This window comes from Janthinobacterium psychrotolerans (assembly GCF_001677885.1).
GTDB classification, from domain to species: Bacteria; Pseudomonadota; Gammaproteobacteria; order Burkholderiales; family Burkholderiaceae_D; genus Janthinobacterium; species Janthinobacterium psychrotolerans.
The window spans coordinates 114761-170864 of sequence record NZ_LOCQ01000061.1 but is presented as its reverse complement, the minus strand read 5'-3'; the positions used below and the strand labels follow the sequence as shown (position 1 = coordinate 170864).

Genomic DNA, 56104 nt, shown 5'->3' with positions numbered 1-56104 from the left:
GCCCAGCGCGGCCAGGTCGATGACATCAAGCAGATCCGCACCCTGACCGGCGACGTGGTGCTGGTCAAGGGCACCCTGACCATGAAGGCGGGCCGCGCCCTGATCACGGAAGATCCGCAGGGCTACCAGTTCATCACCTTCTGGGGCGATCCTGGCAAGCTGGCCACCTTCCGCCAGAAGCGCGACGGCGAGGGCGACCTGTGGGTCGAGGGCGAAGCGGAACGGGTCGAATACAACAACAAGACGGAAGTGGTGAAACTGTTTTCCAAGGCCAAGCTGACGCGCCTGCAAGGCACCAAGCCGACCGACGTGGCCAATGGCGCCTTTATTTCCTATGACAGCCGCAACGAATTGTTCAATATGGAAAACAGCGACAGTGGCACCAGTTCCCCCGGCGCCGGCAGCGTGCGCATGGTGATCCAGCCGAAGAACAAGCCGGCGGCGGACAAAACGCCCGCCGCGCCCGCGCCGGTGCCGACGTCAGGAAAGAAATAATGAACAAGAATGAACGTTGCGGCAGCACCCTGATCGTGCGGGGACTGCAGAAAACCTATGGCAAGCGGCAGGTGGTGCATGATGTGTCGCTGCAAGTCGAATGCGGCGAAGTGGTGGGCCTCCTGGGGCCGAACGGCGCCGGCAAGACCACCTCGTTCTACATGATCGTCGGCCTGGTGCCGTCCGACGGCGGCACCATCGACATCAGCGGCGTCGATATTTCCAGCCTGCCGATCCACCGCCGCGCGCAGATGGGCCTGTCCTACCTGCCGCAGGAAGCATCGGTGTTTCGCAAGCTGACGGTGGAGGACAATATCCGCGCCGTGCTGGAAATCCAGACGGTCGACGGCCGGGCTCTGAAAAAGCCCGAGATCGAGGAGCGGCTCGACAAATTGCTGGCCGACCTGCAGATTGAAAAGCTGCGCGAAAACCAGGCGCTGTCGCTGTCGGGCGGCGAGCGCCGCCGCGTGGAAATTGCGCGCGCGCTGGCCACCGATCCGCGCTTCGTGCTGCTCGACGAGCCGTTCGCCGGCGTCGACCCGATCGCCGTAATCGAAATCCAGCGCATCGTGCGGTTTTTGAAGGAACGCAATATCGGCGTGCTGATCACGGACCATAATGTGCGCGAAACGCTGGGCATCTGCGACCGCGCCTACATCATCAACCAGGGCTCGGTGCTGGCGTCGGGCCGGCCCGACGACATCATCGCCAACGAGTCGGTACGCCGGGTCTATCTGGGCGAACACTTCCGCATGTAAGCCGATGAAACAATCACTGCAGCTGCGCACCTCGCAGCACCTGGCACTGACGCCGCAATTACAGCAATCGATACGGCTGTTGCAATTGTCCACGCTGGAATTGCACCAGGAGCTGGAGCAATTGCTGACCGATAATCCCTTGCTGGAACGCCTCGACGATCCGCTTGACCGTTCCTTGCGCCTGCTGTCCGATGGCGCCTTGAGTTCGACCGCGGCGCCGGCGGAAGCGCCACCGGCGCCACCGGGCCAGGAAGCGCCGGCGCCGGCGGCCGAAGCGGAGAGTTTTGACGGCGACGCTGGCGAGAGCACGGCCGCGCCCGAGGGCGACAGCGACTGGAGCGAGGCCAGCCGTGGCAAGGCGCCCGATGACGAGGATTCCCGGCCGCAATTGGAGGCCCATCACTGCACCTTGCGCGAGCACCTGATGGAACAGATGCGCGTGACGGTGCTCGAGCTGCGCGACCGCGCGCTGGTCGAACTGATCATCGATGCGCTCGACGACAACGGCTACCTGGAAGAGCCGCTCGACGACATTTTGGCGCGCCTGCCCGAAGAACTCGAAGTCGACGCCGACGAGATGCGCACGGCGCTGGCGCTGCTGCAAAGTTTCGATCCGGCCGGCGTGGGCGCGCGCAATGCGTCCGAGTGCCTGGCGCTGCAGATCAAACGCCTGCCGCAGGTGGCGCGGGTGACGCGCCGCATGGCCCTGACCATCGTTGAAAAACACCTGGCCTGGTTTGCCCAGCGCGACTTCAACAAGCTGAAAAAAGCCCTCGATTGCGACGACGAGGATCTGCGCGAAGCGCAGACGGTGATTCGCCTGTGCAATCCGCATCCGGGCGCCGTGTTCGCTTCCGACGTGTCCGACTATGTGGTGCCGGACGTGGTGGTCAAGCGCGCACGCAACGGCTGGCAGGTTTCGCTCAACAATGACGTGATGCCGCGCCTGCGCGTCAACGCCATGTACGCCAACCTGCTCAAGCAGGGCAAGGGCGAGGGCGGCATGGGCGCGCAGTTGCAGGAAGCCAAATGGCTGATCAAGAATATGCGCCAGCGCTTCGACACCATCCTGCGCGTGGCGCAGGCGATAGTAGAACGGCAAAAGGATTTTTTCTCGCACGGCGCAGTTGCCATGCGGCCACTTGTGCTTCGCGAAATAGCTGATACACTGGGTTTACACGAGAGTACTATCTCCCGGGTAACAACCCAAAAGTACATGCTGACCCCGCATGGAATGTTTGAGTTGAAGTATTTCTTTGGCAGCCACGTCGCCACCGAAGCAGGTGGGGAAGCATCATCGACGGCGATACGGGCCTTGATCGTGCAATTGACAGGAGCAGAGAACCCTAAAAATCCTTTATCCGACAGTAAGATTGCGGACATGCTGGGGGAACAAGGCATGGTGATTGCGCGACGTACTGTTGCCAAATACCGGGAAGCGTTGAAAATACCGCCAGTGAGTCTGCGTAAGTCTTTGTAGTTTTTTCGGTTCCTCTGCGGGCCGGATCGATGGACACCGCACGAACCCGATCATCTTTAGGAGTGTGTATGAATCTCACCATCAGCGGACATCATCTCGAAGTGACACCAGCCATCCGTGAATACGTACAAACCAAACTGGAGCGCGTGAAACGCCATTTCGATCACGTCATCGATATCGCCGTGATTCTGACCGTCGACAACCTCAAAGAGAAAGAAAAACGCCAGAAGGCCGAAGTGAATCTGCGACTGAGCGGCAAGACCGTCTACGTCGAGAGCCTGGCGCAAGACCTGTATGCCGCGATCGACAGCCTGATCGACAAGCTGGACCGGCAAGTGATGAAATACAAAACCAAAGTGCAAGGGCACGGTAAAGAGGCGATCAAGCATCTGCCAGACAACACGCCTGAAGAAGCCGCCGCCGTCTAGGCCTGCCGCTCCAGCTTGTTGTGATCAACTAAGGGCGCGCTGTTTTCATAACCTCGCGCCCTTTTTTGCGTCTTTTTTTCGCTAGTTGCGTTCGCGGTGGCGCAGCACGACCCGCTCCTGGTCGGCGAAATACTGCGCCAGGTGTTCGGCCATATACACCGAACGGTGCTGTCCTCCCGTGCAGCCGAGCGCCACCGTCAGGTAGCTGCGGTTATCGGCCTTGAACGAAGGCAACCATTTTTCCACGAAATTACGGATATCGGCAAACAGTTCCAGCGCCGCCGGCTGGGCATCGAGGAAGGCGATCACGGGCGCGTCGCGGCCATCGAGTGGCCGCAATGCCAGGTCGTAATACGGATTGGGCAGGGCCCGCACGTCGAACACGAAGTCGGCGTCCAGCGGCACCCCCAGCTTGAAGGCAAACGACTCGAAGAACAGCGTCAGCGGCGCCCGTTCGGAGGCGAGGATATCCTTGATCCATTCGCGCAGCTTGTTGGCGCGCAAGTCCGAGGTGTCGATCACATGGCCCAGCTGTTCGATGGCCGACAGCCGTTCGCGCTCTTCCGAAATGCATTCGATCAGGGTGCGGCGGCTGGCCGGATTCTGGTCAGGGCGCAACTCATGCGACAGCGGATGGCTGCGCCGCGTTTCCGAAAAGCGCGCCACCAGCGAGTGCGTGGTCGCTGTCAGGAACATGACCTTGACATCATGCCCCTGGTCGCGCAGCAGCGCCACATTGTGCGGCAGGTTGACCAGCGACTCGGCACTGCGCGCATCGACGGCCACGCCCAGGCGGCTGGTGCCTTCCTGCAGCAAGGTTTGTACCAAACTCGGCAACAAGGCCGGCGGCAGGTTGTCGACACAGTAGTAGCCTGTATCTTCCAGCACCTTGAGTGCCACGGATTTTCCGGAGCCGGATATACCGGTAATAAGGATGATATGCATGCGGCAATCATACAATAAAGACCGCAGCTCTGCGCCGAGGCAAATTTTTTACAATTTATTGCAACTGATTGTGGTGCTGGTTGGACAAAGCTGGGGTCAGACCATCAATGCCGCTCGCTCGGAGGCTTGAGCTGACGGTCGTGGGGGGCTGACCCCGGCCTTGGCCGCCGCTCATGGCCAATCGTTGGTGCAGCAGGGAATGCAGGAAGCATCGCTTCGTGCCTGCGTAACGGTTCGCCCTTGCAAGGGCGAACTTCACTGCAGGCTAGTCCCCGCTCATTGCCAACCTCTGGCGCTCCATGAACTCCTGCAAGGTATCAATCCCGCGCAGTTGCAAGATGGTATTGCGCACGGCCGCTTCGAGCAGCACCGCGATATTGCGGCCGGCGGCGACCGGAATGACGACCTTGCGCACGGGCAGGCCCAGCACGTCTTCAGTGGGGAACAAAAAAGGCAGGCGCTCGACTTCTTCTTCCAGCGCGTTGCGGCGCACCAGGTGCACGATCAGTTTCAGCCGCATCTTGCGGCGCACGGCCGTTTCGCCAAAGATGGCCTTGATGTCGAGCAGGCCCAGGCCGCGTACTTCAAGCAGGTTCTGCAGCAGAGGCGGGCAGCGCCCTTCGATCATGTTGGGGGCGATGCGCGAGAACTCGACGGCGTCGTCGGCCACCAGGCCGTGGCTGCGCGAAATCAGTTCCAGGCCCAGCTCGCTCTTGCCCAGGCCCGAGTCGCCCGTGATCAGCACGCCCACGCCCAGCACATCCATGAATACGCCATGCATGATGATACGCTGCGCCAGTTTTTTCGACAGGTAGACGCGCAGGAAGTCGATCACCTGGGCGGCCGGCAGCGGCGTGGAAAACAGGGGGATATTCTGCTCGTCGCAGATGGCGAGGATGTCGGGCGGCGTTTCCAGCCCTTGCGCAATGATCAGCGCCGGTGGGCCGCCCGCGATCAGCTCGCCGATCACGTGGGTGCGCGTATTGACCTTCAGGCGCTGGTAGTAATTGATTTCCTGGTGGCCAAAGACCTGGATGCGGCCCGGGTGGATCAGGTTCAAATGGCCGACCTGGTCGGCGGCCGACGAGACGTCGCCCGAGATCAGGCGCTCGCCGCCGGGAAAGCCGGCGAACCAGCCCAGTTGCAGACTTTCGCGATTGTCGTCGTACAGGCGTTGTATCGTCAGCGGCGTTTGCAACATGGCAGTTTTCTTCAGGAGTGGATCGATACCTGAAGTTTAACCCGCCGCTTGCAGGCTGGGTTGCCAATTAACGATGCGCGAATGCACTGATTTCGGGTCCGGATCGGTGGCCAGCGCCGTGCGGAAAGCGTCGTCCGAAAACATCTCGGCGATTTCCGACAGGATTTCCAAGTGTTGCTGGGTCACATGATCGGGGATCAGCAGGAAAAACAACAGGCTGACCGGCTTGCCGTCGGGCGACTCGAACGGAATCGGCTCGGCCAGGCGCACAAAGGCGCCCAGTGGCGCTTTCAGGGTCTTGGCGCCCTTGATGCGGCCGTGCGGCACGGCCACGCCATGGCCGAGGCCGGTCGAACCCAGGCGCTCGCGGGCGAACAGATTGTCCGACACGGTGGAGCGGGCGATGCCGTAGTTGTTTTCGAAGATCAGGCCGGCTTGCTCGAAAGCGCGCTTTTTGCTGGAGACTTCCAGGTCCAGCAGGACGTTTTCGAGGGATAATATTTTGCTAAGATTAGTCATGACACTCAATGAAATGGTGCAATGCGCAGAGGGCTTGCGAGCCGAATTATAGGCCTGTTTGAGTGGCCTGTAACGCCAATTCTCAACAGTATAAGCTCGCTGCCGGCGCAGTAGTCACTCTGGCGGGACAAGCAAGCATTTTATCAAAAAAATAACCCCGAAGGGAATTAGCTATTTCTTGATTGAAAACCAAACTCCTGCCGGTTTTTCCGTCGCCGATCGCCGATTTTCCGATTTTTCAGCGTTTTGTGTTGCCTGCTTCAAGCGCGCTGGCGTTGTTTTAAAACACAGCCAGCGTTCCGAACAGCATCATTCTGCGCCCATCCTGCGGCCATGACCAGTACTTATTGGCGCGCGTTGCGCAGGTTGCCGGGCATGTGTCCGGTGCTGAAGTTGCTGCGCCAGGGATTGATATCGAGGCCGCCGCGGCGCGTGTAGCGCGCGTAGACCGACAATTTTTGCGGCTTGCACTGGCGCAAAATGTCGACAAAGATGCGTTCGACGCACTGCTCGTGGAATTCATTATGTTCGCGGAAACCGATCAGGTAGCGCAGCAGGCTTTCCTGGTCGATCTGCGGCCCCGCATACTCGATCTGCACGCTGCCCCAGTCCGGCTGGCCGGTGACCAGGCAATTCGATTTGAGCAGGTGCGACACCAGTTTTTCTTCCACCGGCGCTTCGTCCAGCGCCGCCTTCAGCAACTGCGGCGACGGCGTGTAGTCGGTGATGTCCAGGTCGAGGCGGTCGAGCAGCACGCCGTCGAATTCGCCCATCTTGAGTTTGCCGAAGTCTTCCTGCAAGGTCAGTTCCACCTGCACCGGCGCGCCAAAGCCGTTCGACAGATCCTGTTTCAGCAGGGCCAGCAGCGCTTGCGGGCTGTCCAGTTTGGTCTGGTTGAACGAGTTCAGGTAGAGCTTGAACGACTTCGATTCGATGATATTGGGCGAGTCGGCCGGCGCGCTGACCTTGGCCACGGCCACGTGCGGCTTGCCGCGCTGGTTCAGCCACGACAATTCGTAGGCGTTCCAGATATCGAGGCCAAAGAAGGGCAGGGTGCCGCGCAGTTCCAGCTCGTCGCGCTTGCCCTGGCGCGGAATCGGAAACAGCAGTTCCGGCGCGTAGTCGCTGCGGTAGGCCGAGCTCTTGCCCAGGGGGGATAGTTCGGCGAGGTCGTTGGTAGTGGTCATGATGATGGCGTCCATTCGGTCAAGCACGAATGGTAGCCTAAATCCCCCGGCGGCGAGTGTCGAGCCTGCCTGCCGGGGAAGGGATAAGTTTATCCCAGGAACAATTTATACACCGGATTACTCGTCTCATCCCAATACCGGTACCCCAGCGTATCGAGGAAACGCCCGAACTCGACCATCTCATCTGGCGGCACCTGCAGGCCGACCAGGATGCGGCCCACATCGCCGCCCTGGCTGCGGTAGTGACACAATGAAATATTCCAGTTCGGCGCCATGCTGTCGAGGAAGCGCATCAGCGCGCCCGGGCGTTCCGGGAACTCGAAGCGGTACAGCAGCTCGTCCTGCGCCAGCCGGCTCTTGCCGCCCACCAGGTGGCGGATATGCGACTTGGCCAGCTCGTCGTGCGTCAGGTCCAGGGTGCGGAAGTCGTGTTCTTCGAAACGCTTGGCCATGGCGCCGGACTCATGGCGGTCGGCGATCTGGATGCCGACAAACACATGGGCGTCTTTTTCGTCGCTGATGCGGTAATTGAATTCGGTCACGTTGCGCGCGCCGATCAGCGAGCAGAAACGCTTGAAGCTGCCGCGCTGCTCGCGCATCGTGACGGCAAACACGGCTTCGCGGAATTCGCCCAGCTCGGCCCGTTCGGCAACAAAGCGCAGGCGGTCGAAATTCATGTTGGCGCCGCAGGCAATCGTCACCAGGGTCTGGTTGACGATGGGGTGCTTGCTCAGGCTGGCGCGTTCCACATAGGCCTTGGCGCCGGCAATCGCCAGCGCGCCGGCCGGCTCCAGGATCGAGCGCGTATCGGTAAATACATCCTTGATGGCGGCGCAGATGGCGTCGGTGTCGACGATGATGACTTCATCCACGTATTGCTGGGCCAGGCGGAAGGTTTCCTCGCCCACCAGGCGCACCGCCGTGCCGTCGGAGAACAGGCCGACGTCGGGCAGGGTCACGCGTTCCTTGGCCTTGAGCGAGCGCGCCATGGCGTCGGAGTCGACCGTCTGCACGCCGATGATCTTGATGTCCGGGCGTATCTGTTTCACATAGGCCGCCACGCCGGCGATCAGGCCGCCGCCGCCGATGGCGATGAAAATGGCGTGGATCGGGCCGGCGTGCTGGCGCAGGATTTCCATGCCGATGGTGCCCTGGCCGGCGATCACGTCCGGGTCGTCGAACGGGTGCACGAACGTCAGCTTCTGTTCCTGTTCCAGGGTCAGAGCGTGGTTGTAGGCGTCGGTATACGAATCGCCATGCAGCACGATTTCCACGCTGCTGCCGCCGCGCGCCTTGACAGCGTCGATCTTGACGGGGGGCGTGGTGGTCGGCATGACGATGACGGCGCGGCAGCCCATGCGGGCGGCCGACAGCGCCACACCTTGCGCATGGTTGCCGGCCGAGGCGCAGATGACGCCGCGCTTCAGTTGCGCTTCGCTCAGGTGGGCCATCTTGTTGTAGGCGCCGCGCACCTTGAAGCTGAACACGCTTTGCATGTCTTCGCGCTTGAAGTAAATCTGGTTGCCGATACGCTGTGACAGGTTCGGCGCCAGTTCCAGCGGCGTTTCGGAGGCAACGTCATAGACGCGGGCGGTCAGGATTTTCTTGAGGTAGTCGATGTTCATAGTCTGCAAGCGAGTGATTCTGGGCCAGGAAGTGCGCTGGAGCGTGTACGTCGGCATGCCTTGCCCGGGCGGATAGCGGGGCGGCAAGCATGCTCTTGGAACTGCGGGCCGGTGAGCCCTTGCCTGTCCGCACGGTTCGTGCGGCGCGCAAGCTGCTCTTCATTATAATGGAGAGCCTTGCCCATGCCGAAGTGTTCAATGATCGAATCCGCAATCACCTGGCTGCTGCAACTGATAGCGGCGCCGGAGGTCGGGCTGACATCGGTCTTTCTGATCAGCTTTATTTCCGCTACCTTGCTGCCGCTCGGCTCCGAGCCGGCCGTGTTCGCCGTCATCAAGGCCAACCCCGCCCTGTTCTGGCCCGCCATTGCGGTTGCCACCGTCGGCAATACCCTGGGCGGCGCCGTCGATTACTGGATGGGCTACCGGGCCAAGCAGGCGTTCGCCAAGGAGCGCGACACGCGCTGGTTCCGCTGGCTGGCCCGTTACGGCGCCAAGACCATGCTGCTGGCATGGCTGCCCGGCGTGGGCGATCCGCTGTGCACCCTGGCCGGCTGGCTGAAACTGCCGTTCTGGCCCAGCGTGGCCTATATGGCGGTCGGCAAGTGCGCGCGCTATCTGACCATGACCACCTTGCTGCTGTATGTACCCGATGGCGTATGGCACCGGATTGGACAGATGCTGTCCTGATGCGTGCCAAGGTGGGGCGGTTTGCAACGCCGGTTTGCCCCATTGTTGGGCGGCCTGATAATTTGCAGCGGCTGATAAAAGTTGGCATTTTTCAGCAAGAAATGCTCCGATATTGAACTTTTATTCATTCAAAGGCAGACTCTGCCGTATTTGATTTTGTTGCCGGCATGCTGCTTAAACCTTAGGCGCGCTAAGGCTGTTCCCGCATGGTGCGGCGCAATAAGATAAAATGGTCCTTTAGGGTCCAGTCCTCATCGTCACCATACTCCATGAACGCTCCCGCACATATCCAAGCTTTATTGGCAGAAACGCCCAATGGTCCCGCAGCCAGCCGCCTGCGCGAAATCCCGTATAACTACACGTCGTTTTCCGATCGCGAGATCGTGATACGCCTGTTGGGGGAGGACTCGTGGCGCCTGCTCGACGAGCTGCGCGGCGCGCGCCAGACGGGCCGTTCGGCGCGCATGCTGTATGAGGTGCTCGGCGATATCTGGGTGGTGCGCCGCAATCCCTACCTGCAGGACGACCTGCTCGACAACCCCAAGCGCCGCCAGGGCCTGATCGATGCCCTGCATCACCGGCTGGCCGAAGTCGACAAGCGCCGCCTGTCGATCGACGCGGCCGGCGGCGACGTCGCCGCTTCGGGCGAATCGCCGGAAGTGGCGCAGGCGCGCAGCCACAATGTCGAACTGCTGCTGAAAGCTGCCAGCAAGGCGGTGGCCGATTTTGGCGACGAATTCCGCAAAACCTATGACCTGCGCAAGCGCACGGTAAAAGTGCTGGGCCGCTACACGGAAAAACACAATGTGCGTTTCGACGGCATGACGCGCGTCTCGCACGTGACCGATGCCACCGACTGGCGCGTGGAATACCCGTTCGTGGTGCTGACCCCGGACACCGAAGAGGAAATGGCCGGCCTGGTCAAGGGCTGTATCGAGCTGGGGCTGACCATCATCCCGCGCGGCGGCGGCACCGGCTACACGGGCGGCGCGATTCCATTGACGCCGATGTCGGCCGTGATCAATACGGAAAAACTGATCAACCTGGGCGCGGTCGAAATGACGGTGTTGCCAGGATTGACCCACGAATACGCGACGATTTATTCGGGCGCCGGCGTGATCACCAATAAAGTCTCGGAAGCGGCGGAGAAGGCTGGTTTCGTGTTCGCGGTCGATCCGACCTCGGCGCATGCATCGTGTATCGGCGGCAACGTCGCCATGAATGCGGGCGGCAAGAAGGCCGTGCTGTGGGGCACGGCGCTGGACAACCTGGCCTCGTGGCGCATGGTCGACCCGAACGGCGACTGGCTCGACGTCACGCGCCTGGACCATAACCTGGGCAAGATCCACGATATCGCGCTGGCCCGCTTCCAGCTGGAATGGCGCCACCCGAGCACGCGCGACGCCACCAAACCGAACGCGCCATTCAAGACGGAAATCCTGGAAATTCCCGGTCGCAAATTCCGCAAGGAAGGCCTGGGCAAGGACGTCACCGACAAATTCCTGGCCGGCTTGCCAGGCATCCAGAAAGAAGGTTGCGACGGCCTGATCACGTCGGCCCGCTGGATCCTGCACAAGATGCCGAAGTTCGCCCGCACCGTCTGCCTGGAGTTCTTCGGCCAGGCGCGCGACGCGATTCCGTCGATCGTGGAAATCAAGGACTACCTCGACGGCTTGCCGGCCAAGGGCGAGCAGTACACGACCATCCGCCTGGCGGGCCTGGAGCACCTGGACGAACGCTATCTGCGCGCGGTCGGCTACGCCACCAAGTCGAAGCGCGGCGTGCTGCCGAAGATGGCGCTGTTCGGCGACATCGTCGGCGACGATGAAAACGCGGTCGCGCAAGCGGCCTCGGAAGTGGTGCGGATCGCCAACACCCGCGTCGGCGAAGGTTTTGTTGCCGTCAGCCCGGAAGCGCGCAAGAAATTCTGGCTCGACCGCGCCCGTACGGCCGCGATCGCCAAGCACACCAACGCCTTCAAGATCAATGAAGACGTGGTCATTCCGCTCAACCGCATGGGCGAATACACGGACGGCATCGAGCGCATCAATATCGAGCTGTCGATCAAGAACAAGCTGCAGCTGGCCGCGGCGCTGACCGAGTTCTTCGGCAAGGGTAACCTGCCGATCGGCAAGAGCGACGACGCTTCGGACGACCGCGTCGACGACGCCGAAATGCTGGGCGATCGCGCCGAGCAGGCGCAGCAGTTGCTGGCGCAGGTCACCAGCCGCTGGACCTGTCTGCTGGCCCAGCTGGACCGCCCGCTGGCCGACGTGAAACATGAACTGGCCGAACTGGGCATGGAGCGCCTGCTGCCCGTGTTCGACGCGCGCCTGGAAACCCAGCCTGAGGCGACCCTGTTCGATGTGGTGCAGGACCGCACCGTGCGCGTGACCTGGAAGCAGGAAATCCGCGCCCAGCTGCGCCAGATCTTCAACGGCGCCGCCTTCAAGCTGATCCTCGATGAAGCCACCGCGATTCACGCACGCATTTTGCGCAGCCGCGTCTTCGTCGCGCTGCACATGCATGCCGGCGACGGCAATGTGCACACCAACTTGCCGGTCAACTCGGACAACTACGAAATGCTGCAGGACGCCCACGAAGCCGTGGGCCGCATCATGATTTTGGCCCGCTCGCTGAACGGCGTGATTTCCGGCGAACACGGTATCGGTATTACCAAGCTGGAATTTTTGACCGAAGAAGAGATTGGTGACTTCCGCAGCTACAAACTGCGCATCGATCCGGAAGGCCGCTTCAACAAGGGCAAACTGCTGAACCTGCCGGGCATGGGCGCTGACTTGCGCAACGCCTATACGCCATCGTTCGGCCTGATGGGCCACGAGTCGCTGATCATGCAGCAAAGCGATATCGGTGCCATTGCCGACAGCGTCAAGGACTGCCTGCGCTGCGGCAAATGCAAACCGGTGTGCTCGACCCACGTGCCGCGCGCCAACTTGCTGTACTCGCCGCGCGACAAGATTTTGGCGACCTCGTCGCTGATCGAAGCGTTTTTGTACGAGGAACAGACGCGGCGCGGCATTTCCATCAAGCATTGGGAAGAGTTCGAGGACGTGGCCGACCATTGCACCGTTTGCCACAAATGCGTCACGCCTTGCCCGGTGAATATCGACTTCGGCGACGTGTCGATGAACATGCGCAACTTGCTGCGCAAGATGGAAAAGAAAAGTTTTAACCCGGGCACCAAGGCCACCATGCTGTTCCTGAACGCCACCGATCCGGTGACGATCAACGCCACGCGCCAGGTCATGATCGGCTGGGGCTACAAGGCGCAGCGCCTGGGCCACGACCTGCTGAAGAAATTTGCCAAAAAGCAGACCAAGGCGCCGCCGCCATCGACCGGCAAGCCGCCCGTCAAGGCGCAGGTGATCCACTTCATCAATAAAAAGATGCCGGGCAACCTGCCGAAGAAAACCGCGCGCGCGCTGCTCGATATCGAGGACGATAAAGTCATTCCGATCATCCGTAATCCGAAGACCACCACGGCCGATACGGAAGCCGTGTTCTACTTCCCCGGTTGCGGTTCGGAACGCTTGTTCTCGCAAGTGGGCCTGGCCACGCAGGCGATGCTGTGGGAAGTGGGCGTGCAGACGGTCTTGCCGCCTGGCTACCTGTGCTGCGGTTATCCGCAACGCGGCGCCGGCGAGTTCGACAAGGCCGAAAAGATGATGACGGATAACCGCGTGCTGTTCCACCGCATGGCCAACACGCTCAACTACCTCGACATCAAGACGGTGCTGGTGTCGTGCGGCACCTGTTACGACCAGCTGGCAACCTATCAGTTCGAGAAAATTTTCCCGGGCTGCCGCATCATGGATATTCATGAATACCTGCTGGAAAAACAGGTCAAGCTGGAAGGCGTCAACGGCACGCGCTATATGTACCACGAGCCTTGCCACAATCCGATGAAGCTGCAGGAGTCGGGCAAGACCATCAATTCGCTGATCAGCACGGTGGACAACGTGAAGATCGAGAAGAACGACCGTTGCTGCGGCGAATCCGGTTCGCTGGCCGTCACGCGCCCCGACATTTCCACGCAAGTGCGTTTCCGCAAGGAAGAAGAAATGGTCAAGGGCGCCGACAAGCTGCGCGGCGACGGCTTCACTGGCGACGTGAAAATCCTCACCAGCTGCCCGTCCTGCCTGCAAGGCCTGTCGCGCTACAATGACGATTCGGGCACCACCGCCGACTATATCGTCGTCGAGATCGCCAAACACTTGCTGGGAGAGAACTGGATGCCGGACTACGTGAAACGCGCCAACGATGGCGGCATCGAGCGGGTGCTGGTGTAATGTCCGCGCCTTGCGACCTGTGCAGTTTGCTCGACGGCTTCGCACGGCAGCAGGGCGGTGACGCCTTGCTGTGGCGCAGCGAGCGCCTGTCGGTGGTGGCCGTCGATGATCCGTCCTACCCGGGCTTTTGCCGCGTGATCTGGAACAAGCACGTCAAGGAAATGACGGACCTGACGCCAGGCGAGCGCAACTATGTCATGGAAGTGGTGTGGCAGGTCGAGCTGGCCGTGCGCGAAGTGATGCAGCCGGAAAAGGTGAATGTAGCCAGCTTCGGCAACATGACGCCGCATGTGCACTGGCACGTGATTCCCCGCTACCCGGACGACGCGCATTTCCCGAACCCCAGCTGGGCCGTGGTCCAGCGCAGTACGCCACCCGAAGTGCTGGCCGCGCGCCGCGCCTTGTTGCCGGCATTGCGCACCGCCATTATCGACCGTTTGACCGCTTGACCTTGACTGCATAAAGAGTTTATCCATGAGCACACCTACTCCCCAGCCTACCGGCATTACCGTGCGCAACCAGTCGCGCGTGCTGGAAATCACCTTTGACGATGGCGCCGCCTTTTCGCTGCCCTTCGAATACCTGCGCGTGTACTCGCCATCGGCCGAAGTGCAAGGCCATGGCAAGGGCCAGGAAACCCTGCAGCTGGGCAAGCGCCTGGTGGGCCTGAACAGCCTGGACCCGGTCGGCAACTACGCGGTGCAGCCCACCTTCAGTGATGGCCATAATTCCGGCCTGTACACCTGGACCTATCTGTACAAGCTGGGCGCCGAGCAGGCCACCCTTTGGCAGCAATACCTGGACAACTTGACGGCGGCCGGCTTTCCCGGCGACAGCGGGCGCGACGCGAAAGCGGATATGACCGTCAAACAAAGTTCCGGCCATGTTCATGGCCCAAGCTGCGGCCACAAGCATTAAATCCAGCGCCAACAATGTTGTCGGATTACGCGCGGCTACGCCGCGCTAATCCGACCTGCGGTATCTCGTGGCCGCGTAGGTCGGATTAGCCCGCAGGGCGTAATCCGACACGCATCGCCCACAACTCCACATCACGGCTTTGCCGGCTTCCACAGCCATACGCTACCTGCAACATTCACCGGCTTCGGTATCAGTTTCTGCTGGTAAAACAGATCGGCCACGCGCTGCTGGTTGGCGACGATATCGGCCGTGACGGGCACGGCGCCGTAGCGGGTGCGCGACTGCCAGGTGGCGACGATGTCCGGTGGCAAGCCCGTCAGCGGGCCGATCAGGGCGGCGATGTCTTGCGGGTGGCTGGCCGCCCACTGGCCGGTGGCGCGGACCTGGTCCAGCATGGCGGACAAAACCTGTGGCGATTGCTGTGCGAACTTGCGCGAGGCCAGGTAAAAACCGTTGGCTTGCGGCAGGCCCTGGTAGTCGGCCAGCACCCGCACCGCATACGCCTGCTGGGCGGAAGCGAAATATGGGTCCCACACCACCCAGGCATCGATCTTGCCGCTGACAAAAGCCGCGCGCGCCTCGGCCGGGCCAAGATAAATCGGCACGATATCGCGCATGGTGAGGCCGGCTTTCTGCAGCGCCACGACGAGCAAAAAGTGCGAGCCGGAACCCTTCTGGAACGCCACCCGTTTTCCCTTCAAGTCTGTCACGTTCTTCAGCGGCGAGTCCCTGGCGACAAAGATCGCTTCACTCGACACGGGTGCCGGTTCCGCGCCCACGTATAACAAATCGACGCCGGCCGCCTGGCCGAAGATGGGTGGCGGCGCGCCCGTGCTGCCAAAGTCGATGCTGCCGGTATTGAGCGCTTCGAGCATTTGCGGCCCGGCCGGGAATTCGATCCAGCTTACCTGCCGCTGCTGCGCAGCCAGGGTTTTTTCCAGTGTGCCCTGCGCTTTCAGCACGGCCAGCAGGCCACTGCCTTTTTGAAATCCGATGCTGATGGGCTCGGCCGCGTGGGCCAGTACGCTTGCCGACAGGGCCAATGCCAGCGCCAGTGTTTTGATGATTTTCATTGTGTTCCTTTTTCTCGTTTCAGGCGCTTTCGCGCGCGATCACTTCGCACGTGAGGCGGTTCAGGCGTGCATTGGCGTGCTTGCCGTCCAGCGGTACGGCGCCCAGCGCTTCGAGAATGCGCAGCGCGGCGATCTCGCCGATCTCGCGGGCCGGTGGGCGGATGGTGGTCAGGCTGGGCAGCAGCAGCGGCGAAATCGCATAGTCGCCAAAGCCCATCAGCGCGCATTGGTCCGGCATGGCGATGCCGGCGCGCTGGCCGGCCAGCAGCGCCCCTGCGGCCAGGTTGTCGTTGGCGAAGATGATGGCCTCAAGCGGTTTTTTGCGCAGCGCCAGCGCTTCGAACGCCTGGCGGCCTGCGTCGAACGGGGCTTGCTCGGTCGGGATAAACGTCCACGGTTTCAGGCCGGCCTGCGCCATCGCTTGCGCATAGCCGTCGCGCCGGTCCAGCGCACTCAAATCCCCGGCCACGCTGTTCTGCACGAAGGCGATGCGGCGATAGCCTTTGTCGAGCAGGTAGCGCGCCTGCTGCAGGCCTACCTCGACATTCGAAAAGCCCACCTGGATGGCTTTGCGGCGGGGACGATAATCCCAGGTTTCCACCACCGGGATCTGCGCTTCGGCCAGCATCTTTTCCGTCGCCTTGCTGTGGAAGGGCCCCGTCACCACCAGCGCGGCCGGCGACCAGCCGAGAAAGGCGCGCACGGCGCTTTCTTCCTGTTCCTGCGAAAAATAGCTCGACGCCAGCAGCAGCTGGTAGCCGTGCGCGCTCAGGGTGTCGCTGAAGCTCTGGATGGTGTTGGCAAAGATCGGGCCCGAGATATTCGGGATCACCATGCCGACGATGCGGCTGTGGGTCGACGCCAGGCCGCCCGCCACCAGGTTGGGCACATAGTGCAGCTGCGCCACGGCGGCGGCGATGCGCGCACCCAGTTCGGTTGAGACCTGCGCCGGCTGCTTCAGATAGCGCGACACCGTGATCGAGCCGACCTGCGCCAGGCGCGCCACGTCGTGAATCGTGGCGCGGCCCGAGCCACGCCGCTTGCGCGTGCTTGCTGCTGGTTTTTCATCCGCCATGCGCTTATTCCTAAAAGACATATCCAAGGTTTTTTTAATTCTTTGACTTCAATCTGGCCATCAAAGACACTTCAAACGGTACCGGTACCATAAAAAGTTTAGCAGAGTTGCCGGGCAGGACAAAGTTGATTTCATGACGCAGCACAGACGCTTTTCGCATAACAACGCACACCATGACAGGGATATTCCATGCTACAGAACCACAGCAAGCGCACCGCCAGCCAGGCGGCATTGAAACAGGGCTTGTTCTTGAGCGGCGTCTTGCTGGCGGGCGGCGTGCAGGCCGCCGATGCGCTCGACCAGGGCGATGCGGCGATTGCCGAAGCGGCCGCCATCGGGGTGGTCCAGGCGGGCAGTGAAGTGCCGAGCGTGACGGTCAGCGCCACGCGCCGCAACGCCAGCCTGCAGTCGGTGCCGCTGGCCATTACCGTGATCGATGGCGAACGGCTGGAACAGGCCAACCGCAACAGCATCGAGTCCATCGTGCAGGAGATCCCCAGCGCCACGTTTCGCCAGCAGGGCGGCAACAAGGACTCGACCATTTTCGTGCGCGGCATCGGCACCATTTCCACCTCGCCCGGCGTCGAGCCTACCGTCTCGACGGTGATCGACGGCGTGGTGCTGGCGCGTCCCGGCCAGGCCACCCTGGACCTGCTCGATATCGACCGGGTGGAAGTGCTGCGCGGCCCGCAAGGCACCCTGTTCGGCAAGAACGCGTCTTCCGGCGTATTGAATGTGGTCAGCCGCAAGCCGGGCCAGCAGCTGGCCGGCTACGTCGACGGCGGCTACTACGAAGGCAATGAAAAACGGCTGCGCGCCGGGGTCTCGGGCGCGCTGGTGCCGAACGTGATCGCGGCGTCGCTCAACGCCCTGTATGCCGATTACGATGGCAACGTCAGCAACGTCCATGCTGGCGGCGGCAAGGTCAATGGCTACGAGCGCAAAGGGCTGCGCGCGCGGGTCGATATCACGCCGCGCGAGGACCTCGACATCACCCTGATCGCCGACTATCTGCGCGGCACCGGCTCGCCCAGTTTCACGGCGTACAAATCGACCAGCACCGCGTTTTCGCAGGCGATTGCACCGGTCGTCGCCAGCCTTGAAAACCGCAGCGTCAATACCGATCTGCCCAGCGATATACGCGACACCAACCGTGGCGTTTCCGCCCAGGTGGACTGGCGCGTGAACGGCTACACTTTTACTTCGATCAGCGCCGCGCGCGACTGGGACAATGCGCAGTACACCAGCACCTCGGCAATCGGCAACAGCGCGGAAGCGTCGCGCATCACGGCGGCGTATCCGGCCACGCGCGATATCGGCACGGTGGCGTTTTCTCAGGTTTCGCAGGAGCTGCGCGTGGCCTCGCCAAAAGACGGTTTTGTCGACTATGTGGCCGGCGCCTTCTACCTGCACGGCAAGGACCGCGAAACCTACCAGCGCATCGTGACGACAAATACTGTGAACAGCGGCCGCGCCGATTATGGCGTCAGGAATGACAGCTATGCCGTGTTCGGCGAAGCGACGCTGAACTTCACGCCGGCCCTGCGCGGCATCGTCGGCGCGCGCTGGAACCGCGACGAGCTGGCCTACGACCATGCGCGCACCTCGACCCAGGCTACCGCCTTTGCCGGCGTGCAGCCGGCCGTGCAAAGCGACGGTTCCGTCACCAAGGATGGCTACTCGGGCAGGGTGGGGCTGCAGTACGACCTGGCGCCCGGCATCAATACCTACGCCACCTATTCTCGCGGCTACAAGGGGCCGGCCTACAATGTGTTTTTCAATATGCTGGCGCGCGACACCCTGGCCCTGAAACCGGAGACCTCGGATGCCTTCGAGCTGGGCTTGAAGTCAAGCTGGCTGCAGCGCCGTTTGACGGTCAATCTGGCCGCCTTTCATACGGCGTATAGAGACTACCAGGCCAACTTCTATGACACGGTGGCCGGCGCCGTCGTCACGCGCCTGATCAATGCCGGCGAGGTGTCCACGCGCGGCCTGGAACTGGACGTGGCGGCGCGGCCCACGCAGCAACTGAGCCTGAACGCGGCCCTCGCTTACACGGACGCGCAGATCGACCAGTTCAATTGCCCGGCCGCCGCTGCCGCCTCGTGCAACCTCAATGGCAAGACCCTGCCGTTCTCGCCGAAATGGAAGAGCTTTGTGCGCGCCAGTTACGGCATCCCTCTGAACAACGGCCTGCTGCTCGACCTGTCGGCCGACTACAGCTATCAAAGCCGCACGCAGTACGATCTGTTCCAGTCGCCGGACGCGATCCAGGGCGCGTATGGCCTGCTCAATGCGGGCCTGACCGTGTCTTCGGTGGACGGTGGCTGGCGGGTGGCGCTGGTGGCGAAAAACCTGGCCAACAAATCGTATGCGACCAACCTGGTCGCCTCCACCGGCTACGTGACGCGCGGCGTGCCGCGCGACGACAGCCGTTATGTTGGCATCACCGCACGCAAGGAGTTTTAAGATGAATGCACCCTCCAAACGCCAGCTCAACATCGGCGCTTTCCTGATGCGCCACGGCCACCATGTGGCGGCCTGGCGCCATCCCGATACCGACCTCGAAGGCAATGTGTTCCAGGTCTTCAAGCGCCAGGTGCTGGCCGCCGAAAAAGCCTGCCTCGACGCCGTCTTCTTTGCCGACAGCGTGGCGCTGACCAATGGCGTGCCGGCGCTCGAACCCTTGACCTTGCTGTCGGCGCTGGCGGCCGTGACCGAACATATCGGCCTGATCGGCACGGCGACGACCACCTACAACGAGCCGTATCACGTGGCGCGCAAGTTCGCCTCGCTCGACGCGATTTCGCAAGGGCGGGCAGGCTGGAATCTGGTGACCTCCGACAACGCCATCGAGGCGCAGAACTTCGGCCGCGAGCAGCACGTGGGCCATGCCGAGCGCTATGCGCGGGCGCGCGAGTTTTACGATGTGGTGACCGGCTTGTGGAATGGCTGGGATGACGACGCTGCCGTCAACGACAAGGCGCACGGACAGTTGTACCGGCCCGGCAGCGTGCGCCGGCTCGATCATCACGGCGAACATTTTTCGGTGGCTGGGCCGCTGAACGTGGCGCGCAGCGCCCAGGGTCATCCTGTGGTGGTGCAGGCCGGCAGTTCCGAGGCCGGCCGCACGCTGGCCGCCGCCACCGCCGACGTGGTGTTTACTGCCCATCCGGCGCTGCCGTCGGCGCAGGCGTTTTACCGCGATATCAAGCAGCGCGTGGCAGCCATCGGGCGTGATCCCGATGCCCTGAAAATCATGCCGGGCCTGTTCGCCGTGGTGGGCCAAAGCGAAGCCGAGGCGCAGGATAAATTCGCCGTATTGCAGGAGCTGGTGCAGCCCGAGGTGGGCCTGGCGCTGCTGGGTCGCATGATCGGCAATTTCGATTTGTCCGGCCATGACATTGATGGACCATTGCCCGAGCTGCCGCTGACCAACGATGGCCAGCGCAGCCGCCAGCAATTGCTGACCAACCTGGCGCAGGGCGAGAACCTCACCATCCGCCAGCTGTACCAGCGTATCGCCGGCGGGCGCGGCCACTTTACCGTGATCGGTACAAAGCAGACGGTGGCCGACCAGATGCAGCAATGGTTCGAAGAGGAGGCGGCCGACGGCTTCAATTTCATGGCGCCGCAGTTGCCCGGCGGGCTGGACGATTTCCTGCAAGGCGTGGTGCCGGAACTGCAGCGGCGCGGCCTGTTCCGCACCGCCTATGCGGGCAGCACCTTGCGCGGCCACCTGGGCTTGCCGAAGCCGGGGAGGGCACATGCGTAAGCTGGTGTTGTCGCTGGCGCTGCTGGCGGTCGCCTTGCCGGCTGCCGCCGACTGGGTGGTCGGCGACGCGCGGCCCGACGCGCCGGCGCTGGCGGCGCGCGGCGCGTACCAGGTGGGCGTGCGCACCGAGTTGCTGCTGCACCGCGGCCAGGTTGATATCCTGCGCGCCACGGCGGCCAATCCGGCGCCCCGTTATGACCGCGCCTTGACGGTGGAGGTGTGGTATCCGGCGCAGTTGGCGCCCGGCGAGCGCGAAGCCGTGCTCTATACCGATGTGCTGGGCGCTGGCGCCAACAATCCCGCCCGCCCGAATACGCCGTTTACGTTTGCCGGACGCGCCGCCCGTGGCGCCGCCGCGCTCAAGGGCGCGTTCCCATTGCTGATCGTTTCGCACGGCTATCCCGGTTCGCGTTTGCAGATGAGCTACCTGACCGAAAACCTGGCCTCGAAAGGCTATGTGGTGGTCGCCATCGATCACCTGGAGTCGACGCGCGCCGACAAGGCCGGCTTTGCCAGCACCTTGCTCAATCGCCCACTCGACGACCAGTTTGTGCTCGACGCGGTGGCCGGCTGGAGCCAGCCTGGCAGCGGCCACTTCCTGGCTGGCGCCGCCGATGCGGGCAATACGGCGCTGCTGGGCTACTCCATGGGCGGCTATGGCGCGCTGGTGGCGGCCGGCGCCGCCGTCGACCTGGCCGCGCTCAAGCCGCTGGGCGTGACGGACACAACAGCCTTTGTGGCCCGCGCGCCGGACCCGCGCATCCACGCCGTGGTGGCGTTCGCACCCTGGGGTGGCGCGCGCCAGCTGTCGAGCGGCGCGTCGCTGGCCCAAGTGCGCGTGCCATTGCTGTTTGTCGCCGGCGAGCAGGATACGATCGCCGGCTATGAGGACGGCGTGCTGCGCCTGGCGCGGGAGGCCGTCAACGCGCCGCGCTACCTGCTCGCCTACCAGAACGCGCGCCATAATGTGTCGCCCAATCCGCCGCCAGCGGCCAGCTACGCCAATCGCGAGGATTTCTCGGCGTATGCGGAAAGCGCCTGGGACAGCGCGCGCATCAACAATATCAACCAGCACGTGGTGACGGCCTTTTTGGAGCAAACCCTGCGCCAGCGCGACATGGGCCGCCACCTGGCGCCAGATTCGGAGCTTTCGCCGGCGCGCATCGGCCCCGGTCTCACCTGGCGCCACTGGCCGGCCGCGGCGGAAAAAGCCGATTAGGCAAATGTCATGGCCTTGACGCCAGCCCGGCTGCTGTGTACGGTAAAGGGCTGGCCGCTTGTATAATGCAGCCAAATCAACAGGGCTGCCTACCATGACCAATACGACACATTTCGGATACAAAACCGTTGCAGAAGAAGATAAAGTGCGCGAAGTCGCCAAGGTGTTCCACTCCGTCGCTGCCAAATATGACGTGATGAACGACCTGATGTCGGGCGGCCTGCATCGTTTGTGGAAAACCTTCACCATTGCCAACGCGGGCGTGCGCCCGGGCTTCAAGGTGCTCGATATCGCCGGCGGCACGGGCGATTTGTCCAAGGCCTTTGCGAAACAGGCCGGTCCGACCGGCGAAGTCTGGCTGACCGATATCAACGAGTCGATGTTGCGCGTGGGCCGCGACCGCCTCTTGAATCGCGGCCTGCTCACCCCCACCATGTTGTGTGACGCGGAAAAACTGCCGTTCCCCGATAACTATTTTGACCGTGTCAGCGTGGCCTTTGGCCTGCGCAACATGACGCACAAGGACGTGGCGCTGGCCGAAATGCGCCGCGTGCTGAAACCGGGCGGCAAGCTGCTGGTGCTGGAATTTTCGAAAGTGGCGGCGCCGCTGCAAAAGCCGTACGACCTGTATTCGTTCTCGGTGCTGCCATGGTTCGGCCAGAAGATCGCCGGCGACGCGGAAAGCTATCGCTATCTGGCCGAATCGATCCGCATGCACCCGGACCAGGAAACCCTGAAAACGATGATGGAGACGGCGGGCCTCGAGCGTGTGCAGTACTACAATTTGACGGCAGGCATAGCCGCTTTGCATACCGGCATCAAGATGTAAGTTGTTTGTTGGTCATTAGGAGATGGAATGAAACTGAAAAAATTTATGGTCGGCATGATGCTGGCTGCTACCACCGTGTCGATGCTGGGCGAGGCGCTGGCCCGTCCCATGGGCGGTGGCCGCTCGATCGGCCGGCAGTCGCAAAGCGTGAGCCGCCAGGCACCGGCCCCTGCGCCCGCACCGGCGGCCGCACAGCGCCAGGCACAGCCTGCGCCGGCAGCACCGGCCCCGGCCGCCGCCGCCAAACCGCCTAGCCGCTGGAAAGGCTTGCTGGGCGGCGCCTTGCTGGGCCTGGGACTGGGCGCGCTGCTGTCGCATTTCGGCCTGGGCGGCGCCCTGGCCAGCATGATCAGCACCTTGCTGATGGTGGCCCTGCTGGCCGGTGCAGCCTACTTTATCTACCGCATGGTGCGCGGCAAGCGCGAGAACAATGGTGCCGGCAATGCGCCGTTTGCCGGTTTTGGCGGCAATACGCCTGCGCCGGCCGGCAATACGCCCGATATCGGTTCGCGCATTGCACCGCTGCCGCCGCTGCAGCCGGTCTCGTCAGGCGTGGGCCTGGACAAACCCGCAGCGCCAGTGGCGCCCGCGCAATGGGGCGTGCCGGCCGACTTTGACCAGGCCGCTTTCCTGCGCCATGCGAAAAGCAACTTCATTCGTCTGCAGGCCGCCTGGGACAAGGCCGACGTCAACGATATCCGCGAGTTCACCACGCCGGAAGTGTATGCCGAGCTGCGCATGCAGATCCAGGAACGTGGCGCGCAAGCGGACTTTACCGACGTGGTCACCATCGATGCCGAGCTGCTGGGCATCGAGACCAGCGTCAACGATTACCTGGCCAGCGTGAAGTTCATCGGCCAGATCCGTTCCGCGCCCGGCGCCGCCGCCGAGCCGTTCTCGGAAGTGTGGAATATGTCGAAACCGGTCAGCGGCAGCACCGGCTGGGTACTGGCAGGTATCCAGCAATTGTAAAAAACTTGCTGAAGTCGGGCTTAAGCCGGTGCGCAATGCGCGATGCTTGACGGAGTTTGCCTGATGAAATGTTAAGATCAAGACCGCCCGCAGGTATTTCGGGCGGTCTTTTCTTTTTAAGGGCGCGTTTGCGCGCAAGCATATGATTGCACCTATTCCAGATCTTTCCCCGACAGCCGCCGTCAGCTTTGCTGCCGTGGCCACCATCAACCACTTGCTGGCACAGGAACCGTGGGCGCGCAAGCAACTGGCCGTGCATGCCGGCAAGCTGGCTGCGATCGACACGGGCGCCATCGCCGTGCGCCTGCGCGTGGACGGCATCGGCATGCTGGAAACGGCGCCGGCTGATGTGCCGGCCAACGTCACCATCCGCGTGAAACTGTCGGATTTGCCCTTGATCGCGCAAAACCGCGAACGCGCGTTTTCCTATGTGAAAATCGAGGGCGATGCCGAGTTCGCCAATGCCATTTCCCAGCTGGGCAAGGGCTTGCGCTGGGACGCCGAGCATGACCTGGAAAAAGTGCTGGGCCCGATACTCGCCACGCGCGTGGCCAGCGGCGCGCGCGATGCGCTCGCCTTTGCGCGTGGCAGCCAGCAAAAACTGGCGGAAAACGTGGCCGAGTATTTCCTGGAAGAACAGCCGCTGCTGATCCGGCCCGCCAACCTCGTTGAATATTCCACCGGCGTCATGCGCGTGCGCGACGACGTCGAACGCCTGGCCAAGCGCCTTGCCAAGCTGGAAAAGGCGCATGCCGCCGTCCAGCCTTTGCCACCTTCACCGGATGTGTCTACATGATCTTGAAATTTTTGCGCCTGTTAAAAATCATCCGGGTATCCATCAAATATGGTCTTGATGAAATCGCCATTTCCGGCTTGAAAGTCCCGCGTACCGCCAAGCTGATCGACACCGTCATCTTCTGGCGCGACCTGTCCTCGCCGCGCGGCCTGCGCCTGCGCCTGGCGCTGGAAGAGCTCGGCCCCATCTTTGTCAAATTCGGCCAGGTGCTGTCGACCCGGCGCGACCTGATGCCGCCCGATATCGCTGAAGAACTGGCCCACTTGCAAGACAGGGTGCCGCCGTTCGACTCCGACCTGGCCATCGCGCAGATCACCAGGTCCTTGGGCGCTCACCCGGACCAGCTGTTCGCGCATTTCGAGCGCGACCCGGTGGCGTCCGCTTCGATTGCCCAGGTGCACTTCGCAACCTTAAAAAATGGCAAGGAAGTGGCCGTCAAGGTCTTGCGCCCTGGCATGAAAAAGCTGATCGACGAAGACGTGGCGCTGATGCATATCGCCGCCGACTGGACCAGCCGCCTGTGGGCCGACAGCAAGCGTTTGAAGCCGCGCGAAGTGGTGGGCGAATTCGACAAATACCTGCACGACGAGCTCGACCTGATGCGCGAGGCGGCCAACGCCAGCCAGCTGCGCCGCAACTTTGCCGATTCGAACTTGCTGCTGGTGCCTGAAATGTACTGGGATTATTGCTCCAGCAGCGTGATCGTGATGGAGCGCATGAATGGCATTCCGGTCTCGCAGACCGACCGCCTGCTGGCCGCCGGCGTGGACTTGCGCAAACTGTCCACCGATGGCGTCGAGATTTTCTTCACGCAAGTGTTCCGCGACGGCTTTTTTCATGCCGATATGCACCCGGGTAATATCCTGGTGTCGATCGCGCCGGAATCGTTTGGCCGCTATATCGCGCTCGACTTCGGCATCGTCGGCACCCTGAACGACTACGACAAGGATTATTTGTCGCAGAACTTCCTGGCCTTCTTCCGCCGCGACTACAAGCGCGTGGCCGAAGCGCATATCGAATCGGGCTGGGCGCCCAAGGAAACCCGCGTCGACGAGCTCGAAGCGGCCGTGCGCGCCTGCTGCGAGCCGATCTTCGATCGCCCGTTGAAGGATATTTCCTTCGGCCAGGTGCTGTTGCGCCTGTTCCAGACCTCGCGCCGCTTCAATGTGGAAGTGCAGCCGCAGCTGGTGCTGCTGCAAAAGACCCTGCTCAATATCGAAGGCCTGGGACGCCAGCTCGATCCGGAACTGGACCTGTGGCAGACGGCCAAGCCGTATCTGGAAAAATGGATGAGCAAGCAGGTGGGGCCGCAGGGCTTCATGGAGCGCCTGCGCGCGGAGGCGCCGCGCTATGCGCATATCTTCCCGCAACTGCCGCGCCTGGTGCACCAGGCGCTGACGGTGGCCGGCGAGCCGCGCGAAAACGAGGTGGAGCTGATGAAAACCTTGCTGGCGGAACAACGCCAGACCAATCGCCTGCTGAGCTTTATCGTGTACTTTGTCGGCGCCTTTGCGCTCGGCGCGCTGGGCTTCCAGCTGTATATGCGCTGGCACCAGCTGGCGTTTTAAGCGCCTGTCAAGGACAGTGATGGCCAACTTCCAGACTCGCGATCCGCTCTCGCCCGCCTTCTGGGACGAGCGTTTCGACCAGCAATTCACGCCCTGGGACCAGGGCGGCGTGCCGCGGCGCCTGGCGCAGTTTGTCGCCGGCAGCCCGGCGCCGCTGCGCTGCCTGATTCCGGGCTGCGGCTCGGCGTACGAGCTGGCCCATATGCTGGACGCCGGCTGGGACGCCACGGCGATCGACTTTTCGCCCGCCGCCGTGGCCGCGGCGTGCGCGTTGCTCGGCGACCAGGCCGGCAAGGTGGAGCAGGCCGACTTCTTTGCCTGGCAGCCAGCCGCTTCCCTCGACCTGATCTACGAGCGGGCCTTTCTGTGCGCCATGCCGCGCGCCATGTGGCCGCAAGTGGCCGCGCGCTGGGCCCAGCTGCTGGCGCCAGGCGCCATGCTGGCCGGCTACTTCTTTTTTGACGACCACGCCAAGGGGCCGCCGTTCGGCATCGACCGGGAGCAATTGTTTGCCTTGCTGGCGCCGCATTTTGACTGCCTGGCCGACGAAAGCGTCGACGATTCGATTGCCGTGTTTGCCGGCAAGGAACGCTGGATGAGCTGGCGCCGCAAAGCCGGCTGAAGCCGCCCCGGCTATTTCTGCTAAGCGCCGGGGAAAAGCTTTATAATTCAGGGTTTTTGATGATTTTTGCGGAGTTCTGATGCCGATTTACGCTTACCGCTGTGAAGAGTGTGGTTTTGCCAAGGATGTCTTGCAAAAGATGTCCGATCCCGTATTGACGGTCTGTCTGTCGTGCGGCAAGCCCAGTTTCAAGAAACAATTGACCGCCGCCGGCTTCCAGTTGAAGGGCACCGGCTGGTACGCCACCGATTTCCGTGGCGGCACGGCGCCGACCACCGCGATTCCGACCGGGCCTGCCGAGAGCGCCAAGCCTGCGGCCGACAGCGCGCCAGCTGCCGCGCCGGCCCCTGCGGCAACGCCGGCCGCCAGCCCAAAAGCGGACTGAAGCACTGCGGCGCAAGCCGCAGCCCGTGGCCATTACCGAGAAACCGATGCGTAAATACTTTATTACCGGATTGCTGATTTTAGTGCCGCTGGCCATCACGGTCTGGGTGCTGAACCTGGTGATCGGCACGCTGGACCAGTCCTTGTTGCTGGTGCCGCAACGTTTTCGTCCGCAGTCGCTGTTTGGCTTTGACATTCCCGGCCTGGGCACGATACTGACCATATTGATCGTGTTCCTGACCGGTTTGCTGACCAACAACCTGGTCGGCAACTACGTGGTGAAACTGTGGGAGCGCCTGCTGCAGCGCATTCCCATCGTCAACTCCCTGTATTCGAGCGTCAAGCAGGTGTCGGACACCCTGTTTTCCTCGTCGGGCAACGCGTTCCGCAAGGCCGTGCTGGTGCCGTATCCGCATCAGAACTCGTGGACCATCGCCTTTTTGACGGGCGTGCCGGGTGGCGATGCGGCCAGGCATCTGGTGGGCGACTATGTCAGCGTGTATGTGCCGACCACGCCCAACCCCACATCGGGCTTTTTCCTGATGATGAAACGCAGCGACGTGGTCGAGCTCGACATGAGCGTCGACGCGGCGCTCAAGTACATCGTCTCGATGGGCGTGGTGGCGCCCGCGGAAGTTGTCGCTGTACCAGGACCGGGACTGGCTCCGGCAGTCAAAGAATAAAGGCAGGCGTCCCATGCGGGACGTGGCCGGATTGAACACTCACTAACCTGAACTGAGAATTTTATGTCTATGCGTACTGAATATTGCGGCCTCGTCACCGAAGCCATGCTGGGACAAACCGTCAGCCTGTGCGGCTGGGTACATCGCCGCCGCGACCACGGCAGCCTGATCTTCATCGACCTGCGCGACCGCGAAGGCCTGGTGCAAATCGTCTGCAACCCGGAACAGGCCGAGATGTTCAAGGTCGCCGAAGCCGTGCGCAATGAATTCTGCCTGCGCGTGACGGGCGTGGTGACCAACCGTATCGAAGGCACGGTCAACAACAACCTGAAATCGGGCAAGATCGAAGTGGTGTGCTCGGAACTGGAAGTGCTGAATCCTTCCGTGCCGGTACCGTTCCAGCTGGACGACGACAACCTGTCGGAAACGACGCGCCTGACGCACCGCGTGCTGGACTTGCGCCGCCCGCAAATGCAGAACAACCTGCGCCTGCGCTACAAGGTGACGATGGAAGTGCGCAAATACCTCGACAACCTGGGCTTTATCGACATCGAAACGCCGATGCTGACCAAGTCGACCCCGGAAGGCGCGCGCGACTACCTGGTGCCGTCGCGCGTCAACGCCGGCAGCTTCTTCGCGCTGCCGCAGTCGCCGCAGCTGTTCAAGCAACTGCTGATGGTGGCCAACTTCGACCGCTACTACCAGATCACCAAGTGCTTCCGCGACGAAGACCTGCGCGCCGACCGCCAGCCTGAATTTACCCAGATCGACTGCGAAACGTCGTTCCTGACGGAACAGGAAATCCGCGACCTGTTCGAAGACATGATCCGTGTGGTCTTCAAGAACACCCTGGACATCGACTTGCCTGACCCGTTCCCGGTGATGGATTTTGCCGAAGCGATGGGCCTGTACGGCTCCGACAAGCCGGACATGCGCGTCAAGCTGGCGTTTACCGACCTGACCGAAGTGATGAAAACGGTCGAGTTCAAGGTCTTCAACGGCGCCGCCAACATGAAGGGCGGCCGCGTGGTGGGCCTGCGCATTCCAGGCGGCGGCAGCATGCCGCGTTCGGAAATCGACGCCTACACCCAGTTCGTCGCCATCTATGGCGCCAAGGGCCTGGCCTACATCAAGGTCAACGAGAAAGCCAAGGGTCCTGAAGGCCTGCAGTCGCCGATCGTCAAGTTCCTGCCGGCCGACGTGCTGGCCACGATCATCGAGCAGACCGGCGCGCAAGACGGCGACCTGATCTTCTTCGGCGCGGACAAGGCGAAGGTCGTCAACGACGCCATCGGCGCGCTGCGCGTGAAAATCGGCCACAGCGAATTCGGCAAGAAAGCCGGCCTGTTCGACGACGTGTGGAAGCCATTGTGGGTGGTCGACTTCCCGATGTTCGAACACGACGAAGAAGCGGACCGCTGGACCGCCACCCACCATCCGTTTACGGCGCCGAAAGACGGCCATGAAGACATGCTGGAAAGCGACCCGGGCGCCTGCATCGCCAAAGCCTACGACATGGTCCTGAACGGCTGGGAACTGGGCGGCGGTTCGATCCGTATCCACCGCGAAGAAGTGCAGTCGAAAGTATTCCGCGCACTGAAGATCGACGCCGAAGAAGCCCAGCTGAAATTCGGCTTCCTGCTCGACGCGCTGCAATACGGTGCGCCGCCGCACGGTGGCCTGGCATTCGGCTTGGACCGTATCGTGACCATGATGACCGGTTCCGAATCGATCCGCGACGTGATCGCCTTCCCGAAAACCCAGCGCGCGCAAGACCTGCTGACCCATGCGCCGTCGGAAGTGGATGAGAAACAACTGCGCGAACTGCATATCCGTTTGCGCAGCGCCGATCCTAAAGTAGTGTAAGGCGAGGGCGGCGGCTGTTGTGGCCGCCGCTGTTGACGCTGAGCTATACAAAAAAAGGCGCTGACAAGGCGCCTTTTTCATTGTTGATATGACCTATAAAATTCCCGTTTCCGTGCTGGTCGTCATACATACGGCCGACCTCGACGTGCTGCTGATCGAGCGCGCGGGGCAGCCTGGTTTCTGGCAGTCGGTGACCGGCTCGATCGATGACGCCGATGAACCTTTGTCGCTGGCGGCCACGCGCGAGCTGTTCGAGGAGACCGGCATCGTCGCCGATGGGCAGCACATCGCGCTGCTCGACTGGCAGCTGTCGAATATCTACGAGATCTATCCGGTCTGGCGCCACCGCTATGCGCCTGGCGTGATGCACAATACGGAACACGTGTTCAGCGTGCGGGTGCCGCGCGACTGCGTGGTGACCGTCAATCCGCGCGAACACCTGCGTTATGCGTGGCTGCCGTACCTGGCGGCCGCCGACCAGTGTTTTTCCTCTTCCAATGCGGAAGCCATTTTGCAATTGCCGGCCATCACGGGCCTGAACCCTGGCCTGGCGCCACAAGAAAGTACCTGATGCTGAACTGGAATTATCTAACGTTGCGGCAAAAACTGGGCGGCGCACTTGGTGTCGTCTTCTGCGTGCTGGTGATCCTGGCGCTGTTTCGTTATACAACGCCCGACAGGACGCCGCCGATCGGCTTGCCGCTGGTCATCCTGGGTTGGCTGCTGCATCCAGGTATATTTACATATGGCAAACAGAAGGTCACCTGGCGCGGCGCACCGCTGCTGGTCAAGATCGTGTGGGCCGCCGCCATCACGGCCCTGCTGGTCAGCGTGACGGCCGGCGTGGGACGCATGCTGGGCTGAGCAAACGATGCGGCGGGGCGCAGGCGCGCACCATTGAGTGCAGCGAAAAGCCCCGGTCTCGGAGTAGAATCGATGCATGAAAATCCGCGTAGCAACTTATAATATACACAAGGGCGTGTCCTCCGTGCGGGGGCTGCCCCGTGTACACGCCCTCAAGCAGGCGATCGCCCTGTTCGACGCCGATGTCGTGTTCCTGCAGGAAGTGCAGGGCAAGCACGACCGCAATGCGGCCCGCTATGGCGCCGAGACGCATGGCCACAAGCACTGGCCGGAGGCGTCGCAGCATGAGTTCTTTGCCGGCCCCGAGCACCATACGGCCTATGGCATGAACGCCGTGTATGACCATGGCCACCATGGCAACGCCTTGCTCAGCAAATATCCGATCGGCTCGCAGATCAACCACGACGTGTCCGACCATGCGTATGAACAGCGCGGCATTCTGCATTGCGTGCTGCAAACGCCACAGGCCGACGTGCACTGCTATGTGGTGCACCTGGGCCTGTTCGAGTCGGGCCGGGGCCGCCAGACGCAGGCCCTGATCGACGCCGTGATGGCCTCGGCGCCGAACGGCGAGCCGGTGATTATCGCCGGCGACTTCAACGACTGGCGCAATACCCTCAGCGACAAGCTGAGGAATGCCCTGGGCGTGGTGGAGGTGTTTGACCAGCGCGCCTCGAACTCCGCGCTGGGCGACCTGGTGCGTACCCTGGCGCGGCGCCAGGCGCGCCCGCCCGTGCCGGTGCCGGCGCGCACCTTTCCGGCCGCCTTGCCGTGGTTCCGGCTCGACCGCATCTATGTGCGCGGCTTCCAGGTGGAAGGCGCACAAGTGATGCACGGCACCCTGTGGGCCAAACTGTCGGACCATGCGCCGATCGTCGCCGCCTTGAAACTGGCATAGAGTTGCGCATGCGTTCAGTCCATTACACAGCCCATAACGACATCAAGCTGCTCTATTGCGGCACTGACTACTTTCCCGCATTGATCGGCGCCATCGACAGCGCAAAAAAAGAAGTCTATTTCGAGACCTATATCTTTGCCGACGACGCCACCGGCGCCCTGGTGCTGGACGCCCTCAAGCGTGCCGCCGCGCGCGGCGTGCTGGTGTGCATGATTACCGACTGGTTCGGCACGGGGCGCCGCCGCGTCAACGCCATGCATGCCCAGCTGGAGGCGGCCGGCGTGCATCACCGCGTGTTCAATCCGTGGTTCTTGCGCGGCATCACGCGCACCCACCGCAAAATTTGCGTGGTCGATTACGAAGTGGCGCTGGTGGGCGGCATCAATATCAACGATGACATGTTCTGCGATTACGACCACAATATCAGCCTGGAAGCGCCGCGCTGGGATTTCGCCGTGCAGGTCAAGGGGCCGCTGGTCGACGCCATCCATATGGAAGCCCAGGCGCAGTGGGCGCGCCTGGGCAAGATGAACCTGGTGCGCCGCATCAAGCTGTACCGCAAGATGCGGGTGGTCGGCAAGGAGCTGGCGAAAAATCCGGTGGTGGCCGGTTTTGTCGTGCGCGACAATCTGCGCAACCGCCGCACCATCCAGCGCGCCTATCTGCAGGCGCTGGGCCAGGCGCGCAAAAGCGTGATGCTGGCCAATCCGTATTTCGCGCCCGGCCACAAGCTTCGGCTGGCACTGGCGCGCGCCGCCCAGCGCGGGGTGGACGTGGTGCTGTTGATCGGTGTGGGCGAGTTCCGCATGCAGGACGCGGTGGCCCATTCGTTCTACCCGAAACTGCTGGCGGCCGGCGTGAAAATCGTCGAATACCGCAAGACCCAGCTGCACGCCAAGGTGGCGGTGGTCGACGACGACTGGGCCACTGTCGGGTCGAGCAATATCGACGCGCTGAGCCTGTTCCTGAACCAGGAAGCCAATGTGGTGATCAAGGACGTGGCGTTTGCCCAGGCCTTGCGCCAGCATATAGAACAGGGCATTGCCGACGGCAAGGTGATCCACCAGGACGACTTCAAGCATATCGGCCGGGTGCAGCGCATCGGCTATGAGCTGGCGTTCTGGACTTATCGCCTGGTGATGCGCATTTTTTCAGTGGGGAAATACGCATGAGCGACGAAAAGAGTGGCGCAGCCAATCTGCGCATCGACAAATGGCTGTGGGCGGCGCGTTTTTTCAAGACGCGCACCCTGGCCAGCGAAGCCGTCGATACCGGTAAAGTCAAGGTCGGCGGCGAGCGCGTGAAACCGGCACGCGGCCTGCGCATCGGCGACGAGCTGGCCATCGACAATGGCTCCGACACCTGGGAAGTGGCAGTGCTGGGCCTGTCCGACAAACGCGGTGCGGCGCCCGTGGCGCGCCTGCTGTATGCGGAAACGCCGGCCAGCATCGCGCGCCGCGAACAGGCGCAGGAAGAACGCAAGCTGTTCCGCGAGCCGGGCAGTACCATCAAAGGGCGGCCGACCAAGCGCGACCGTCGTCAACTGAGCAAGGCCGGCGACCTCTCCTGAGTTCGTGCCATACCCTGTTTCCTGGCGGTGACAGGCGGCCAGGTATTGCTGCATCACACTAATAGAACACCCGCTCTAAATTTCGTGTTTGACTTTTGCCGCACACTGGATAATAGTACGAGCGTTCGGATTTTTTCACGGCGTGCTTTTTTTTGCTGCCGGGGAAAAATCCACCAGACCGGCAATATCACTTCAGAACGGACATTTTGAATACTTCAGTCAAATTCATGCGCAAGGGCGAACTGACGCGCGCCGCCATTCTCGACGTGGCGCTGGATCTGTCCAGCCGCGACGGCCTGGAAGGGCTGACCATCGGTCTGCTGGCGGACAAGATGAACATGAGCAAATCGGGCGTGTTTGCCCATTTCGGCTCGCGCGAAGACTTGCAGATGGAAGTGCTCAAGCTCTACCACCATCGTTTCGAGCAGGAAGTATTTTTCCCGAGCATGAAAGAGCCGCGCGGCATTGCCCGCCTGCAATCGATGTTTGCGCGCTGGGTCAAGCGCGTCAGCGTGGAAATCGCCTCGGGCTGCATCTATATCAGCGGCGCCGTCGAGTATGACGACCGCCCGGGCCCGATCCGCGAATCGCTGGTGGCCATGGTGCAAGCCTGGCAGGGCGCCTTGCTGCGCAGCGTGCAGCAGTCGATCGCTTCGGGCGACCTGAAGGCAGGCACCGACGCGCAGCAGATGGTGTATGAAATGTACGGCCTGATCCTGGCCCTGCATCACGACGCGCGCTTCTTGCGCGTGCCGGGCAGCATCGAACGGGCGCAGCGCGGTTTCGAGCGCCTGATCGAGTCGTACCAGAACCACGCCACCAGTACCGAATGAGCAGTCAGGAGAACAAGCAGTTCAGCAGCATCCGCAACAAAGAACATGTCGCACATACAAACATTCAGCTAATGCCTTGAGGAGAAAATAATGGGTCAATACGTCGCGCCTATCCGTGATATGCAATTCGTTCTGCATGAGTTCCTGAACGTCGGTGAAGAACTCAAAGCCATGCCCGATTACGCCGAGGTCGATGCCGACATCATCAACCAGGTACTGGAAGAGGGCGCCAAATTTACCTCCGAAGTGCTGTTCCCGCTGAACCATTCGGGCGACCGCGAAGGCTGCAAGCACGACGCGGCAACCCACACCGTGACCACGCCGAAAGGCTTCAAGGAAGCGTACAAGCAGTATGTCGACGGCGGCTGGGCGGCGCTGGCCTGCGATCCGGAATACGGTGGCCAGGGCTTGCCGGTGGTGCTGAACAACTCGTTCTATGAAATGCTGAACTCGTCGAACCAGGCCTGGTCGATGTACCCTGGCCTGTCGCACGGCGCCTACGAGTGTCTGAAGGAACACGGCACCGACCACCAGAAACAGGTCTACCTGCCGAAGCTGGTGTCGGGCGAATGGACCGGCACCATGTGCCTGACCGAGCCGCATTGCGGTACCGACCTGGGCCTGCTGCGCTCGAAAGCGCTGCCACAGGACGACGGTTCGTGGCTGATCACCGGCAACAAAATCTTTATCTCGGCCGGCGAGCACGACATGGCGGAAAACATCCTGCACCTGGTGCTGGCCCGCGTGCCGGACGCACCGGAAGGCTCGAAAGGCATTTCGCTGTTCCTGGTGCCGAAGTTCCTGCCGAAGGAAGACGGCTCGGTCGGTGAGCGCAACCCGATCACCTGCGGCGCCATCGAAGAAAAAATGGGCATCCACGGCAACTCGACCTGCCAGATGAACCTGGACGGCGCGCGTGGCTGGATCATCGGCCAGCCGAACAAGGGCCTGAACGCCATGTTCGTGTTCATGAACGCGGCCCGCCTGGGCGTGGGCATGCAGTCGCTGGGCCTGACGGAGATCGCGTTCCAGAACGCGCTGATCTACGCCAAGGACCGCACCCAGATGCGTTCGCTGTCCGGCATCAAGAACCCGGAACTGCCGGCCGACCGCATTATCGTGCACCCGGACGTGCGCCGCATGCTGCTGACGGGCAAAGCCTACGCCGAAGGCGCACGCGCTTTCACGTCCTACGTGGCGCTGCAGATCGACCGCGAACTGCACCACCCGGACGCCGACGTGCGCAAGGAAGCGGCCGACGAAGTCGCGCTGCTGACGCCCGTGATCAAGGCCTTTATCACCGACAACGCCTGGATCGCCACTTCGGAGGCGATGCAAGTGTTCGGCGGCCACGGCTATATCGCCGAATGGGGCATGGAACAATATGTGCGCGACGCGCGCATCAACATGATCTACGAAGGCACCAATACCATCCAGTCGCTGGACCTCCTGGGCCGCAAGATTTTGGGCGACAACGGCGCCAAGCTGCGCAAGTTCGGCGAGAAGATCAAGGCGTTTGTCGAAGACAACGGCACCGACGAAGCGATGAGCGAATTCGTCACGCCGCTGGGCGACCTGGGCGACAAGGTCACCAAGCTGACCATGGAAATCGGCATGAAGGCGTTCCAGAATCCGGACGAAGTGGGCGCGGCCTGCGTGCCTTACCTGCGCGTGGTCGGCCACATGATCTACAGCTATTTGTTCGCGCAGATGGCCAAGATCGCGCTGGAAAAGGAAAGCTCCGGCGACACCTTTTACACCGCCAAGCTGGCCACCGCGCGCTTCTATTTCGCCCGCCTGCAACCTGAAACGGCCACCCTGATCCGCCAGGCGCGTTCCGGCTCGGCCAACCTGATGGCACTCGACGCAGACCTGTTCTAAGACTTGAGGAAAATATGACCAATTTCATCGTTAAAAAAGTTGCCGTTCTCGGCGCCGGCGTGATGGGCGCGCAGATCGCCGCCCATTGCATCAACGCGAAAGTGCCGGTGGTGCTGTTCGACCTGCCTGCCAAGGAAGGGCCAAAGAACGGTATCGTGCTGCGCGCCATCGAGAACCTGAAAAAACTCTCGCCTGCGCCACTGGGCAACAAGGACGACGCAGCCCTGATCCAGGTCGCCAACTACGAAGACAACCTGGACCTGCTGGCCGGTTGCGACCTGATCATCGAAGCCATCGCCGAGCGCATGGACTGGAAACACGATCTGTACCAGAAAGTGGCGCCGCATATCGGCCCGAACGCGATCTTCGCGTCGAACACTTCCGGCCTGTCGATCACCAAGCTGGCCGAAGGCTTTGACGCGGACCTGAAGTCGCGCTACTGCGGCGTGCACTTCTTCAATCCGCCGCGCTATATGCACCTGGTCGAAATCATCCCGACCGAGTCTACCCGCCCAGAAATTTCCGATCAGCTGGAAGGCTTCCTGACCACCACCCTGGGCAAGGGCGTGGTCCGCGCCAAGGATACGCCGAACTTCATCGCCAACCGCGTGGGCGTGTTCGGCATCCTGGCCATCGTGCACGAAGCCGAAAAATTCGGCCTGTCGGTCGATGTGGTCGATGATTTGACCGGCGCCAAGCTGGGCCGCGCCAAGTCGGGCACCTTCCGCACCGCCGACGTGGTCGGCCTGGACACCATGGGCCACGTCATCAAGACCATGCAGGACTACCTGCCGAACGACCCGTTCGCCGCCGTCTACAAGACGCCGGCCGTGCTGGCCAAGCTGGTGGAAAAAGGCGCGCTGGGCCAGAAGAGCGGCGCCGGCTTCTACAAGAAGGTCGGCAAGGAGATCCAGCGCCTGGACTTCGCCACCGGTGAATACGTCGCCGGCGGCGCCAAGGCGGCCGACATCATCGCCCGCATCCTGAAGGAAAAGGATCCGGTCAAGAAGATGAAGGCGCTGCACGATTCGACCAATCCACAGGGCCAGTTCCTGTGGGCGATCTTCCGTGACGCCTTCCACTACATCGCGATTCACCTCGACACCGTGGCCGACAATGCGCGCGATATCGACTTCGCCATGCGCTGGGGCTTCGGCTGGAACGTCGGCCCGTTTGAAACGTGGCAGGCCTCGAACTGGCTGCAAGTGGCCAACTGGGTCAAGGAAGATATCGATGCCGGCCGCGCGCTGTGCAACGCACCGCTGCCGGCCTGGGTCTTCGAAGGCCCGGTCGCTGACAAGGGTGGCGTGCACACTGCCGAAGGCTCGTACTCGGCTGTGTCGAACAGCTTCGTGCCGCGCTCGAACCTGGCCGTGTATGACCGCCAGCCGTTCCGCGCGCCAGTCATTGGCAGCGGCGCGGTGGATGGAAAAACCGCCGGTACCACCGTCTTCGAAGACGAATCGGTGCGCGTCTGGCACAGTGGCGACGATGTATTGATCATCTCGTTCAAGACCAAGATGCACGTGATCGGCGAAGGCGTCATCAATGGCCTGAAGCTGGCCCTGGCGGAAGCCGAGAAGAACTTCAAGGGCCTGGTGATCTGGCACGCGGACGCAGCCGAAGGCGGCGCGTTCTCGGCCGGCGCCGACCTGCAGTCGGCCCTGCCGGCCTTCATGCAAGGTGGCGTCAAGGCGGTCGACCCGATCATCGCCGAACTGCAGAAAACCTTTATGTCGCTGAAATACGCGAACGTGCCGGTGATCGCCGCGGTGGCGGGCCTGGCGCTGGGCGGCGGCTGCGAGCTGGCGCTGCATGCGTCCAAGCGTGTCGCTTCGATCGAGTCGTATATCGGCCTGGTGGAAGTGGGCGTGGGCCTGATTCCCGCCGGCGGCGGTTTGAAGGAAGCGGCGCAGCGCGCCGCAAACCAAGCCAACGGCAATGACATCCTGCAATTCCTGAAAGTGGGCTTTACCAATGCCGCTACCGCCAATGTGTCGAAGTCGGCGCTGGAAGCGAAAAAGATGGGCTATCTGAAGCAAGACGACGTCATCGTCTTCAATCCGTACGAGCTGCTGCACGTGGCGAAAGTCGAAGCGCGCGCCATGTTCGACGCCGGTTTCCGTCCGCAACTGCCATCGCTGATCCAGGTGACCGGCCGTTACGGCTGGGGCACCATCAAGGCGCAGCTGGTCAATATGCGCGACGGCGGCTTTATCTCCGCGCACGATTTCAAGCTGGGCGAAATGATCGCCGAGATCGTCTCGGGCGGCGACGTCGACCAGGGCAGTTTTGTCAGCGAACAGTGGCTGCTGGACATGGAACGCAAGGCCTTCCTGGAATTGCTGAACCATCCGAAAACGCAGGAACGCATCATGGGCATGATGCAGACCGGCAAGCCAGTGCGTAACTAAATCGATAAGCGAAAGCAGACTATGAGCAAACAACTTCAAGACGCCTATATCGTCTCCGCCACCCGCACGCCGATCGGCAAGGCGCCGCGCGGCATGTTCAGGAACACCCGTCCCGACGACCTGCTGGTGCGCGTGCTGCAATCGGCACTGGCGCAAGCGCCGGGCCTGGACCCGGCCCTGATCACCGACGCCATTATCGGCTGCTCGTTCCCGGAAGCGGAGCAGGGCTTCAATATCGCCCGTCAATCCGTGCTGCTGGCCGGCATGCCGAAAACCGTCGGCGGCGTGACCGTCAACCGTTATTGCGCCTCGGGCATCACCGCGATCGCCATGGCCGCTGACCGCATCCGCGTCGGCGAAGCCGACGTGATGATCGCCGGCGGCATCGAGTCGATGTCGATGGTGCCGATGATGGGCCATCACCCATCGATGAACCTGGACATGTTCAGCGACGAGAACATCGGCATGGCCTACGGCATGGGCCTGACGGCCGAAAAAGTGGCGCAGCAATGGAAGGTGACGCGCGAGCAGCAGGACGCGTTCTCGGTCGAATCGCACCGCCGCGCCATCGCCGCCCAGCAAGCCGGCTTCTTCAAGGCCGAAACCACGCCGGTCGAGATCATCACGCGCACGCCGAACCTGGCCACCGGCCAGGTTGATGTCAGCCGCCGCACCGTCGACACCGACGAAGGCGCGCGTGCCGATTCGACCATGGAATCCTTGGCCAAGCTGAAACCGGTCTTCGCCGCCAAGGGCAGCGTCACCGCCGCCAACAGCTCGCAGATGTCGGACGGCGCCGGTGCGCTCTTGATCGTCAGCGAAAAAATCCTGCGCGAGCATAACCTGACGCCGCTGGCCAAGTTCTCGTCGTTCGCCGTGCGCGGCGTGCCGCCGGAAATCATGGGCATCGGTCCGAAGTTCGCCATTCCCGCCGCCTGCGCCGCCGCCGGCATCACCCAGGACCAGCTGGACTGGATCGAGCTGAACGAAGCGTTCGCCGCGCAAGCGCTGGCCGTGATCGGCGACCTGGGCCTGGACCCATCGAAAGTGAACCCGATGGGTGGCGCGATCGCCCTGGGCCACCCGCTGGGCGCGACCGGCGCCATCCGCGCCGCCACCGTGATCCACGCGCTGCAGCGCACCAAGCAGAAGTACGGCATGGTGACGATGTGCGTCGGGGCTGGCATGGGCGCCGCCGGAATTTTTGAACGCGTATAACGCGGTACTGCGATAACAACAAAGGCGCTGCGGACTGTTCCCGGCGCCTTTTCATTTTGGAGACACCATGGACATTTTGTGCAGCAAGAGCGACGGCATACTGACGCTGGAATTCAACCGCCTCGAACGCAAGAACGCGATCACGGGCGCAATGTACCAGACCCTGGCCGACGCGCTGGTGGCGGCCGAAACCGACACCGACGTACGCGCGATTGTCTTGTGCGGCAAGCGCGAGATTTTCACGGCTGGTAATGACCTTGAAGATTTCATGAAAACGGCGCGCCCGAAGGACGGCTCGCTCGACCATGACCGCCCGGTATTTCAGTTCATGCGCGCATTGTATGGCTGCGGCAAGCCGGTGGTGGCGGCCGTTTCCGGCCCGGCCATCGGCATCGGCACCACCATGCTGATGCACTGCGACCTGGTCTACGCGGCCGACAACGCCAGCTTCTCGATGCCGTTCACCCAGCTGGGCCTGTGCCCGGAATTCGCCTCCAGCCTGCTGTTCACGCAACTGGCCGGCTACCCGCGCGCGGCCGAAAAACTGATGCTGGGCGAGTCCTTCCCGGCCCAGGAAGCGCTGGAAATGGGCCTGGTATCGAAAGTGCTGCCGCTGTACGAACTGATCCCGTTCGCGCAAGCCCAGGCGGCCAAGCTGGTGGCCCTGCCGGCAGCCTCTATCCGCGCCACCAAGCGCCTGATGAAGCAAAGCCGCATCGAGCCGATCAAGGCGGCCATCGCCGACGAAAACCAGCTGTTCAGCGCCATGCTGGGCGCGCCGGAAGCGAAGGAAGCCTTTACGGCGTTCTTTGAAAAGAGGAAGCCCGATTTCAAGCAGTTCGCCTGATCGCCTGGTTCCGTTACTGTTGCCGCATCTGCGCCGCCAGTTCCAGCCAGGCGCGCGCCGCTGGCGGCAAATATGCTTGCCGGCGCCAGGCCAACGTCATGTGCCAGTCGGTGTGCGGTTCATCGAGCGGCGCGCGCCAGATGCCCGCGTGCGTGTATTTTTCCGCCAGCATGCGTGGAAAGAAGGCCACGCCCAATCCCGCTGCCACCAGGTCGACGATAAAGTCGATCTGGGCGCTGCGCGCGGTGATCTTCGGCTGCACGCCCTTGCGTGCGCAGGCGTCGAGGATGATGCGGTTCAATGCGAAGCCGCCTTCGAACAGGATGAAGGGCGTGCTGGCCAGTTGCGTGAAGTCGACGCGCGCGCTGCCCGCCAGCGGATGGCTGGCCGACATCAGCGCCACCAGCGGCTCGACCCGCACGTCCTGGCAATCGAAGTCGGCATGCACGGGCGCCAGGATGGCCGCCACGTCGATCTCGCCCGCGTGCAGGCATTCGTTGAGCTTCTGGCCGCCGTGTTCGAGCAAGGCGATCTCGATGTCGGGATAGCGGCTGCGGTAGGCGGCGAACATGACGGCAAATACCACGCCGCTGCCCACTGGCGGTATGCCGACTCTCAGCACGCCGCGTTGCAAGCCCTTCAGTTCATCGAGTTCGACCAATAAATCCTGGCGTTCGGCCAGCATCGTCTGCGCGCGGCGGTAGGCGATGTCGCCGGCCGGCGTCAGTTCGATGCGGTGGCCCAGGCGGTTCAGCAAGGGCAGGCCCAGTTCCTCTTCCAGCGTTCGGACGGCCTTGCTGATGGCCGACTGGGTCAGCGACACGGTTGCCGCCGCCTGCGAAAAGCCGCCCTGGCGCACTACTTCGACAAAGATGCGCAGCGTTCGTAGATTCATCGGTATTCCATTGGCGACTGGCTAGTAGAAAAATAAGTTGTTTGCATCATAGCAAAGGCGACCTTATGCTGGCCATCTCCCCACACCTCGCCGACGCCGGCTGCCTGTCATGATTATTTCCTCCGCCTCCGACTACCGCGAAGCGGCACGCCGCAAGCTGCCGCGCTTCCTGTTCGACTATATCGACGGCGGCGCCTACGCCGAGCATACCCTCGCTGCCAATACCGCCGACCTGGCGTCGGTCGGCCTGCGCCAGCGCATCCTGAAAAACGTCGGTCAGCTGAGTCTGGAGACCGAGTTGTTCGGCCAGAAGCTGGCCATGCCGGTGATTTTGAGCCCGGTCGGCCTGACGGGCATGTACGCGCGCCGCGGCGAAGTCCAGGCGGCGCAGGCGGCCGCCAGCAAGGGCGTGCCGTATTGTTTGTCGACCGTGTCGGTATGCCCGATCGAGGAGGTGGCGTCGCACAGCAGCGCGCCGATCTGGTTCCAGCTGTATGTGCTGAAAGACCGCGGCTTCATGCGCAATGCGCTGGAGCGGGCGCAGGCCGCCGGCGTCACCAACCTGGTGTTCACGGTGGACATGCCGACCCCGGGCGCGCGCTACCGCGATGCCCATTCCGGCATGTCGGGGCCGTACGCCGCACCGCGCCGCATGCTGCAGGCGGTGACGAAGCCGGCTTGGGCATACGATGTCGGACTGATGGGGCGCCCCCATGACCTGGGCAATATCTCCAAGTACCTGGGCAAGGCGATTACCCTGGAAGACTATATCGGCTGGCTGGCGAACAACTTCGATCCGTCGATCAGCTGGAGCGACCTGGAGTGGATACGCGACTTCTGGAAGGGACCGATGATCATCAAGGGCATCCTCGACGCGCAGGACGCCAGGGATGCCGTCAGTTTCGGCGCCGACGGCATCGTCGTGTCGAACCATGGCGGGCGCCAGCTCGACGGCGTGCCGTCCACCGCCCATGCTTTGCCGGCGATTGCGCAGGCGGTCGGCGGCGACCTGACGGTGCTGGCCGATTCGGGCGTGCGTTCCGGCCTTGATGTGGTGCGCATGCTGGCGCTGGGCGCCCGTGGCGTACTGCTGGGGCGCTCCTCGGTGTATGCGCTGGCGGCCGATGGGCGGCACGGCGTGGAAAACCTGCTCGACATTTTTGCCCGTGAAATGCGGGTCGCCATGACGCTCACCGGCGTGACGGCGATCGACCAGATCGATGCATCCATCCTGGTGCATGGTCGCGGAGCTTGATGAACCGGTGGATAATTATTTGTAGACGACTGGTCTAATCGTGCTATACTATGTTTCATGAAAGCCGAATACACCGACGTCCGCCAGCACATCCTTGACCAGGGCAAGGCCATCATCACCCGCAAGGGCTTTGCCGGCGTGGGCCTGAACGAGATCCTGGCCGCCGCTGCCGTGCCGAAGGGCTCGTTCTACCATTACTTCAAGTCCAAGGAGTTGTTTGGCGAAGCGATGCTGGCCGATTATGTGCAGCGCTACCTGGCCGAAATGGAAGGCGTGCTGACCCGGCCTGGGCAGAGCGCGGCGCAGTCCCTGATGGATTACTGGGCCAGCTGGACCAGCGAGAGCCTGGACGGCAGCGGTTGTGACTGCCGCTGCCTGGTGGTCAAGCTGAGCAGCGAAGTGGCGGACATGTCCGAACCGATGCGCAAGACCTTGCTCGACGGTACCAGCCGCATTATCGGCAGGCTGGCGCTGGCCATCGGGCAGGGCAGGGTGGACGATTCCCTGCCGTCGGTGGCGGACCCGGCGCACATGGCCTCTGTCCTGTACCAGCTGTGGCTGGGGGCTGCCATGCTGACCAAGCTGCGGCGCGACGACAGCGCCCTGAAGGCGGCCTGGCAGGCAACCTTGACGATGCTGGAACTGCCGCCAGGCGGCGCTTGATGAACACACGCGGATGCGCCACATCCGCCTTTTTTTCATACTGGACGTAGACGACCAGTCTAATAATAAGGAGTGATACATGAAAAACTTTGAATTCCATAACCCGACCAAGATCGTCTTCGGTGCCGACACCGTCGCCAGGCTGTCGACGCTGGTGCCGCACGACGCGCGCGTGCTGATTCTCTACGGCGGCGCCAGCGCCGAAAAGACCGGCACCCTGGCCGAAGTGCGCGCCGCACTGGGCCAGCGCAGCGTGCAGGAGTTTGGCGGCATCGAGCCGAACCCCAGCTATGAAACCCTGATGCGGGCCGTGGCGCAGGTGCGCAGCGAAAAGCTGGACTTCCTGCTGGCTGTCGGCGGTGGTTCGGTTATCGACGGCACCAAGTTCGTCGCCGCCGCCGCCCTGCATGACGGCGAAGCCTGGGACATCGCCGAACGCGGCGGCGCCAATATCGCACAGGCCTTGCCGTTTGGCGCGGTATTGACCCTGCCGGCCACCGGTTCGGAAATGAATAGCGGCGGCGTGGTAACGAAAAAAGCCACGCATGACAAACTGAGTTTCCGCAGCCCGCTGCTGTATCCGCAGTTTTCCGTGCTCGACCCCAGCAAGACCTTCACCCTGCCGGCCAAGCAGGTCGCCAATGGCCTGGTTGATGCCTTCGTGCATACCACCGAGCAGTACCTGACCTATCCGGTGCAGGCGCGGGTGCAGGACCGCTTTGCCGAAGGCCTGCTGCAGACCCTGGTCGAGATCGCGCCGCAGGCGGTGGCATCGCCCGACGACTACGAAACACGCGCCAACCTGATGTGGACCGCCACCCTGGCCCTGAATGGCCTGATCGGCGCCGGCGTGCCGCAGGACTGGGCCACCCACATGATCGGCCATGAACTGACTGCCCTGTACGACATCGACCATGCGCGCACTCTGGCGCTGGTGCTGCCCGCACTGCTGGACGTACAGCGCGAGCAAAAACGCGGCAAGTTGCTACAGTATGGCGAGCGCGTCTGGAACATCACCGAAGGCAGCGACGATGAGCGCATAAGCGCCGCCATCGCCCACACCCGCGCCTTCTTTGAAAGCCTGGGCATTCCCACCCGTTTGTCCGCCTATGAGCTGGGCCAGGAGGCGGTGGAAGCGGTACTGAAGCAACTGGCAGCACATGGCATGACCGCACTGGGCGAGCACCGCGATATCGACCTCGCGCGCAGCCGACTTATCCTCGAAGCAGCACTGTAACCCACCCTCGCAAGCTCACTGAAAAGGAAACAACATGAACATCCTGATGGTACTGACCTCGCACGACAAACTGGGCGACACCGGCAAGAAAACCGGCTTCTGGCTGGAAGAATTCGCCGCGCCTTATTACGCGCTGAAAGAGGCGGGCGCCACGCTGACGGTGGTCTCGCCACTGGGCGGCCAGCCGCCGCTGGACCCGAAAAGCGATGAAGCCGATTCGCAGACGGACGCCACGCGCCGCTTCAAGGCCGACCCTGCGGCGCAAGCTGTGCTGGCCCATACCGGCAAGCTGTCCGAGGTGAAAGCGGCCGACTTCGACGCCGTGTTCTACCCCGGTGGCCACGGTCCGCTGTGGGACCTGGCCGAAGACCGGCACTCGATCGCACTGATCGAACAGATGATCGCCGCCGGCAAGCCGGTCGCCACCGTCTGCCATGCACCTGGCGTGCTGCGCCATGTGAAAGGCACCGATGGCAAGCCGCTGGTCAATGGCAAGCGCGTTACCGGCTTTACTAATACCGAGGAAGAAGCGGTGGGCCTGACCAGGATCGTGCCGTTCCTGGTCGAGGACATGCTCAAGGCAAACGGTGGCGACTATTCGAAGCTGGGCGACTGGCAGCCGTACGCCATCACCGACGGCCTGCTGGTGACGGGCCAGAATCCGGCATCCTCGGAAGCGGCCGCCGAGGCGCTGCTCAAGCTGCTGGCTTGATCCTGGCGGTGAGGTCGATGGTATAGCCGGGATTGAACTGTTCATTCTCCGGCATGCCGTCGGCCATTTGATAGCCGCAGGGATTGCAGACCACGCGGCATTGCTTGATGCGATAGTCGTGCGAGGCGTGCATATGGCCATGCACCCACAGGTCGGCCTGCGCCACCAGCGCGTCGAGCTGCGAAGCAAACGCGGGCGAGCCGAGATTGGTGGCGTAACGCTCTTCCACCGAGCGCATCGATGGCGCCATGTGTGTGATCACCACCGTGGCGCCGTCGAAGGGCTGTGCCAGCTGCCCTGACAGCCAGGCCCTGTGCCGCGCGTGCAGGGCGGCCGTATCCTCGGCGCACAGCAGGCGTGGCTTGTCGCCACCCGTGCTGATGCGCTGGTAGTCGGGCATGTACGCCTGCGCCGCGCTTAAGGCTTCTTCAAGGCGATCCTCGCCGAACAGCAGAAAATCGGTCCACAAGGTGGCGCCCAGGAAGCGCACGCCGTCCAGTTCCACCGCATCGCCATCGAGCAGCCGAATATTGGCGCCAGCCGCGTTCGCGCTGGCGCAGGCCGCGCGCACGTCCATCTGCATCTGTTCGAGCCGGTGGCCATAGCCCTCGTGATTGCCATGCACGTACAGCACCGGCAGCGCGCCAAAGGTGCGCGCGGCCCAGTCGATCGCATTGCTGCCCGTGTCGATATCGCCGGCCAGGATCACGGCGTCGGGGCGGCCGGACAGGTCGATGGCGGGTGTATTCTCGCGCCACATTTCCAGGTGCAGGTCGGACAAAATCAGCAGACGCATGGCAAACAGGCGCAGGGTCAGGGTGCGCGGCAGTGGACAGGCATCCATCCTAACGCAAGCTTGACCGGCATGCGATGGCAACGGTACTCTGTGTTTCCTATAAAAAATATTCCTCACTGGAGCCGCATGCCGCCCTTCGCCTTTTCCAAGCTGTTCGCTGCGCTGGCCCTGCTGCCGCTGTCATGGTCCGCCCTGGCGCAGAGCGCCGACGATCCGCTGACCCGCGCCATCGCCTCGCCCTATGCCGAGCAATGGAACCGTCCGCAGCAGCCGGTGCGCATCCATGGCGACACCTATTACGTGGGCGTCGGGGGCCTGAGCGTGGTGCTGATCCATACGCGGGAAGGGCTGGTCCTGATCGACGGCGCGCTGCCGCAATCGGTGGCGGCCATCAAGGAGCATATCCTGGAACTGGGGTTTCGCATCGAGGACATCAAGTTCATCCTGAACACGGAAGCGCATTTCGATCACTCGGGCGGCATTGCCGCCCTGGCGCGCGACAGCGGCGCGCAGGTGCTCGCCAGTCCCCTGGGCGCGCAGGCCTTGCGCGCCGGCCGGGTGCTGGACGAGGATCCGCAGGCCGGCGAGATCGATCCCATGCCGGCGGTGGCCAACGTGCGCGAGATGGCCGATGGCGAGACCTTGCAATTGGGCGAACTGACCGTGACGGCGCGCCATACGCCCGGCCATACGCCGGGCAGCACCAGCTGGACATGGTTGTCGTGCGAGGACGGCGCGCGCACCGACTGCCTGAACGTGGTCTTCGGCGCCAGCCTGACACCGGTGGCGGCCGACCATTTCCATTACCTGGGCGACGAGCGCCATGCCGACCTGACACCGGCCTTTCGCCGCGTGATGCAGGACGTGGCAAAGCTGCCCTGCGACATCCTGATCTCTGCCCACCCTGATCATTCGGGCGCCGACCAGAAGCTCGCGCAGCTGGTGATGGGCGCATCACCGAATCCCTTTATCGATGCGCAGGCGTGCCGCAGCTATGCGGCCAAAAATGAGGCGAAGCTGGACGCGCGCATAGCCAAGGAAAAAGCCGCGGAAAAAGCGCAGCTCGGGGAGTCTCAGCAAGCGCCTGGCGCGACACGCTAGCGGGGCGATGGCGCGGCCGATCTACTGTAAAGCCGCTGACTGCTCGCTCAGGCGCTGCCTGAGGCAGGCGCGGTCCTTGTCGGAGCATGCGGCGATTTTTTCCAGGAAAGCCGCATGATCCTCGCTCAGCCTGTCGGCCGCAGCGGCGTCTCCGGCCACGCGTTCCAGCCGCGCTTGCCACTGTTGCAGCAAGGTCTCGTAGTCACTCACCAGATGTTCCGCGCACAGACGCTGCTCCTCCGGGCGTTCCATCTCGGGCGCGCAGGCGATGCGCGGTTGCAGCTGCCCGGCGCGCAAGGTCGATGCGATATCGGCGTTGGGCACCATGCCCAACGAGGTTTCGACATAGTGGCCGCCAAAGACATCGCCGGCGAGTACCGCCAGGCCGCCTGGCTGCGGAATCACGACCAGCGATCCGGTCGACTGCCCGGCATCCTTGACCACCCATCGTTTTGGAAACAGGTAGGGCGCCTTGAAGCGTGCCGTGGCGCCGTAAGTGAACAGGTCAAAGGCGCGCGGCGTATCGAACAGCGCGGACATCTCGCGCCGCAGGCCGGAAGCGGCGTCATACAAGACATACGCCGTCTCGTCGTAACTTCTGTGCATGGGCGCCATTGTCGATGAAGAAAAACGGATCACCACAAAACCGCGCGCGAAGCTGACAAAGTCCGCTTTCGAGACGAATTCGCCGTACTGTATCGTTCGCTGTCCGTCATCGTCCCTCACTTCCGGTTCGATCGTGCCATCCGTCGCAGCGGCAACGGTTCTGGCAATGTCATCATTTATTTTGCGCGCCGCCGCTGGAGCGAGGCCTTTTACGATCTCGATCGTTTCATTCGTCACCACCGGGTGGCGCCCTTTGGGCCCCTGCGTCTGCGTGATGCGTCGGAACTGCAAGCCATTTTGCTCTTGTACCTCGCTCTTGACGCTGCGCGTCACGATGGCGGGAAACTTGATGGGAGGGGCGTTGCGCGCCGCCAGCCACGCGGTGGGCTCGCCCTCCTCAAAGGAAGTGCCGTTCCACTGCAGGGTTTTGCTGCTCGCGGCGCGCGTGGATACCGCGATGCCGCGCACCAGCGACGCCACGTCCGCAGCATCGCTGGTGCGGCACTTTTCAACGATATTCGGCAGGTCGTTGCGTGGCGCGGGTGGCAGCTGCAACAGGCACTTCCGCCAGAACCAGGTCTTGTTCTGCGTATCGAATGCGATCACCTCGCGCTGGCTTTGCAGCAGCAGTCGACCGGCGCCATCGCCCCGGCCAAGCAGCTCGAAGTAGAGCGTCGACGCATCCTTGGTCAGGAACGCCGTCAGCGAGCCGAACGCGCGGCCGGCCTTGTCCATGTCATAGGGGGCAAAGTCGAAACCGAAAAAATAGCCGTTCAGCGGCACCGATGAAATCAGCTCGGTCGTGGTGCTGTTTTTCGGCATGCGCAAATAGGTCAACGGAGAATCGGACGATGCGGAATAACTGGCCACGATCCAGTTCCCGCTGCCATCCTGCGCAAAAAAATTCTGGTACGGCGCCTTGCTGCGGTAAGCCAATTCGGCTGGCCAGGTAAATTGCGCCCATGCCGGCACGCGCTGGGTACATGCCGCCAGCTCCGCATTGAATTCGTAGCGCGAAGGTTGCGGGCTGGCGTTCAGCTCGGGCATCTTCGCGCGTATCCAGGCTTGCCCGGCGTCATAGCACGCCTTGAAGCTTGCTGGCTTGGCCGGAAACAGCTTGTCGGCGCGCGCCACGCAACTCATCATCAGCATGCACATCGTCAGTGCCGCAAATCGCATCTTCATTATCACCCCGTTATCCTGGAAACCTGCAACGCATCAAAACCACATGTCATCAAGAATATATGGAAAGTTCCTGGAAGATGAAGGAAAGCACGATCATGTTTTTTACAGCAGATGGTCGTTTTATCATGCGCCCGGTTGACATGGCTGGTGGCCGTGGCGCAGAATCATGGCTCGGTCAGTTTATCCACCCAACAATGAAAGGAAACAGCATGCAACACCAGGCTAGCCACAATTTGAATCACCACTAGCCCCGTGCATGCTGCTCGGGGTCATCGATCCCGAGCCGGCGTTCCTTTTGAGACCCCGGCGAGGAAACTCGCCGGGGTTTTGTTTTTCTGGCGCGCGTTGTTCAAGCGCGCCGGCGGGCAAGGCCCTGGCATCCAAGGTTCTTGCGTATGCCGATTCATCACACCCTGCACGGCGCCAATGTCCCGTGCACATTTTTACCGACGATATCGACGCGCAGGCGCTGCGCCAGCTGGGCCATATCGCCAGCCTGCCGTTCGTCCATCCGTTAGGAAATATCATGAAAATCAAACTGAAAACCCCCAAGCCGCGCAACGCGCTGGTGGCGGCCGCCAGGCTGCGCGGCGGCGCCGGCGCGCACCAGTCCGAAGTGTCGCCGCGCGCGGCGCGCCGGGCCGGCAAGAATCGCCTGCGGCAATTGCTGTCGGGCAGGGTGAAAGACGAGCGCTGAAAGAGGAGGGCTGAAACAGGCTGGGCGGGGCAAATCGGCTATAGTGGCAGCGCCGCTTCGACCCTCACCGCAAAGGAAGACCGCTTGACTCCCCCGCTCGAAATCGCCGCCAATGTGCTGATGACCGTGTCCATCATCCTGGCCGGGCGCAACAACATCCACTCGTGGTGGATCGGCATGATTGGCAGCGTGCTGTTTGCCGTGCTGTTCTACCAGGTCAACCTGTATGCGGATGTCATGCTGCAGCTGTTCTTTATCGTCACCTGCGTGATCGGCTGGCTGCAGTGGCGGCGCGGCGCGGGCGGCAGGCCTTTGCCGATCACGCGCGTGGGCTGGCGCAGCCTGGCCTGGATCGTGCCGGCCGGCGTGGCCGCCGTCGCCCTGTACGGCCTGCTGCTGCATACCTGGACTAATGCCTATGCGCCGTTCATCGATTCGGCCGTGCTGGTGTTCAGCATCATCGCGCAATTTTTGCTGATGAGCCGCCGGATCGAGACCTGGGGCTTCTGGCTGCTGGTCAATACGGTGGCCGTACCGCTGTACTACAGCCGCGGCCTGCACCTGACCGCCGTGCTGTATGCGGCCTACTGGATCAATGCGCTGGTGTCGTGGTACTGGTGGCACGTGCAGGCGCGGCGCGCGGCTGCTGCGGCGGCGGGCGCGGATGCTTTGCCGCACACCAGCTGAACCACGAATTCTGAGCGGCAGGGCGGTGGCGCTCAGTGCGTCGCCGCGCTGCCGCCCTGCCGGTTGCGCTGCTCCAGCAGGCGCTGGCGGTAAGCGGTGGGGGTGACGCCCATGCGTTCGCGAAAGGCGGTGGCGAAGTTGCCGGCGTTGTGAAAGCCGATCAGCAGGGCGATATCCTGCACGTCGATTTCGGTCTGCTGCAGCAGTTCCACGCCGCGGGCGATGCGCGCTTCGCGGATAAAGGCAAACACCGTCATGCCGCTCTGCTCGCGAAACATCAGCGTGAGTTTTTCGCGGTAGGTGCCGACGCTGCGGGCGATCTCGGACAGGTTGGGCAGGCTGCCCAGGTTGTCGAGGATCAGCTGCTTGACGGCGTTGACGAACACCAGGTCGGGATGCTGGGGCGGCTGGTCGCTGTCCGGTGCCGGCGCTGCGGCATTGGCGCGCCGCATCAGGCCCAGGTGGATATGGATGCGCGCGGCCAGTTCGGCCGGCGTAAATGGTTTCGAGATATAGTCGACGCCACCCACCTGCAAGCCCAGCACGCGTTCATCGACGGCGTCTGCGCCACTGAGAAAGATCACGGGAATATGTTCGGTTTCCGGATTGGCCTTGAGCAGCCGGCAGGCCGTGTAGCCATCCATTTCAGGCATGCGCACGTCGAGCAGGATCAGGTCAGGGTGCGTCGCCAGCGCCAGCTGGTAACCCTGATAGCCATTGTAGGCCACGCTGAAACGGTAAGGCTCGTCGCTCAGCAGCTCCGCCAGCATGCGCTGCTCGAACGCGGAATCGTCCACGATCAAGATGTTTTTCTTACTGTTTTCACTGGTCATTGACATGAGATGGATGACTTAACCAAAAGGCAAGTTGTGGTTTATTATGCCCTGCTTTTGAATTATTTTCTGCTTTTCTCACGATTCAAAAGATGTTTCACCGCAAGAAGAAGCAGCGATTTCACGGATGGCTAATAATCGGATCATAGATTGATTAAAAGCAATGTCGCCAATAAAAAATCTGCTTTGCCACTTCGGCAAAGCTGCTGAAAGCCCGAGAATCCTGGCGGCCGGCACTTGAAATTGTTGTCCTGGTTTGCGTGCCCGAGAAAACGCCGGCAATACCGTGACTATCCTCGTGCCCCTTGACGAAAGGGGTCATTGATTGATGCTTCAACATCAGGAGGTAGTATGTTACGCGCTAAATTTCGCCCTTTCGCCGCCGCTGCGGCCACCTATCCGAACGGTATGAACCACATCCCCTCCGACGCGACGCTCAAGAGTGTCGTCAATTGCGTCATGCCGGCGGCCCCACGCGATTCTGGCCAGATTCACGGTGTAGTGACTAGCAAAGTGAGTTTCAATACCAACCCCGGTGTCCTCTCCACTGACAGCACGCGTCACCCGGCAGGCAGCGGCATGGACGCGGCCCGTGCCATCACGGCTACCGTGTACCTCTGAGTCAAATTGCATGATGGCCCGCCGTACCTTCCTGCTGTCGATGCTGTTGCCGGGGCACGCGCTGGTGGCAGGTGCGCCGTTTGCCGTGCATTGGTTCCTGGCTAGTCGTTAGTAGCCGTGTTTTAGTAGAACAATTTTAGCTTGCTTTGCAACTAGCGAGGAGATGATCATGAAACATACCAACTTCAATAATTTGCCTTGCCCCATCGCTCGCAGCCTGGGCAAGGTCGGCGAGTGGTGGAGCATCCTCATCTTGCGCGAAGCGTTTTATGGCAAGACGCGCTTCGACGAATTTGAAAAGAGCCTCAAGATCGCGCCGACCATCCTGACCCGGCGCCTGGCCGACCTGGTGGAAGGGGGCCTGATGACGCGCCGCCTGTACTGCGCCAAGCCGCCGCGCTATGACTATGTGCTGACCAAGTCGGGCCGCGCCTTCAAGCCGGTGCTGCTGGCCTTTATCGCCTGGGGCAACGAGAATTTCGCGCCCGAAGGCGCCAGCCTCGTCATCGCCAGCCGCGATACGGGACTGGCCGCCGACCCGGTGCTGGTCGACGCCATGACGGGTTTGCCCATCAACGATGAGTACTACGCATTCGCACCCGGCCCGGCCGCCAGCGACAGCATGCGCAGCATTATCGAGCAAGCCGAAAAGAGCAGCGGCATCGCGCCGAAACCGAAGGCGCCGGCCGCCAAGCGTGGCTGGGTGGCGGAAGGCCATCTGGTCTGATCGCCGACCGTCGGCGGCGCCCGGCGCCAGCCCAAAAAGCGCGAGCGCCATTGATTTCCTCCTGACCTCCTTGGGGCCGCGCAAGCGGCCTTTTTTTTGCGGATGCCCGGCCCGCTGGCGCTACAATGGCTGGCCATGCTGACCATTCTCGCCATCACGTTTCCCTTCTTCGCGCTGGTGCTGTGCGGCTACCTGGCGGTGCGGCGCGCGCTGCTGCCGGTGGCCGCCATCCCTGGCCTGAACAGCTTCGTGCTGTATTTTGCCTTGCCGTGCATGTTGTACCGCTTCGGCGCGGCCACGCCGATCGCGCAGCTGCTCGACGCCAGCGTGTTCGGCGTCTATCTGCTGTGCGCGCTGGTGATGGTGGGCGTGACCATGGCCATGACGCTGTCGCACCGCATCGACTGGAACAACGCCGCCTTCGGCGCGCTGGTGGCGGCGTTTCCGAATACCGGTTTCATGGGCGTGCCGCTGCTGTTGACACTGCTGGGCCCCCGTTCGTCCGGCCCGGTGATCGTCACCATCGTGGTCGACATGCTGGTCACCAGTTCGCTGTGCATCGCGCTGTCGCGCGTGGGCAGCGGCGGTGCGCACGGCAGCCGCGCGGCCGTCGTCAACGCCTTGAAAGCCATGGCCGGCAATCCGATGCCGTGGTCTATCGTGCTGGGCGCGCTGGTGTCGTGGCTGGAACTGATGCCGCCGCAGCCGGTCACGCAGACCGTGGGCCTGCTGGCCGACGCCGCCTCGCCGGTGGCGCTATTTACCATCGGCGCCGTGCTGGCCCGTTCGCAGATGCAGACCAGCGGCCCGGCGCCTTTGAGTGAATATGTGCCGGTGGCGCTGAAAAAACTGCTGCTGCATCCGCTGCTGGTGTGGGGCATGGGCCACGCCGCCATCGCGCTCGGCGCGCCGCTCGACCCGTTCGCGCTGACCTGCATGGTGCTGGTGGCCTGCCTGCCCAGCGCCAGCAATGTCTCGCTGCTGTCCGAGCGCTTCGGCGCCAACACGGCGCGCATCGCGCGCATCATCCTGGTGTCGACGGCGCTGTCGTTCCTGACGTTTTCGGCCGCCGTCAGCTGGCTGCGCTGAGGCTGCTGGCGATCATCGCGCCAAGCTGCCGCGACGCGTCGGGCATGCTGTCGTGCGACAGTTCGCGCGCCACGCGCGTGCGGTCCCGCAGGCTGTTTTTCTGTTCCATTTTCCATTTGCCTTCCAGCCGCGTCAGGGGAATCTCGATGCCGACGATCGCCTTCAACAATTTGTCGATATAGGCCGGCGGCGCATCGCTGACCTGCCACGGCTGCGGCTGGCCGGCCTCATGGCGGTTCGTCAGGCGCTGCAGAAAGTCCAGCAGCCAGGCCCGCTCGTCCATCACGCGCAGGCGGCCGTGGGCATGCACCACCGCGTAGTCAAACGTGGGCACTTCCTCGCCGCTGATGTCTTTTTCCGCATACCAGGCCGGCGTGATATACGCCTGCGGCCCCTGGAAGATCACCATGGTATCGACGCCATCGCTGCGCCACAGCGGATTGGCGCGCGCCACGTGGGCGCGCAGGGTGCCGAACGGCGCGTCTGGCGTGGGCGGCGCGATCTCGAACGGCAGGTGATCGGCGCACAAGCCGTCTTCGCCCATGCGCACCAGCGCGCCCAGCGGATGGGCCGCCATCAGCGCGTGCAATACATCGAGCCGCTCTTCGCGGTAGCTTTTCGGTGTGTACATCAGCGCGCCTCCACGACCACGTCGGCCTTGAGCGAACTGGCGATATAGCAGCGCTCGTGGGCGTCATGGTGCAGCGCGGCCAGCGCCTCGGGTGTGGGCGCGTCGCCGGCCCAGGCAATGCGCGGGCGCAGCACGATGCGCGTCATGGCCAGCTTGCCGTCGCCATTCCTGCTCAACTCGCCGATGGCTTCGTCGCGGTAGTCATCAATGGTGTAGCCGCGCTGCGCCGCCAGCGACAAAAAGAACAGCATGTGGCAGCTCGAGGTGGCCGCCACCAGCGCTTCTTCCGGGTCGACATTGGCCGCCACCGACATCGGCAGCGGCACCGACAGCGGCGACGAGGAAGCGGGAATGTTCAGGCCGCCGTCAAACTGCCACGCGTGAGCGCGGCTGTAGCGCTGGCCGGCGAAATCCTGGCCGTCGCGCTGCCAGGCGACGGTGGCGAAAAATTGCTGCATGCGGGTCTCCGGAAGGGGCGGGAATGCGTTATTGTAGTGATGCCATTGGCTATTTAAAACAGCCAATAACGACTAAATTGAAACTACCAATTCATGCCATGCACGCCCACCTTCTGATCGCCGCGTTGCCGCTGGACCGCAATCTGGCCATGCCGCTGTTTCGCCAGCTGTATGCGGCCATGAAAGCGGCCATCCTCGACGGCACCCTGGCGCCCGGCGCGCAGCTGCCGCCCACGCGCGCCTTTTGCACTTTGTTGCCGTTGCCAGTATCGCGCCAGACCGTGCTCAATGCCTATGCGCTGCTGGCGGCCGAAGGCTATCTCGACGGCGCGGTGGGCAAGGGTACCTTTGTCAGCCTTGCTGTCCCTGTACCTGTACCTGTACCGGCGCCGGCACCGCTTGCGCCGACTGCGGCGCCTGGCCTGCTGCGTCCCCTGTCAGCGCGCGGGCAGGGCGTGGTAGCGGCCATGGCGCAGGTGGCGTTTCACCGCAGCCCCTTGCGCGCGTTCCGGGTCGGCATGCCGCGCATCGACCATTTTCCGTTTGACGTATGGAACCGGCTTGAAGCGCGGCGCTGGCGCCGGCCCGATCACCATTTTGGCTATGGCGACCCGGCCGGCTTCCTGCCGCTGCGCGAACTGCTGTGCGTCTACCTGCAGGCCTCGCGCGGGGTGCGCTGCACGCCGCAGCAAATCATCATCACCTCGGGCTCGCAGCAGGCGCTGTTCCTGCTGTCGACCATTTTGCTGGCGCCCGGCGACGCGGCCTGGATGGAGTCGCCCGGCTACCGTGGCGCAAGCGCTACCTTGCAAGCAAGCGGCGCCCGGGTGTTTCCGGTGCCGGTCGACGCCGAAGGGCTGGACGTGGCGTATGGCGCGGCGCACTGCCCGCAAGCGAAGCTGGCCTATGTGACGCCGTCGCACCAGCTGCCGCTGGGCGTGAGCATGAGCCTGCCGCGCCGCCTGGCTTTGCTGGACTGGGCCGCGCGCAACCGGGCCTGGGTGGTGGAAGACGATTACGACAGCGAATACCGCTACACCGGCGCGCCGCTGGCGTCCCTGCAGGGCCTGGACCGCGCCGGCTGCGTGGTGTATGTGGGTACCTTGTCCAAGGTGCTGTTTCCGGGGCTGCGGCTGGGCTATATGGTGGCGCCGCTGGCGCTGGCCGAGGCGCTGGTGCAGGCCAAGGCGGTGGTCGACCGCCATACGGCCATCGTGCCGCAGATGGCGCTGGCCGACTTTATCGCCGAAGGCCATTTCGGCCGCCATATCCGCCGCACGCGCGACAGCAACGCCGAACGGCGCGACGTGCTGCTGCGCGGCCTGGCGCGCGAACTGGGCGACGAGCTATATTGCGGCCCGGCCGACAGCGGGCTGGAACTGTGCGCGTATTTTCGCGGCCAGCACGATGAAGCGCAGATCTCGCAGGCGGGCCTGGCGCGCGGCATCGAGCTGCGCCCGCTGGGCCACTATGCCGACCCGGGCGCGGGCGCCGCCTGCGCCACGCCGGCCGGTTTGCTGCTGGGTTTTGCGGCGATTCCCCCCGATGACATCGAGCATGGCGTGCGCGTGCTGGGCCAACTGCTGCGCAGCCGATAATCTATACTGAGGCTTGCCTCCCCACCAAGAAAAAGACATGACCATGAACGTCGAGCGCTGCTCCTGGGCCAATCCCGCCAATCCCCGCTACCTGGCCTACCACGACACGGAATGGGGCGTGCCCTGCCACGACGAGCGCACCCTGTTCGAAATGCTGAACCTGGAAGGGGCGCAGGCGGGCCTGAGCTGGGAGACCATCCTCAACAAGCGCGACACCTACCGCACCGCCTTCGACGGCTGGGATGCGCAAAAAATCGCCGCCTACGGCCCGGAGAAAGTCGCGTCCTTGCTGGCGGACCCCGGCATCGTGCGCAACCGCCTGAAGGTGGCGGCCGCCATCACCAATGCGCAAGCCTATTTGCGCCTGCTG

Annotated in this window: 55 protein-coding genes (2 of these 55 cut by a window edge); 42 read left to right on the top strand and 13 right to left on the bottom strand. The window is 62.8% G+C overall.

Annotated elements, in window-relative coordinates; translation table 11 throughout:
- The 4 genes from lptA to hpf all read left to right on the top strand — a co-directional run.
- Window positions 1–495, top strand: partial view of a lipopolysaccharide transport periplasmic protein LptA gene (gene lptA, locus ASR47_RS22825; protein ID WP_065310096.1) — the 3' portion only. 96 nt of this gene lie to the left of the window's left edge; 495 of the gene's 591 nt are visible here — the last part of the coding sequence; the start codon falls outside the window, past its left edge; it ends in the stop codon at window positions 493–495.
- Window positions 495–1253 carry an LPS export ABC transporter ATP-binding protein gene (gene lptB, locus ASR47_RS22820; RefSeq protein WP_065310095.1) on the top strand — a complete coding sequence of 253 codons (759 nt, stop codon included), beginning with the start codon at window positions 495–497 and terminating at the stop codon, window positions 1251–1253. Before lptA ends, lptB begins: the two co-directional genes overlap by 1 nt.
- A 4-nt stretch (window positions 1254–1257) precedes the next feature.
- Window positions 1258–2733, top strand: a complete 1476-nt coding sequence (locus tag ASR47_RS22815) for an RNA polymerase factor sigma-54 (RefSeq protein WP_065310094.1) — start codon at window positions 1258–1260, stop codon at window positions 2731–2733.
- Window positions 2734–2801: 68 nt separating this feature from the next.
- Window positions 2802–3161: a ribosome hibernation-promoting factor, HPF/YfiA family gene (hpf, locus tag ASR47_RS22810; RefSeq protein WP_065310093.1), complete on the top strand. Its 360-nt coding sequence runs from the start codon at window positions 2802–2804 to the stop codon at window positions 3159–3161.
- A gap of 81 nt (window positions 3162–3242) precedes the next feature.
- On the opposite strand, the gene rapZ is transcribed toward hpf, so the two are convergent.
- The 5 genes from rapZ to ilvA all read right to left on the bottom strand — a co-directional run bounded on the left by rapZ (window position 3243) and on the right by ilvA (window position 8638).
- Window positions 3243–4106: an RNase adapter RapZ gene (gene rapZ, locus ASR47_RS22805; RefSeq protein ID WP_065310092.1), complete on the bottom strand. Its 864-nt coding sequence runs from the start codon at window positions 4104–4106 to the stop codon at window positions 3243–3245.
- Between the two features lie 265 nt (window positions 4107–4371).
- Complete coding sequence (gene hprK, locus ASR47_RS22800) at window positions 4372–5307, bottom strand: HPr(Ser) kinase/phosphatase (protein ID WP_034753337.1); 936 nt, start codon at window positions 5305–5307, stop codon at window positions 4372–4374.
- Between the two features lie 36 nt (window positions 5308–5343).
- On the bottom strand, window positions 5344–5826 hold the full coding sequence (locus ASR47_RS22795) for a PTS sugar transporter subunit IIA (RefSeq protein ID WP_065310091.1): 483 nt from the start codon (window positions 5824–5826) through the stop codon (window positions 5344–5346).
- 344 nt (window positions 5827–6170) lie between these two features.
- Window positions 6171–7013, bottom strand: coding sequence for an NADPH-dependent 7-cyano-7-deazaguanine reductase QueF (gene queF / locus ASR47_RS22790; RefSeq protein WP_065310315.1), 843 nt, complete (start codon window positions 7011–7013; stop codon window positions 6171–6173).
- A gap of 89 nt (window positions 7014–7102) precedes the next feature.
- The gene (gene ilvA / locus ASR47_RS22785) at window positions 7103–8638 is read right to left on the bottom strand and encodes a threonine ammonia-lyase, biosynthetic (protein ID WP_065310090.1); all 1536 of its coding nucleotides are present in this window, start codon (window positions 8636–8638) and stop codon (window positions 7103–7105) included.
- Window positions 8639–8836: 198 nt separating this feature from the next.
- Here ilvA and ASR47_RS22780 point away from each other — a divergent pair, with 198 nt between their 5' ends.
- The 4 genes from ASR47_RS22780 (at window position 8837) to ASR47_RS22765 (ending at window position 14556) form a co-directional block, all read left to right on the top strand.
- Window positions 8837–9328, top strand: a complete 492-nt coding sequence (locus tag ASR47_RS22780; protein ID WP_065310089.1) for a YqaA family protein — start codon at window positions 8837–8839, stop codon at window positions 9326–9328.
- A gap of 269 nt (window positions 9329–9597) precedes the next feature.
- Window positions 9598–13638, top strand: coding sequence for a DUF3683 domain-containing protein (locus tag ASR47_RS22775; protein ID WP_065310088.1), 4041 nt, complete (start codon window positions 9598–9600; stop codon window positions 13636–13638).
- Entirely contained in the window at window positions 13638–14087 is a 450-nt protein-coding gene (locus ASR47_RS22770) for an HIT family protein (RefSeq protein ID WP_065310087.1), read from the top strand. The genes ASR47_RS22775 and ASR47_RS22770 overlap by 1 nt, the downstream gene beginning before the upstream one ends.
- A 25-nt stretch (window positions 14088–14112) precedes the next feature.
- Complete coding sequence (locus ASR47_RS22765; RefSeq protein WP_065310086.1) at window positions 14113–14556, top strand: gamma-butyrobetaine hydroxylase family protein; 444 nt, start codon at window positions 14113–14115, stop codon at window positions 14554–14556.
- Between the two features lie 131 nt (window positions 14557–14687).
- On the opposite strand, the gene ASR47_RS22760 is transcribed toward ASR47_RS22765, so the two are convergent.
- The gene (locus ASR47_RS22760; protein WP_065310085.1) at window positions 14688–15629 is read right to left on the bottom strand and encodes an aliphatic sulfonate ABC transporter substrate-binding protein; all 942 of its coding nucleotides are present in this window, start codon (window positions 15627–15629) and stop codon (window positions 14688–14690) included.
- Window positions 15630–15648: 19 nt separating this feature from the next.
- Window positions 15649–16704, bottom strand: coding sequence for a LacI family DNA-binding transcriptional regulator (locus ASR47_RS22755; protein WP_065310084.1), 1056 nt, complete (start codon window positions 16702–16704; stop codon window positions 15649–15651).
- A 189-nt stretch (window positions 16705–16893) separates the two neighbouring features.
- Here ASR47_RS22755 and ASR47_RS22750 point away from each other — a divergent pair, with 189 nt between their 5' ends.
- The 21 genes from ASR47_RS22750 to ASR47_RS22650 all read left to right on the top strand — a co-directional run bounded on the left by ASR47_RS22750 (window position 16894) and on the right by ASR47_RS22650 (window position 39943).
- Entirely contained in the window at window positions 16894–19173 is a 2280-nt protein-coding gene (locus ASR47_RS22750; RefSeq protein WP_082989117.1) for a TonB-dependent receptor, read from the top strand.
- 1 nt (window position 19174) lies between these two features.
- Window positions 19175–20479 (top strand): LLM class flavin-dependent oxidoreductase, encoded by a 1305-nt coding sequence (locus tag ASR47_RS22745; RefSeq protein ID WP_065310083.1) that lies wholly within the window; start codon window positions 19175–19177, stop codon window positions 20477–20479.
- Window positions 20472–21698, top strand: a complete 1227-nt coding sequence (locus tag ASR47_RS22740) for an alpha/beta hydrolase family protein (RefSeq protein WP_065310082.1) — start codon at window positions 20472–20474, stop codon at window positions 21696–21698. Before ASR47_RS22745 ends, ASR47_RS22740 begins: the two co-directional genes overlap by 8 nt.
- Before the next feature lie 94 nt (window positions 21699–21792).
- The gene (gene ubiE, locus ASR47_RS22735; RefSeq protein WP_065310081.1) at window positions 21793–22527 is read left to right on the top strand and encodes a bifunctional demethylmenaquinone methyltransferase/2-methoxy-6-polyprenyl-1,4-benzoquinol methylase UbiE; all 735 of its coding nucleotides are present in this window, start codon (window positions 21793–21795) and stop codon (window positions 22525–22527) included.
- Between the two features lie 27 nt (window positions 22528–22554).
- Complete coding sequence (locus ASR47_RS22730; protein WP_065310080.1) at window positions 22555–23499, top strand: Tim44 domain-containing protein; 945 nt, start codon at window positions 22555–22557, stop codon at window positions 23497–23499.
- 142 nt (window positions 23500–23641) lie between these two features.
- On the top strand, window positions 23642–24295 hold the full coding sequence (locus ASR47_RS22725; protein WP_150127941.1) for a ubiquinone biosynthesis accessory factor UbiJ: 654 nt from the start codon (window positions 23642–23644) through the stop codon (window positions 24293–24295).
- Window positions 24292–25863 (top strand): ubiquinone biosynthesis regulatory protein kinase UbiB, encoded by a 1572-nt coding sequence (gene ubiB / locus ASR47_RS22720; RefSeq protein ID WP_065310079.1) that lies wholly within the window; start codon window positions 24292–24294, stop codon window positions 25861–25863. Before ASR47_RS22725 ends, ubiB begins: the two co-directional genes overlap by 4 nt.
- Before the next feature lie 19 nt (window positions 25864–25882).
- Window positions 25883–26485, top strand: coding sequence for a methyltransferase (locus tag ASR47_RS22715; protein ID WP_065310078.1), 603 nt, complete (start codon window positions 25883–25885; stop codon window positions 26483–26485).
- A 79-nt stretch (window positions 26486–26564) separates the two neighbouring features.
- Window positions 26565–26870, top strand: coding sequence for an FmdB family zinc ribbon protein (locus ASR47_RS22710; protein ID WP_065310077.1), 306 nt, complete (start codon window positions 26565–26567; stop codon window positions 26868–26870).
- A 46-nt stretch (window positions 26871–26916) separates the two neighbouring features.
- A complete protein-coding gene (locus ASR47_RS22705) occupies window positions 26917–27552 on the top strand; it encodes a DUF502 domain-containing protein (protein WP_065310312.1) in 636 nt (211 codons plus the stop codon).
- 69 nt (window positions 27553–27621) lie between these two features.
- Entirely contained in the window at window positions 27622–29418 is a 1797-nt protein-coding gene (aspS, locus tag ASR47_RS22700; protein WP_065310076.1) for an aspartate--tRNA ligase, read from the top strand.
- 88 nt (window positions 29419–29506) lie between these two features.
- Complete coding sequence (gene nudB / locus ASR47_RS22695) at window positions 29507–29989, top strand: dihydroneopterin triphosphate diphosphatase (protein ID WP_065310075.1); 483 nt, start codon at window positions 29507–29509, stop codon at window positions 29987–29989.
- Window positions 29989–30282, top strand: coding sequence for a hypothetical protein (locus tag ASR47_RS22690; protein ID WP_065310074.1), 294 nt, complete (start codon window positions 29989–29991; stop codon window positions 30280–30282). The genes nudB and ASR47_RS22690 overlap by 1 nt, the downstream gene beginning before the upstream one ends.
- 76 nt (window positions 30283–30358) lie before the next feature.
- Entirely contained in the window at window positions 30359–31180 is an 822-nt protein-coding gene (locus ASR47_RS22685; RefSeq protein ID WP_065310073.1) for an endonuclease/exonuclease/phosphatase family protein, read from the top strand.
- Between the two features lie 8 nt (window positions 31181–31188).
- The gene (clsB, locus tag ASR47_RS22680; RefSeq protein WP_065310311.1) at window positions 31189–32352 is read left to right on the top strand and encodes a cardiolipin synthase ClsB; all 1164 of its coding nucleotides are present in this window, start codon (window positions 31189–31191) and stop codon (window positions 32350–32352) included.
- Window positions 32349–32750, top strand: a complete 402-nt coding sequence (locus ASR47_RS22675; RefSeq protein WP_065310072.1) for an RNA-binding S4 domain-containing protein — start codon at window positions 32349–32351, stop codon at window positions 32748–32750. Before clsB ends, ASR47_RS22675 begins: the two co-directional genes overlap by 4 nt.
- A 227-nt stretch (window positions 32751–32977) precedes the next feature.
- Window positions 32978–33583, top strand: coding sequence for a TetR/AcrR family transcriptional regulator (locus ASR47_RS22670; protein WP_065310071.1), 606 nt, complete (start codon window positions 32978–32980; stop codon window positions 33581–33583).
- 90 nt (window positions 33584–33673) lie between these two features.
- Window positions 33674–35464 carry an acyl-CoA dehydrogenase C-terminal domain-containing protein gene (locus ASR47_RS22665; RefSeq protein WP_065310070.1) on the top strand — a complete coding sequence of 597 codons (1791 nt, stop codon included), beginning with the start codon at window positions 33674–33676 and terminating at the stop codon, window positions 35462–35464.
- 14 nt (window positions 35465–35478) lie between these two features.
- Window positions 35479–37878, top strand: coding sequence for a 3-hydroxyacyl-CoA dehydrogenase/enoyl-CoA hydratase family protein (locus ASR47_RS22660; protein ID WP_065310069.1), 2400 nt, complete (start codon window positions 35479–35481; stop codon window positions 37876–37878).
- A 21-nt stretch (window positions 37879–37899) separates the two neighbouring features.
- Window positions 37900–39096 (top strand): acetyl-CoA C-acyltransferase, encoded by a 1197-nt coding sequence (locus tag ASR47_RS22655; RefSeq protein ID WP_065310068.1) that lies wholly within the window; start codon window positions 37900–37902, stop codon window positions 39094–39096.
- 67 nt (window positions 39097–39163) lie between these two features.
- Window positions 39164–39943 (top strand): enoyl-CoA hydratase, encoded by a 780-nt coding sequence (locus ASR47_RS22650; RefSeq protein WP_065310067.1) that lies wholly within the window; start codon window positions 39164–39166, stop codon window positions 39941–39943.
- Between the two features lie 13 nt (window positions 39944–39956).
- Here the strand turns inward: ASR47_RS22650 and ASR47_RS22645 are convergent, their stop codons facing one another.
- Entirely contained in the window at window positions 39957–40838 is an 882-nt protein-coding gene (locus tag ASR47_RS22645; protein WP_065310066.1) for a LysR substrate-binding domain-containing protein, read from the bottom strand.
- A gap of 109 nt (window positions 40839–40947) precedes the next feature.
- Here ASR47_RS22645 and lldD point away from each other — a divergent pair, with 109 nt between their 5' ends.
- The 4 genes from lldD to ASR47_RS22625 all read left to right on the top strand — a co-directional run bounded on the left by lldD (window position 40948) and on the right by ASR47_RS22625 (window position 44705).
- Window positions 40948–42093: an FMN-dependent L-lactate dehydrogenase LldD gene (gene lldD, locus ASR47_RS22640; RefSeq protein WP_065310065.1), complete on the top strand. Its 1146-nt coding sequence runs from the start codon at window positions 40948–40950 to the stop codon at window positions 42091–42093.
- Between the two features lie 57 nt (window positions 42094–42150).
- Window positions 42151–42756, top strand: a complete 606-nt coding sequence (locus tag ASR47_RS22635; RefSeq protein WP_065310064.1) for a TetR/AcrR family transcriptional regulator — start codon at window positions 42151–42153, stop codon at window positions 42754–42756.
- A 79-nt stretch (window positions 42757–42835) separates the two neighbouring features.
- Window positions 42836–43993, top strand: coding sequence for an iron-containing alcohol dehydrogenase (locus tag ASR47_RS22630; RefSeq protein ID WP_065310063.1), 1158 nt, complete (start codon window positions 42836–42838; stop codon window positions 43991–43993).
- 34 nt (window positions 43994–44027) lie between these two features.
- Window positions 44028–44705, top strand: a complete 678-nt coding sequence (locus ASR47_RS22625; protein ID WP_065310062.1) for a type 1 glutamine amidotransferase domain-containing protein — start codon at window positions 44028–44030, stop codon at window positions 44703–44705.
- Here the strand turns inward: ASR47_RS22625 and ASR47_RS22620 are convergent.
- Window positions 44689–45549 (bottom strand): metallophosphoesterase family protein, encoded by an 861-nt coding sequence (locus ASR47_RS22620; RefSeq protein WP_245714451.1) that lies wholly within the window; start codon window positions 45547–45549, stop codon window positions 44689–44691. The two genes, ASR47_RS22625 and ASR47_RS22620, sit on opposite strands and share 17 nt — an antisense overlap.
- Before the next feature lie 78 nt (window positions 45550–45627).
- Between ASR47_RS22620 and bla the strand changes: the two genes are divergently transcribed.
- The gene (gene bla / locus ASR47_RS22615; protein ID WP_065310061.1) at window positions 45628–46602 is read left to right on the top strand and encodes a subclass B3 metallo-beta-lactamase; all 975 of its coding nucleotides are present in this window, start codon (window positions 45628–45630) and stop codon (window positions 46600–46602) included.
- Window positions 46603–46623: 21 nt separating this feature from the next.
- Here bla and ASR47_RS22610 read toward each other — a convergent pair whose 3' ends face one another.
- Complete coding sequence (locus tag ASR47_RS22610; protein WP_171899022.1) at window positions 46624–48255, bottom strand: hypothetical protein; 1632 nt, start codon at window positions 48253–48255, stop codon at window positions 46624–46626.
- A 116-nt stretch (window positions 48256–48371) separates the two neighbouring features.
- Between ASR47_RS22610 and ASR47_RS27225 the strand changes: the two genes are divergently transcribed.
- The 3 genes from ASR47_RS27225 to pnuC all read left to right on the top strand — a co-directional run bounded on the left by ASR47_RS27225 (window position 48372) and on the right by pnuC (window position 49777).
- A complete protein-coding gene (locus tag ASR47_RS27225; RefSeq protein WP_150127939.1) occupies window positions 48372–48641 on the top strand; it encodes a hypothetical protein in 270 nt (89 codons plus the stop codon).
- 185 nt (window positions 48642–48826) lie between these two features.
- Window positions 48827–49090 carry a hypothetical protein gene (locus ASR47_RS22605; RefSeq protein ID WP_065310059.1) on the top strand — a complete coding sequence of 88 codons (264 nt, stop codon included), beginning with the start codon at window positions 48827–48829 and terminating at the stop codon, window positions 49088–49090.
- Between the two features lie 84 nt (window positions 49091–49174).
- The gene (gene pnuC, locus ASR47_RS22600; RefSeq protein WP_082989116.1) at window positions 49175–49777 is read left to right on the top strand and encodes a nicotinamide riboside transporter PnuC; all 603 of its coding nucleotides are present in this window, start codon (window positions 49175–49177) and stop codon (window positions 49775–49777) included.
- A 32-nt stretch (window positions 49778–49809) separates the two neighbouring features.
- Here pnuC and ASR47_RS22595 read toward each other — a convergent pair whose 3' ends face one another.
- Complete coding sequence (locus ASR47_RS22595; RefSeq protein WP_082989115.1) at window positions 49810–50616, bottom strand: response regulator transcription factor; 807 nt, start codon at window positions 50614–50616, stop codon at window positions 49810–49812.
- A 345-nt stretch (window positions 50617–50961) separates the two neighbouring features.
- Between ASR47_RS22595 and ASR47_RS22590 the strand changes: the two genes are divergently transcribed.
- The 3 genes from ASR47_RS22590 to ASR47_RS22580 all read left to right on the top strand — a co-directional run bounded on the left by ASR47_RS22590 (window position 50962) and on the right by ASR47_RS22580 (window position 53047).
- Window positions 50962–51231, top strand: coding sequence for a hypothetical protein (locus ASR47_RS22590; RefSeq protein ID WP_065310057.1), 270 nt, complete (start codon window positions 50962–50964; stop codon window positions 51229–51231).
- Between the two features lie 169 nt (window positions 51232–51400).
- The gene (locus ASR47_RS22585) at window positions 51401–51958 is read left to right on the top strand and encodes a winged helix-turn-helix transcriptional regulator (RefSeq protein ID WP_065310308.1); all 558 of its coding nucleotides are present in this window, start codon (window positions 51401–51403) and stop codon (window positions 51956–51958) included.
- A gap of 135 nt (window positions 51959–52093) precedes the next feature.
- Window positions 52094–53047 (top strand): AEC family transporter, encoded by a 954-nt coding sequence (locus ASR47_RS22580; protein ID WP_065310307.1) that lies wholly within the window; start codon window positions 52094–52096, stop codon window positions 53045–53047.
- Here the strand turns inward: ASR47_RS22580 and ASR47_RS22575 are convergent.
- A complete protein-coding gene (locus tag ASR47_RS22575) occupies window positions 53031–53678 on the bottom strand; it encodes an FMN-binding negative transcriptional regulator (protein WP_065310056.1) in 648 nt (215 codons plus the stop codon). The genes ASR47_RS22580 and ASR47_RS22575 overlap by 17 nt on opposite strands.
- Entirely contained in the window at window positions 53678–54136 is a 459-nt protein-coding gene (locus ASR47_RS22570; RefSeq protein WP_065310055.1) for an OsmC family protein, read from the bottom strand. Before ASR47_RS22570 ends, ASR47_RS22575 begins: the two co-directional genes overlap by 1 nt.
- Window positions 54137–54234: 98 nt before the next feature.
- Between ASR47_RS22570 and pdxR the strand changes: the two genes are divergently transcribed.
- Together pdxR and ASR47_RS22560 are read left to right on the top strand one after the other, a co-directional pair.
- Window positions 54235–55734, top strand: coding sequence for a MocR-like pyridoxine biosynthesis transcription factor PdxR (gene pdxR / locus ASR47_RS22565; RefSeq protein WP_065310054.1), 1500 nt, complete (start codon window positions 54235–54237; stop codon window positions 55732–55734).
- A 43-nt stretch (window positions 55735–55777) separates the two neighbouring features.
- Window positions 55778–56104: the 5' portion of a DNA-3-methyladenine glycosylase I gene (locus ASR47_RS22560; protein ID WP_065310306.1), read on the top strand. It continues 237 nt past the right edge of the window; 327 of the gene's 564 nt are visible here — the first part of the coding sequence; the start codon lies at window positions 55778–55780; its stop codon lies beyond the right edge, outside the window.

Excerpts from the sequence above, each read along its gene's own strand:
- ASR47_RS22765 (WP_065310086.1), top strand. The coding sequence starts at position 14,113 with ATGAGCACACCTACTCCCCAGCCTACCGGCATTACCGTGCGCAACCAG.
- ASR47_RS22630 (WP_065310063.1), top strand. The coding sequence starts at position 42,836 with ATGAAAAACTTTGAATTCCATAACCCGACCAAGATCGTCTTCGGTGCC.
- nudB (WP_065310075.1), top strand. The coding sequence starts at position 29,507 with ATGACCTATAAAATTCCCGTTTCCGTGCTGGTCGTCATACATACGGCC.
- bla (WP_065310061.1), top strand. The coding sequence starts at position 45,628 with ATGCCGCCCTTCGCCTTTTCCAAGCTGTTCGCTGCGCTGGCCCTGCTG.
- ASR47_RS22610 (WP_171899022.1), bottom strand. The coding sequence starts at position 48,255 with ATGCCCGAGCTGAACGCCAGCCCGCAACCTTCGCGCTACGAATTCAAT.
- ASR47_RS22570 (WP_065310055.1), bottom strand. The coding sequence starts at position 54,136 with ATGCAGCAATTTTTCGCCACCGTCGCCTGGCAGCGCGACGGCCAGGAT.
- ASR47_RS22730 (WP_065310080.1), top strand. The coding sequence starts at position 22,555 with ATGAAACTGAAAAAATTTATGGTCGGCATGATGCTGGCTGCTACCACC.
- ubiE (WP_065310081.1), top strand. The coding sequence starts at position 21,793 with ATGACCAATACGACACATTTCGGATACAAAACCGTTGCAGAAGAAGAT.
- ASR47_RS22590 (WP_065310057.1), top strand. The coding sequence starts at position 50,962 with ATGTTACGCGCTAAATTTCGCCCTTTCGCCGCCGCTGCGGCCACCTAT.
- ASR47_RS22715 (WP_065310078.1), top strand. The coding sequence starts at position 25,883 with ATGGCCAACTTCCAGACTCGCGATCCGCTCTCGCCCGCCTTCTGGGAC.
- ASR47_RS22585 (WP_065310308.1), top strand. The coding sequence starts at position 51,401 with ATGAAACATACCAACTTCAATAATTTGCCTTGCCCCATCGCTCGCAGC.
- ASR47_RS22685 (WP_065310073.1), top strand. The coding sequence starts at position 30,359 with ATGAAAATCCGCGTAGCAACTTATAATATACACAAGGGCGTGTCCTCC.
- pdxR (WP_065310054.1), top strand. The coding sequence starts at position 54,235 with ATGCACGCCCACCTTCTGATCGCCGCGTTGCCGCTGGACCGCAATCTG.
- rapZ (WP_065310092.1), bottom strand. The coding sequence starts at position 4,106 with ATGCATATCATCCTTATTACCGGTATATCCGGCTCCGGAAAATCCGTG.
- ASR47_RS22675 (WP_065310072.1), top strand. The coding sequence starts at position 32,349 with ATGAGCGACGAAAAGAGTGGCGCAGCCAATCTGCGCATCGACAAATGG.
- ASR47_RS22650 (WP_065310067.1), top strand. The coding sequence starts at position 39,164 with ATGGACATTTTGTGCAGCAAGAGCGACGGCATACTGACGCTGGAATTC.
- ASR47_RS22625 (WP_065310062.1), top strand. The coding sequence starts at position 44,028 with ATGAACATCCTGATGGTACTGACCTCGCACGACAAACTGGGCGACACC.
- ASR47_RS22815 (WP_065310094.1), top strand. The coding sequence starts at position 1,258 with ATGAAACAATCACTGCAGCTGCGCACCTCGCAGCACCTGGCACTGACG.
- ASR47_RS22750 (WP_082989117.1), top strand. The coding sequence starts at position 16,894 with ATGCTACAGAACCACAGCAAGCGCACCGCCAGCCAGGCGGCATTGAAA.
- queF (WP_065310315.1), bottom strand. The coding sequence starts at position 7,013 with ATGACCACTACCAACGACCTCGCCGAACTATCCCCCCTGGGCAAGAGC.
- ASR47_RS22670 (WP_065310071.1), top strand. The coding sequence starts at position 32,978 with ATGCGCAAGGGCGAACTGACGCGCGCCGCCATTCTCGACGTGGCGCTG.
- ASR47_RS22575 (WP_065310056.1), bottom strand. The coding sequence starts at position 53,678 with ATGTACACACCGAAAAGCTACCGCGAAGAGCGGCTCGATGTATTGCAC.
- ASR47_RS22665 (WP_065310070.1), top strand. The coding sequence starts at position 33,674 with ATGGGTCAATACGTCGCGCCTATCCGTGATATGCAATTCGTTCTGCAT.
- ASR47_RS22645 (WP_065310066.1), bottom strand. The coding sequence starts at position 40,838 with ATGAATCTACGAACGCTGCGCATCTTTGTCGAAGTAGTGCGCCAGGGC.
- clsB (WP_065310311.1), top strand. The coding sequence starts at position 31,189 with ATGCGTTCAGTCCATTACACAGCCCATAACGACATCAAGCTGCTCTAT.
- lldD (WP_065310065.1), top strand. The coding sequence starts at position 40,948 with ATGATTATTTCCTCCGCCTCCGACTACCGCGAAGCGGCACGCCGCAAG.
- ASR47_RS22690 (WP_065310074.1), top strand. The coding sequence starts at position 29,989 with ATGCTGAACTGGAATTATCTAACGTTGCGGCAAAAACTGGGCGGCGCA.
- ASR47_RS22710 (WP_065310077.1), top strand. The coding sequence starts at position 26,565 with ATGCCGATTTACGCTTACCGCTGTGAAGAGTGTGGTTTTGCCAAGGAT.
- ASR47_RS22655 (WP_065310068.1), top strand. The coding sequence starts at position 37,900 with ATGAGCAAACAACTTCAAGACGCCTATATCGTCTCCGCCACCCGCACG.
- ubiB (WP_065310079.1), top strand. The coding sequence starts at position 24,292 with ATGATCTTGAAATTTTTGCGCCTGTTAAAAATCATCCGGGTATCCATC.
- ASR47_RS22660 (WP_065310069.1), top strand. The coding sequence starts at position 35,479 with ATGACCAATTTCATCGTTAAAAAAGTTGCCGTTCTCGGCGCCGGCGTG.
- ASR47_RS22745 (WP_065310083.1), top strand. The coding sequence starts at position 19,175 with ATGAATGCACCCTCCAAACGCCAGCTCAACATCGGCGCTTTCCTGATG.
- ASR47_RS22770 (WP_065310087.1), top strand. The coding sequence starts at position 13,638 with ATGTCCGCGCCTTGCGACCTGTGCAGTTTGCTCGACGGCTTCGCACGG.
- ASR47_RS22760 (WP_065310085.1), bottom strand. The coding sequence starts at position 15,629 with ATGAAAATCATCAAAACACTGGCGCTGGCATTGGCCCTGTCGGCAAGC.
- ASR47_RS22635 (WP_065310064.1), top strand. The coding sequence starts at position 42,151 with ATGAAAGCCGAATACACCGACGTCCGCCAGCACATCCTTGACCAGGGC.
- ASR47_RS22725 (WP_150127941.1), top strand. The coding sequence starts at position 23,642 with ATGATTGCACCTATTCCAGATCTTTCCCCGACAGCCGCCGTCAGCTTT.
- ASR47_RS22775 (WP_065310088.1), top strand. The coding sequence starts at position 9,598 with ATGAACGCTCCCGCACATATCCAAGCTTTATTGGCAGAAACGCCCAAT.
- hprK (WP_034753337.1), bottom strand. The coding sequence starts at position 5,307 with ATGTTGCAAACGCCGCTGACGATACAACGCCTGTACGACGACAATCGC.
- ilvA (WP_065310090.1), bottom strand. The coding sequence starts at position 8,638 with ATGAACATCGACTACCTCAAGAAAATCCTGACCGCCCGCGTCTATGAC.
- ASR47_RS22795 (WP_065310091.1), bottom strand. The coding sequence starts at position 5,826 with ATGACTAATCTTAGCAAAATATTATCCCTCGAAAACGTCCTGCTGGAC.
- ASR47_RS22580 (WP_065310307.1), top strand. The coding sequence starts at position 52,094 with ATGCTGACCATTCTCGCCATCACGTTTCCCTTCTTCGCGCTGGTGCTG.
- aspS (WP_065310076.1), top strand. The coding sequence starts at position 27,622 with ATGCGTACTGAATATTGCGGCCTCGTCACCGAAGCCATGCTGGGACAA.
- ASR47_RS22755 (WP_065310084.1), bottom strand. The coding sequence starts at position 16,704 with ATGGCGGATGAAAAACCAGCAGCAAGCACGCGCAAGCGGCGTGGCTCG.
- hpf (WP_065310093.1), top strand. The coding sequence starts at position 2,802 with ATGAATCTCACCATCAGCGGACATCATCTCGAAGTGACACCAGCCATC.
- ASR47_RS22595 (WP_082989115.1), bottom strand. The coding sequence starts at position 50,616 with ATGTCAATGACCAGTGAAAACAGTAAGAAAAACATCTTGATCGTGGAC.
- ASR47_RS22620 (WP_245714451.1), bottom strand. The coding sequence starts at position 45,549 with ATGGATGCCTGTCCACTGCCGCGCACCCTGACCCTGCGCCTGTTTGCC.
- ASR47_RS22740 (WP_065310082.1), top strand. The coding sequence starts at position 20,472 with ATGCGTAAGCTGGTGTTGTCGCTGGCGCTGCTGGCGGTCGCCTTGCCG.
- ASR47_RS22705 (WP_065310312.1), top strand. The coding sequence starts at position 26,917 with ATGCGTAAATACTTTATTACCGGATTGCTGATTTTAGTGCCGCTGGCC.
- ASR47_RS22780 (WP_065310089.1), top strand. The coding sequence starts at position 8,837 with ATGATCGAATCCGCAATCACCTGGCTGCTGCAACTGATAGCGGCGCCG.
- lptB (WP_065310095.1), top strand. The coding sequence starts at position 495 with ATGAACAAGAATGAACGTTGCGGCAGCACCCTGATCGTGCGGGGACTG.